The sequence below is a fragment of the Neobacillus terrae genome (assembly GCF_011393025.1).
Taxonomy (GTDB): domain Bacteria; phylum Bacillota; class Bacilli; order Bacillales; family Cytobacillaceae; genus Neobacillus_A; species Neobacillus_A terrae.
This window is the reverse complement of sequence record NZ_JAAOEO010000003.1, coordinates 115,343-173,013: the sequence shown is the minus strand read 5'-3', so window position 1 is coordinate 173,013 and position 57,671 is coordinate 115,343. Positions and strand designations below refer to the sequence as shown.

Sequence of the window (57,671 nt, the reverse complement as noted above, 5' to 3'; positions counted from 1 at the left end):
GCAGGAGGCTATGCCCAATTTTGTTCAGGGAGACGTTCAGCAGACCGGCAGTAAGACAGATGTGGCATTAATTGATGTACTTATGCCGACAGACGCTCAAAAAAAAGGCTCAGTCTTTTTTACCGTTCAAAATCCAAACGGTGATATCCGCTATACACGGAACGGAAACTTTACTCTTGACTCACAGGGTTATTTAACAAATGGCAATGGATATTACGTACTTGATGAAAAGGGCCGTACCATCCAGCTTTCCAGCGATCAATTTACTATTGATGAAAATGGAAAAATTACTGGAGCAAACGGGGAAAGAGCTCTCCTTGGAGCTGGTTATTCAGATAATCCCCTTCGTATGATTAAAGAAGGTGAGGGCCTTTACAGGACCCAAGACGGAACGCCGCTTGCCAATGCCTATGGCCAGCAGGGTGTACGTTTTAAGACCCAGCAGGGATTCCTGGAGAGATCGAATGTCGATGCAAGCAGGACAATGACAGATATGCTGACAGCTTACCGCTCGTTTGAAGCTAATCAAAAGATTCTTCAGGCTTATGATAAAAGTATGGAAAAAGCAGCGAATGAAATCGGCAGAGTTAACTAATAAAATTTTACAGAGAGGGGGATTTTTATGAATCAGACAATGATTACGTCTACAAATACGCTGAATCAATTACAAAAACAGATGGACATAATAAGTAACAACCTTTCTAATCTTGACACAACCGGTTTTAAAAGCAGGCAGGCGAATTTTACAGACCTGCTATACAGTGAGTTTAACAACCAGCCGGATACCAAGGCTGAAGCAAACCGCCTGACTCCAAATGGGATCAGACAGGGGACCGGTGCAAGACTTGGCCAGGTTCAAATCAATATGTCTATAGGTTCGTTAAAATCAACAGGACGCTCTCTTGACGTTGCTCTTCAAAAGGAAGGGCAGTATTTCAAGGTTCTTGTCCAGAATGGAACAGATAGCTCGGTACAATATACCCGTGATGGAGCGCTTTCTGTTTCACCAGTGGCCGAGAATGAAGTTATGCTTGTGAATGCAGCAGGAAATCCGGTGCTAGATGAAAACAACAAACCAATTATCATCCATGGCGATGCTTCAGAGTATAAATTTGATGAAAATGGTAGGCTTTCCGCAAAAATGACTGACGGTACTACTCAATCATTTAATTTGGGTATGATTCAAATTAATAAACCGCAATTTTTTGAACAAAAGGGGTCTAATTTAATTGGTTTAAACCCAAATGCCGGGCAGGTTCTAGGTGTCTTTACTGAATTAAATGGAGCACTTCGCCAGCGGGCTTCTGTTGGACAGGGGATGCTGGAGCAATCGAATGTCGATATGTCTAAGGAAATGACTGACCTGTTAAATGTCCAGCGTTCCTACCAGTTTCAGGCCAGGTCGATAACTATGGCTGATCAAATGATGGGGCTCGTGAATGGAATCCGCTAAAGGGAGAATAAAGGAAATGCCGATGGACCAAAATCAGCCTATGACTAGAGAACAAGTTAAGAAGGAAAAAGCTGAACAAAGGGAAAAGGATGCAATTATTAAAGTTAAGCGCAGGAAGCGTAAATTCCCCATTTGGCTTAGAGTTCTTATTGTGCTTTTCTTGATAGTAGTTTGTTTTTTGGGCGGATTGGTTGTTGGCTATGGTGTAGTCGGACATGGGAAGCCAATGGATGCACTAAAGGAATCAACCTATACACATATTCGCGATATAGTTATCAAAGAAAAATAAAAAGGAAGGGAGAATTCCCTTCCTTTTTATATACGAATAATAGTAAAATGAGTTAAACACCTATTCCTAGTAGGAGGTACTAAAATGTTGGATATAACACAAATTAAGGAAATCATTCCACACCGCTATCCATTTTTGCTAGTAGATAAAATATTGGAGATTGAAGAAGGAAAAAGAGCTGTTGGGATCAAAAATGTTTCGGCAAATGAAGAGTTCTTTAATGGCCATTTTCCTGATTACCCTGTTATGCCTGGCGTGTTAATTGTTGAAGCACTTGCGCAGGTTGGTGCAGTAGCTATGCTGATAAAGGAAGAAAACAAAGGACGCCTCGCATTTTTCGCTGGTATTGATAACTGCCGTTTTAAAAAGCAGGTTAGACCAGGTGACCAATTGCGACTGGAAGTCGAAATGACACGCCTGCGCGGTCCAATCGGTAAAGGTAAAGGAACAGCAACGGTTGATGGAGAAATTGTCTGTGAAACAGAAATCACATTTGCACTCGGTGATAAAAAAGAATAAGGATGAAAAGCCGGCTGAAATTAGCCGGCTTTTTTTCTCTAATTCCAATCAAGTACCAAAATCCACCATTACTCTAAAAACGCAACTTTTTTCCTTTGTTGGGCAATCTAAAATCAGACCAAAAATGAAAGGGGATTTACCGATGAAGAAAAAAATAGCAATGTTAATTGGAGGAGCCTTTTTATCTGCGTTAATGCTAGCTGGATGTACCAATAATGATAGAAATGACAACAACCCGCCGCCTCCAACCACAAATACTCCGGATGTTAGGAATAACGACGTGAAGAAGAATGATATTCGTGATAATAATTTAAGGGATAATACACCTAATCAAAATTTAAACAATAAGGACAATTACTATCCAGAGAAAGAAGACAAAAACACCCCAAATGATGGCGACATCACAAAAGACAACAATACCAAGCCGGAAGAACCAATCGAAGACAGCAGGGACAGGAAAGACAAAGACAATAAAGATGAGTAAACAAAAAGGACAGGATGCCCTGTCCTTTTCCTACTTTATTCGCGGCTTGCTTTTCATTTTATCCTTAAATTCAGTTAAAAGGGTATTTCCGGTAAATCCTTTTTGGAGGAGACTGTCAAGAAGAAGCTCGGAATAATCTCTTCTCGTTCTCCTTAATTGGCCTTCAAATAAGACACTCAATTTTTCAGAGAACTTTTTTAGTGTGGTAATTCTTGTTTGAAAGTAAGCCGGTTCATTTTCTGGCTTTGTGATTACAGCCTGCATAATGATTTCTGAATCACTGTCTTCCAATTTTTTAAGGTAGTCATAAACTGACAGATCAGAATAAGCCTCAAGCAGCCATGTGGAATGCTCGTCCTCTTTATTAATTATCAAGCCATGCTCCAAAGGAATATTGATTAAATCATCATTATCTACTATTTCTAATGAGATTAATTTAAAGGTTTTCATATTTCCCCTCCATTCGCTTTTGCTGGCCACACATTCTCCCCTAAATTATACCATAACAACATTCGAATGCGAATTTAGGTTTTGTCGAAAAATCTTTTCCCAACCTGCCATTTTTAAGAAGAAAGATGATTCTTTGATTTAAAATTCGATTTTCGCCTATGCAAAATCGAATTTTAAGGAAAAAAAGCAATTTAAAATCAAATTTTGCCGTTTTTACAAAGCAGCAGTCAGAGAGCTATGATGGAAACATCAAAGAGAGAGGAGATGAGGAAAAGTGATCAACCAGGTTACCTTGGTAGGAAGATTGACAAAGGATCCCGAGCTCCGAATGACAACTGAAGGGACCCCTGTCGCCCATGTAGTTCTGGCAGTCAATCGGCATTACAGGAACCATCATGGTGAAATTGAAGCTGACTTTGTCCAATGTACCCTTTGGAAAAAAACGGCCGAAAATACGGCACAATATTGCCGGAAGGGGTCTGTAATCGGAATTACGGGCCGTATTCAGACCCGTAACTATGAAAATCAGGAAGGTAAAAAAGTCTATGTCACAGAAGTGGTCGCCGAGACTGTTCGCTTCCTGAGCGGCAAGCCGCAGGAAGCTCGGAGTGATCCTGCAACGAAGGAGGAAATCCCAATTGGATAGTAATAAAGATATCATCCAAAGCCTGGAGGCCCTACTTGAAAGTCTTATCCGAATGGTGGCCAAAAGCAATCAACATGTGGATAGCCTAAATAATCGTGTGGAACAAATGGAATTAGTAATAATGGAGCTAAAGAAAAAAGAATGCTGTTTGGCAAATTCCCAGGACACTCCCCCCAGTGTAAAATCGGGAAAACTTGTTTCAGGCAGCCGCTTTATGGTCAGTGTATAATTACTCAAAACAAATTTCTCCCAAAATCCACCTATAGAGAATCAATGAAACCCTCTTATATCCTCATTGTTGATTCCGGCTTCCCCCGCCGGACTTTTCTTTATGATGTTTATAAGAGGGAAAAATGGTAATACTAATATAAAACCCCCCTGTAATATAAGAAGCCGCTGATAATCGATCAGCGGCTTCGCTTGTTTTTGCAGTAAAGTAATTTTTTTAAATGAAACCATTTTTAATGTTATATGTGCAAAGATATTAACATATTTTATTTTTTCTAAAAAGGTTTTTCTGATATAATGTCGAATATTAAAAAAATATGTAAAAGATTGTCTATAGGGGATGGTTAGAGGAATGTCAAAAATGAAGAATTTCACTCCAGATTCCGTCATCTTTATCGGCGAAAGGCCGAACGAGAGGGAAATTAAATTAACCGGAAAACCTGTATTTTATGATGCTCTTTGTGTTTCCAAACAGCCAGAAGCTCCGCAAAATTGCTCTCCATATCAATATATCCCACTTATCCAGGAAAAATCATTTTGTTTACACGAAAATCAACTCGAATTTATACTTCACCATAGTTCTCTCCAGCTAAACGATGAAAAGAAAAATCTCACTGCCAATGATGCCATGAAACTCTTCTCAAGCTTTATGATCAAAAAGCAGAACCGACTCTTATTTATATCAGAAAATCCAAATATCAAAATTAGAAATACGAAAAAGGACCACTTTCTTCAGCAAGCAAGTTCAAAGGAATTGGAGGAATAATAGAAGGTAATAAAGGAATCCCGAGAAGGATTCCTTTAATATTTTCCATTTTATTGTTGCGATCCGTCTTTCAAATTCAAATCCAAAGTATTTACTTCCTGCCCGTCTACAATAAGTTTTCCTTCTGAAATGATAAACTTTTTACCAAAGTAAAAGGAACCATTTTGGTAATCATATACGGTCGAGAGTTCATATTCACCATCGGGAAGCCGAACTCTATAGGTCCCACCTTGAATCCAACCATTATAGCTATTATGATTTTCATCTAATGAACTTATTCCTACGTTTCCATCCATTACAACTTGCTCGCCATTATAAACAGTGCCCGATAGAGTGATAGGTGGAACAGTTATATTGAGAAGATCAGTCAGTTCGCCATTTACATAAATATGGCCAGAAATAATACTGAAGACTATTTTTGGGCTGTATGTTGTTCCATCATTTAGATAAACATCAGATACCTTATAATCCCCATCTGGCAACCGTGATTGGAAATTGCCTTCTTCATTGGCCGAAGAATAAAAATATAAAGGGTTATCGATATTGGTGCTTTCAATATTGATTTGGCCCATTATCGGGTTCCCTGAATCAGTAAGTGTACCTTTTAAAGAAATAGGAGGAGCTGAAATTTCCAGAATATCTTTTGGTTGTCCATTAATAAATAAGTGGCCCGAATTTATACTAAACTCTATTCCGGGACTGAATGAGGCTCCATCATTAAGGTACACATCAGATACCTTATAATCGCCATCCTTTAGACGACATTGGAATTTTCCGTCCTCGTTTACCCAAACTGAGGTATATAAGTTAGGATCATTGACCTGACTAATAGTTAAGTTCCCTCCGATTGGCTGGCCGGAATCAGTCAGTTTTCCAGCCAATGTAATAGGTGGAGGGGAAACTTCCAAAGTATCTTTCGATTCACCATTAACATACAATTGACCTGATTTTATACTAAATTCTATTCCTGGATTAAAAGACGTGCCATCATTTAGATTGACCTCATATATCTTATAATCCCCGTCCTTAAGGCGGGCTGTAAAACTACCTTCTTCAGTTGTTCCAAACCACAAAAACTGGGGATTATCTGGATTGTTAATCTCCATTATAGAGACGCCACCACTAATCGGGTTTCCTGAATCCGTAATTTTTCCTTTTAGGGTAACAGGAGGAACTGAAATATTTAGCATATCTTCAGGCTGTCCATTAATATACAGCTGTCCCGAACTTATAGTAAAATCTATTATTTGGCTTAAATAACTGCCGTCCTGCAAATAAACATTTGATACCTCATAATCTCCATCTGGAAGCCGCGACTGGAATTTTCCTTCCTCATTTGCCCAGGCCATTACTTGCAGAGGATTGTCTGCATTATTGGTTTCCATGATGTTAACCTGACCCATAAGAGGGGTTCCTGCCTCGCTAAGTGTACCTTTTAATGTGATAGGTGGAACGGCTATTTCCAGCATATCTTTTGGCTGCCCGTTTAAGTATAGTTCTCCTGAAACGATACTAAATTCTGTTCTTGGACTGAATTCAGTGTTGTCATTAGGAGTAACAGTAGACACCATATAATCCCCATCTGGGAGGCGGAATTTGAAGCTGCCGTTTTCATCCGTTGAGGCCCAAGCTGTTAAAGGATTATCCGCATTATTGACCTCCGTGATGTAGATTCCGCCCATCACCGGTTTTCCTGATTCCATCAATGTACCCTTTAATGTAATCGGTGGAACTGAAACGACAAGCAGCTCTTCTTGCTTTCCATTTACATATGCTTTTCCATCTTTAATAGAGAAAACTTGATTAATATTGGCAGTCGTCCCATCCTCCAGTTGAACATTATCTAATCGGTATTCCCCGTCTGCCAGACGCATAGAGAAAGTTCCATCAGAATTAAAGTTTCTTGAACTGCAAAAACTTTGTTCATCTGAACAAACAGTAAAGTAGCCGCTTGTTAAAACCTTGTCGCCTTCCTTTACGGTACCATGCAGACTTACAGGTGGTACCTGAAGCTCCAGCATAGATTTTTCCTGGCCATCAACTAAAAGCTGGCCGTTGAGAATCTGAAATTTGGCAGAAAGCCAAATATCTGTTCCTTCATCAGATAAGTAACCGTTTCGAGCTTCATAGGAGCCATCCTTCAAACGTAATGAATAGATTCCACTCTCATCGGTTGCAGCATAATACGACTGGCCGTCATCACTTATAATGTCTAATCCACCTTGAACTGCTTTCCCTGAGTCCAGCAGCTTTCCTGTTAAAGTGACTGGTGGCAAATCAATTTTTAAATTGGATGATATTTCTCCATTCTGAAGCAGCTGCCCTTTACGGATTTCAAATGGGATATCTACCGGTGTACCCCGATTTTGTTCCCCAATATAAGTCACTCTGTAAATTCCATCTTCTAAACGATATTGATAGTGGCCTTTTGAGTCAACCTGCATACCAAATCCATATGTTTCGCCATCTATGGATATGTACGCATTGGTTATAGGATTCTTTCCTTCCATAAGCGTACCAGTTAAGTTAATATCGGGGACTGTCATATTAAGTGAAGATGTCTTTTTTCCATCAACATAAATGATTCCCTTTACTACTTCAAAAGTTAGCTTTTTCCAGGATGAATAGGTTTCGGAATAAATACTAATGGAATATTTTCCATCACTTAATGCTCTTAAGGAAAATGCTCCTTGGTTATTAGTTATGACATCCTGAATAAATTCCATATCGTATTCATTTTCAGAAAGATACTTCTCTAAAACGATATCAGCGTCCGACAGTGGTTTTATTGAATCGCTTACTTTGCCTGTATACGCTTTAATTGGAATGGTAATAGATAAACGTGTTTGAGGTTTACCTTCTATTAACAATTTACCATTCTCAATTGAAAAGCTCTGCTCATACCTGTAAGTGCCTCCGTCAACTTGTATTCCATATAGATAGTATTCACCATCAGGAAGTGCTGCAGAGAAGCTTCCATCACCTTTGGAGGAAACAGTATAAATTTCTTCCTCACCAGATTTTATAATTGATAAATCTGCTTTTAAGCCTTTGCTGCCTTCTCTTAAAATTCCATTAAAACTGCTGGTTTGATCGGAAATCTTCTTGTTCCTTTTCTTTTCTGTAATAACAATCTCGCTTTCTTTTGAACCTTTTACTTTTCCTTCTTTTACACTAAATTCTTCGCTGGTACTATACCATTCTTTATTTTGCCCTCTAAAGCCTTTAACAGTATAAATACCATCTGATAGATTGGATTGAAAGGAACCAGAAGCATCTGTCTGAATCAAATTAAATTTTCCCTTTTCCTGTACCAGAAGTTGAGTGTTCTTTAAGACAGTCGCTTTATCTTTAATTGTTCCCTTTACAAATGATGTTCTTGTTTCCTGTTTATCTTTTACTTGCTTCTCAGCTTGTCTTTTTATTGGGAGATCAATCTCTCCGTCTTTTGATCCTATAATTTTGCCTTCTTTAACTACAAAGCTTTTATCTGTGCTATACCAGGGATTGCTTTTACCTTTAATCCCTTTAATTGTATAGGTGCCGTCAGTTAAGTCTGAGTTAAAAGATCCAGCGGCATCTGTCATAAGCTGAACCCAATTTTGTTTCCCCTTTTCATGAACCAATACCAAAGTGTTTTTTAAGAGCTTTTCTCCCTCTTTAATCTTCCCCTGAACTTTTGCGGTACCTTTGTCATTAACCGGAGAGGCGTATACACTACTAATTGTGCCGCTCATGATAATAATTAATAACAGAAACATATAAAACCCCTTTTTAACCATTCATGTTCCCCCAACCTAATAAAGTTAAAAAACAATAATTTTTGTTAAAACTATTATTTTTCCAATCTAAGAATTCGTTTATTACGAAGCTTTAACCTTGTATATCTTTACAAAATTTATTTTTTGTTTCGACAATTTTTACCTTGATTTTGTAGCTATTACGTCAACATGAAAAAATATTAAAGTAGCACTAAAAAAAGGGAAGGCAGCCAAATATGGCTTCTTCCCATAATTCACAATCTTATCTTGTTAGAAAATAATTAAATAAACCAGTATAAATTCCATTTACCGCGTTTGTTTGGAACGTTGATGAAGAAATTACTTTTTCCTCAGTAGGATTTGAAAGAAACCCTAATTCTATTAAGGCAGCTGGTCTTTTATTTTCCCGAAGAACGTGATAATCGCCGAACTTAACACCTTTATCAGGAAGGGCCGTGGTTTTAGACCTAATGCCCTTTTGAAGGGATGTGGCCAAAGCCTGGTCCTTTGAAGAACTATAATAAAATGTCATGAGTCCTGTACTAGTAGAGTTAAGTGAATTATAGTGAACACTGATAAAGGCATTTGCCAGGTTAGTATTACTAATACTAGCGCGATATGCAAGGGTTTGGTATACATCAGAACTTCTTGTTAAGACAACCTTCGCTCCTGCTTTTTGCAAAATGGGAGTAAGCTGAAGGACCGTTTTTAGAGTAAGGTTTTTTTCATAATAAAGACGGCCAACTGCACCGACATCGTACCCTCCGTGTCCGGCATCAAGAACAATAATTTTCCCTTTAAGAACTGTTGCAGGATCCCTAAGCAGCGTTCCAAGAATCCACCCTGTAACACCATTCGACTTCTTCACCTGAAACCAGCCATTACTTTCACCGATTTTGCTGTAAGTAGTTCCAACTGTTTCATTGGAAAGGATAGCATAACCAGTTCCGGGTCCTTTTCTCATGCTCGTTGATTGTTTTAAAACGACCTGAGGATAAACAACAGAACTTGTTGTGGCAACTGGACTTTTTGAAACATAAGAAGATGATACCCAGCCATAAAGCTTTTTAGAAGGCACGTACACTTTCAGCCAGGTGGAATCAGATCCTTGGACTGTCAAAGCTGTGTTTCGTGGAAGTACGGCCAAACTAGCACTTGTTAAACTAGCGGATTGCCTCAAAGTTAAGCTTGTGGCATTTACATAACCTGTCCAAGTAGACAGGGTTAAATACTGCGAGGATACCCAGCCTTTTAAAGTTCCATAGGCAATTTGGGACCATCCGGTTTTTTGGGCGACAACTGTAACAATCTTTCCTTGTGAAACTGAGCCTACAGTGGAATATCCAGTACCAGCTCCAGAACGAACATTAAGATTTGAGGCAGTCACTTTTGCCTGATACGAATAGGCAGCTTCTGCCGGCTTTCCCTCATATGCCATAAAAAGAGAAAATAGGACAAGAAAACACAAGAAACTCTTAAACAATGATGCTAACTTCACTCATTTCCCACCTTTTGTCTATTTTTGTCTGTTTTTAAGTACAATACCACTATAAACCATAAATGGTATGAAAAAGAGGGGAAAAAGTCCTGAAAAATTGCTGATATAAATACCAAAATAAGGTAAACGACTAGCTGGATATATTAGTACTGTGATTTTATAGGTTAAAATTCCCATGTAATTTTAAAGGCTTATTTGGTAAAATTTTGATATTAAACTAAAAGGTGGGCTACTCTTGAAGGTGCTTTTAAAATCTCTCTTAATCCTTTTTTTAGTGTTATCTTCTTCCGTCCCTTTCTTTCAAAACAATCAAGTCCATGCTTCAACAACACCTATCAGTCTAGGCTTTACTCCAAATGACACAGCTATTGATCCTGTCAGGCCGGTTGTTTATATGACAAGTTTAGGCAGCAAAACAATTTATGCTGTTAATTTTTCTACAGGAGAAATAAGTTCTCTAAATTTGCCTTATCCAGCAGAAAGACTGGATATCAAGAATAATAGACTTTATGTTACTCAGCAAAAAATACAACATGACCATTACAACTTTGGTTCACATATTGGAGGGATTGCAGAGGTAGACACTGATAGTTTCACCTTGAATAAAATCATGGATATTGATGAAGATCCCTATGATATAGCTGTTGGTGATAATGGCTACATATATATTTCTCCTGGATCAGGACAATGGGGACAATTGAGAGTATATTCCATTGATGAAAATAAAGAGATAATACAATTGGTAAAAAATATCCATATGATTCAAATGTTCGAATCCACAAATATCCTTTTTGATGGAGCAACCTCAAAAATTTATGGGAATGTTAATTACGGTGGTTCTTTAGGTTATGAAGCATATGAAATCAATAACGGTACAATTAAGAATCACTATCAATATCCCACAGTCTGGAATAAAACCATAAAAGGAACAGGTAAATTGTCTCCTGAAGGTTTGACTTATTACAATAATAGCGGGCTTGTATTTGGCCTTGCCAATTATCAGTCAGGGGATATGGAACTCAGTTTTTCTTTAGGAAAGACCTATAATGATTTTGAATTTAACTCAGATGGTTCTTTAACCTTTGGTGCAAGTACCACGGGTGGAATAGATGTATATCAATACGGGACACCTAATTTCTTATATTCCTTAAGAAAGGATTTAAATGTTCAAAGGCTTCACTTTCAAAATGGCAGCTTAATAACCATTGATAAGGATAGCAGCGGGAAATATTTTATTGAACCAATCAAAACAGATTTCCAGCCATCAGCTAACTTACCTTTACCGGGGAAGACAATCCCATTAGGAACTCTTGAAAATTTGGGATTTAGACCGAATGATACAGTATTGGATCCGGTAAAACCTGTTATCTATATTACCAAGTTTGGAAGTAAGAACCTCTATTCGGTAAATTTTTCGACCGGAGAGGTTAAGACAATAACTTTGCCAAGTCCAGCAGAGCGAATCGATTTCTATAATAATAAACTTTATGTTACTCAGCATAATAGCTCCCATCTCAGATATTCCTATGCATCATCTTTTACCGGAGCAATTGCAGAGATAGACACCGAAACTTTTAAAGTAACCAGATTAATAGATATTAATACGGATCCATTTGATATCGCTATTGATAAGAAGGGATATATTTATATTGTCTCTGGATCAAAATATGGGCCCCTTAAAGTGTACTCGGTTGCAACAGGGGAAGAAATACCAAATCCTAATACAATGGAAATTAATATCCATGATAATTCCTACATCTATAATAATGGTGAAACCTCCAGTATTTATGCCCTTACTACTAATCTAAGTCCTAGGGACGTAGAGGAATATCAGTTTGAAGACGGTATTTTAAGGCAGCACAGCGATTCTCCTTACCACGGTGATTTTTCTCTTGAACCATATGCTAAATTTACGCCAGATGGTTCCAGCTTGTTCAATAACAGCGGTGTTGTTTTTGATTTATCTATGCATTATAAATTTAGCTTAAAGGAAGAGGCTGGCTATAAAGATTATGCTTTTAGTCTCCCAGATCAGCTGACATTTGCTGCACGGAAAGACAAAGGGATTGATGTATACCAATACAATTCAGATAAATATTTATATACGATAGATAAGGATTTAACCTGGCTAAAGATTTATTATCAGGCTGGCAAATTAATTGGGTTGGCTACTGATAATAACGGAAGATATTCTTGTAGCGTATTAAGCACTGCGCCAAACGGCTGGCAAATTATAGACGGGTTAAAATACTTTTTTAATAATGATGGAAAAAGCCTGACAGGCTGGCAAATTATAGAGGGAAAGAAGTATTACTTCAATTCTGCAGGGGCAATGCAAACGGGTTGGCAAACTATATCTGGATTTAAGTATTACTTTAATAGTAGTGGAGAAATGCAGACAGGCTGGCAGCTTATAGCGGGCAGGAAGCACTATTTCAATTCAAACGGTGCGATGTTAACTGGCTGGCAAACTATCTCAGGGGTCAAATATTATTTTAATAATATGGGTCAAATGCTGGTGAGCTGGCAATCAATAAGTGGGAAGAAGTATTACTTCAATTCAACTGGTGCAATGCTGGTGAGCTGGCAAATTATAAGTAGTGGTAAAAAATATTACTTTAATTCAAACGGAGAAATGATGACAGGCTGGCAAAGCATAGGTGGTAAAAAATATTATTTTAATGCAAATGGAGAAATGCAGACGGGCTGGCAGAGTATCAGCGGCAGGAAGTATTACTTTAATGCGTCCGGTATGATGGTGACGGGCTGGCAGAGTATCAGCGGTAAGAAGTATTACTTTAATGCGTCCGGTATGATGGTGACGAGCTGGCAGAATATCAGCGGCAAGAAGTATTACTTTAATGCGTCCGGTATGATGGTGACGGGCTGGCAGAGTATCAGCGGCAAGAAGTATTACTTTAATGCGTCCGGATGGATGCTAACAGGCTGGCAAACGATTAGCGGCAAAAGGTACTTCTTTAACATTCAAGGAATCATGCTGACTGGAAGACAAAAAATAAGTGGTAGATGGTACTATTTTGATTCAAGGGGAATTTTAAAGAAATAAATAATACTTAGTCTTTAATAATAAATCCACACCTTCCCAAGAGGGACAGTGTGGATTTTATTATGCTTTAGATAAATTGGAGGTAAATGAATGTCACCTAATGCATTAGAATTATCAGGAACATTAACTTTTAATGATTTTAAAAGATACAATTTTCATGCAAAGAAAAAACCGGAGACCTACTATTTTTTTAGTGTAATCATTGTTTTATTCTTTATTTTTAAAATGTTTAATCCCGAGCTTGGGATTGGCTATTCATTATTCGTTTCTATAATAATCGGGATTGTAGTCGAGATAATTAGATGGTTTCTATTGTACCTTCGTGTACGTAAGGAGTTTACCAGTGATCAAGTGATTAAAAATGAAGTGAAATATTGGATTAATGGCAACGGAATAAATCAAGAAAGAAAAGCTTCTAATATTCAAATTGAATGGAATGATATCATTTCTATATATGAATATAAAGATTTATTTCGGTTGCAAATATCAAGTAATAAGGCGATAGTTCTGCCTAAAAGTTTTTTTCACTCTAAGGGAGATATTAATAGGTTTAAAAAAATTATTCGCCAAAATATAAATTCAAAAAAACTACAAATGAAATAATAACCTAAATAACTGAGGTTCATCATTGGGGAATTTAGGTGGAAACTAATATTCATATTTGTTCTTTCCTCTGTTATTTTTATCATTGGAAAGATGGTATGGGATTCCACTGATGATTTGTGTGGAAGTGAGCTCTTTCAGAAGGCTAATTCGCCTGGAGGAAATAAAACAGCATAGTCTACTATAAGGATAAAAATGTTAATGATAAAGTAAAGAGATATTTTAACCAAAATTGTAGGCTGCCCAATATCGGACAGCCTATATTTATTTTAAATAAACCAAATCACGCAATTCATCTGTAGAAAGTTCAGTTATCCAGTTTTCACTCTGGATGATCTGATCATTAAGCGATTGTTTTTTCTCAAGCATAGCATCAATTTTTTCCTCAAGCGTTCCGGTACAGATCAGCTTGTGTACATGCACGAATCGCTGCTGGCCAATCCGGTAGGCACGGTCGGTAGCCTGGTTTTCAACTGCAGGGTTCCACCACCGGTCGTAGTGGATAACATGGTTGGCCGCTGTCAGGTTTAGACCAGTGCCGCCGGCCTTAAGCGAAAGTAGCAGGACAGGGAACTTGCGGGCCTGAAAAGCTTCAATCAATTCGTCACGCTTATGCTTTGGCATACTTCCATTCAGGAAAGGCACCTCAATCTTAAACTTCTTCTTTAACTGTGTTTTAATCATTTCACCCATACCGATATACTGAGTAAAAATTAGGCAGCTTTCATCCTGCTCAAGAACGGCATCAACCAAATCATCCAGCTTTTCCATCTTTGCCGAGCGTTCAAGCAGGTTTTGAGCTGGCTTTTCTTTTAGGTAGAGGGCCGGGTGATCGCAAAGCTGTTTCAGCCTACTTAACATTTGCAAAATAAGCCCCTTGCGCTCAAAGCCGGATAATTTTTCTATCTCAGCAAAGGTATCGCGGACAAGCTGTTCATAAAGGGAAGCCTGCTCAGCAGTAAGCGGGCAGTACTCTTTCTGTTCCTGCTTATCCGGCAGATTGAGGGCAACCTCTTCATCCTTCTTCGTCCGGCGAAGTAGGAAGGGCCGGATTAAAGACTGAAGCTCCTGAACCTTTTCCTTCTTTTCATCCTTCTCAATCGGAATAACAAAACGCTTCTGGAATTGGCCTAAGCTGCCTAGATATCCATGATTCGCAAAATCAAAGATGGACCAGAGTTCAGTAAGCCGGTTTTCCATCGGGGTTCCGGTCAGAGCAATATGATGTCGTCCTTTCAAATCACGTACAGCACGGGATTGCTTTGTACCTGCATTTTTAATATTCTGCGCCTCATCTATGGCAATAGAACTCCATTTAACCGACTGGAATTCATCTGAATCCAAATGGCTAAGCCCATACGAGGTGAGAACAACGTCTGCTGTCCTAACCCTTTCAATGAAATCTTCTTCCTTCAGACGGTTTGAGCCATAATGCAAATATACATCTAGATCAGGGGCAAATCGTTCTAATTCTTTTTGCCAGTTGCCGAGAACGGAGGTAGGGCAGATGATAAGCGCTCCCTTTACTTCCTCTTTCGAAGGGCTGGGCGCTGATTTCCTGCTGACGAAATCCTGTGTGTCTGCAGCTTCCACTTCGTGACCTGCTGCCATTTCCTCTACAATGGCTGTGCCACCCTTATCGGGTTGTTTTTCATTTTCCTTAACCGACAATAAATAAGAAATTAGCTGTACGGTTTTTCCAAGTCCCATATCATCAGCAAGCAGCGCACCAAATCCATACTGACGCAAAAACAACAGCCAGCTCATCCCAAAGTGCTGGTACGGGCGGAGTTCGCCATGAAAACTAGAGGGCACAGGCTGAAGCGGAATTTCACTTGTTTCCGACAGCTGCCTGATCATTTGCTTCCACTGGCGGTTCATCTCGATTTGAATCTTGGCAAAGGCTTTTGGATTTTCAAGCTCATCCTCTGATCCAGTGCCTTCTGAAAGCTCCTGCTCCAGAAGATCGCGTACCTGGAGGCCTTCTTTTTCAGCTTTTTTCATCACTTCCTGAATTTGGCGGATAAACTGCGGATCAAGCTTCACCCAGCGGCCGCGAATATACACAAGACGCCGCTTTTCCTCAACAAGGGAATGAAACTCATCTTCTGACAAATCCACACCATTCATCGAAAAGCGCCAGTTAAAATCAAGCATGGCCTGAAGTCCTACAAACGAAGGTCGGTGGCTTGCAGTGCCTCTAAGGGAGGCCTTCACCTTCAGGTTGGCAGTCTTCATTACTTGCCACCAGCCGGGAAGGAGTATTTCAACATCAAGAGCCACAAGTGTTTCACTTGCTTCGGTTAAAAAGATCCACGCTTCTTCCTCTGTGAGCGATTCCTTAAGCCGGCCATAGGTACCAAGCCAAGGGATCAGACGAACCCATCGTTCTTTCTCCCGCTCCACGTCATCGGCAAATTCCTTCCAGGCAGCTGGCCGCTTTTTATCATCAGAGACGTATACCTGGTCCGGCTTTTTCTTGCTGCGCAAAAATACCTCAAGCAGCCAGAATCCCTCGCCATCTTCTGGTTCATTCAGCCGAAGACCAATAGTAAAGGGGAGAGGACTCTCTTTAATTCCAACCCATTCAAGCCAGCTATTCTCATCAAAAAATTGTGAAAGCTCTGCTGCAGGAATTTTTTGTTCCTTCAAAAGACGCAGCTTTGGCCCAAATGCATTCTTCATTTCAGGATTGCGCGTTAAATAGGAATCCAGCGCATCATTATACAGCGATGAAATAAAGCTGGCCACCGTACGGTCCGCCTCATCTTCAGAATCACCGTCCGATAGAGTCTGTTTCCAAAAGGATCCATCAAATTCATCCTTAACCCGCTCGGGGAGCTGCCAGCGAAATTCTCCATCCTCCATCGCGGCAAAATCGGGGAGCCAGTCTTTTTCAACGATTCCTTCATAAAGAGCGTGACTAGCAGCAAGGCATACTTCAGCGTCTTCACTCCAGTCCCAGGTAACAAACCGGTTGAACGATTCACGGGAAAACAGCGAAACAAGCTGCCAGCCATTAACAATAACGCCTTCAACCCCATTGACCTTCCCGAACTCAAGCATCGTTCCATAATAACTTTCCTCGTGCCGGCTGAACAAAAGATTCTTCCATTGGCTGGGCTCAATCATATGCCCGTCCTCATCCTTGGCCCATAATAAATAAAGATTATCCTCAAGCGACATAATATCCAGTTTGAAAAATTTTGTACTAAGCATCAATCAGCTTGCTCCTTTGGCATTCTTCCTGAAAAGCGCGCAGCCGTTTCGTCCGCTCCAAAAGACTGTCAAAAAAGAATTGCCAGTCATCCAGGCGCTTTTGTTTTTTATACATCGTCCTGAGCTTCTTCAACCGACGAACCGCACGCCGGTAGCTTTGGCGGTTTTTTAAATCAATCTGCTGCTGGGCATTTTGATGAAGGAGGCTCATCAGCACCTCCGGCATTTCTTTTTCTATCACCTTCAGCCTCTCGGAAGGAAGCTGATCCAAATCATATCCAAGGAAGGCCTGAAGCTCGCCCCATTTTTCATATTGCCCCTGTTCAAACAGTTGGCGCTCGTACTCCCGATAACTAAAAGGCATCATTTGCAGCATCGCACGCTCATATAAATCCTGTCGGTCAGTAGCCTCGCAGAATGGCGAAATGGCCTTTAAGGACATTTTAGTAAAACTCATTGTTCCATAATAATTAAGTTCGTCCATATATCTCTTTATCTTTTGAATAAACAACTCCACAACCGGCTCAGCCCGGTCCCAGGCTTTTTGGCTTGTAAACCAATTAATCCAGTATAAAAGATATGGAACAGCTTCTGTCCCCTTAATAGCTTCAATCAAGCCAAGTGCCTTTTCATCCCGCTGGAGCACAAAATTAATATGGACTCCTGCAATCATTAATGGCAGAGGATTTTGCCAATCAAGCACATTTTCAAAGCTCACCCGGATTTTTTCAAGCTCATCCTCACGCCAAGACTTCTTTTTAAAAAGATGCGTCCAAAGAAGGCGGTATAAGTAAATCCTCTCATAAACAAGGTCATCATTTGGTGCCAGCAGAGAAAATGCTTCATCCTTCAGCTTCTCAATAAACTCATCAAAAGCAAATGGCATCGCCTGCACTCCAAGTCTGTGAACAAGAGACTCCGCTTCATCCAAGAGCTGGGAAAACATATTTTCATAAGTCTCACGGAGTGAAGTACCTGCAGGTCCCATTTCCCCGCACAGTTCGGCCAGACGTCGGAACGAATACACAGAAGCCACCAGCTCATACAAAAGCTTCCATTCCTGCTCAATCGGAGCACCTGCACGAATACGCCGCATATAAATCTTGAAAAGCTCTGCTACTATATAAAGATTAGAAGAATTTTTCGACAGCACAATCTCCTTGAAACTCTCCTCAAAGGACTCTATCCATCTGGTATAATCAGGCTTCAAAATTCCGTTCGCCTTAATAAGGTCCTTCGCCTTCTGGATCCCCAGCGTTGTCAGCACATTCTTCTCCTTAACCGGCCTCCGCCATGTATCCATCCACGCAGCCACACTCGCCTCACGTGAATACACACTGAAAAACACCGAGAGCTGATGGCGGCACAAATCGTCACCAGGACAGGAACAGCTGCTCATATCCAAGAAAGTAAGATCAAGCACCACTTTAGCCGGCATTACATCCTGAACCGTCGCCTTAACTTCATCCTCATCAATCCAATCAATCTTCACCAGGCCCTGGCGGTACAGCATCAATCCTTTCTGAACCAGCCGTGCATCCTCCTCAGCCTCAGGCCGCAGCTTCTCCATCACCCATTCCGACATCGCCCGGACATAACCACTAGCAGGCATCGACATCTCCGTCAAAACCTCCTTTTATAAAAATGAACTCAAAAACAGGCTGAAACCAGCCAATCTATCAGAAACCAATATCACTCACAATAAATGTTTATCCTCATTACGCAGCATTCCACGCTCATATTCAGCTTCTTAAAACAAAGCCCAGCGCCGCCACGCTTAAAAAACCATATTCTAATATTATACCCAATTTCCAGCCATAATAGGAGTCCTACTGCATTTTTAACACAAACAAAGCCGGCTTGGTTTTGCAAACGGGGATTTTCCTTTTGTTGTTAATTATCAATATATACCTAAAAATCAAGTAAACTGTCGGTATTTTATTATTAGCAAAGTAGAAATAGCGACAACTACTTAATGAACTTTGAGATATGATATGTTAGGACTAGTTTATCGTTTACCTGCATGGGAATACTATAATTATTGAAACCTTAAAGGGGTGTTAACATGGCATGGATTGTTAGAAACGCTGCACTGATGTGTCTTGTTGTAATATCTGCTACTATTTGGGATCTTATTGTATTCCCCGGAAATTCCAAAGCTTTGTTCATGACATGGGGCTTTGCATATATAATTTGGTCATTAGAATGTGTTTTATATTTCTGCACGGGCGTAATAAGAGAGAATTACAGGTTAGATATATAAAGAATAATTTTGAGGCGCATCTCTTCGAGGAGGCGCTTTTTTGATGGGGAAAATACGCCTCAAGTCTTAGTGTCTGTTACTATCTAGGTCTGTAGAAAATCCAAACCAACTGCAGTAAAATGGAAGTTAGAGGAATATCTTTAAATTGGGATGAAACGAAATTTTTAAATTCCTCGTATGTAATAAGGAAATTTTTTCAGGAGTCGATGTTCAATGAACCCGTTTTTATCGTTCCTAGTAAGAACGTTTATTACACTGCCAACAGCCTTTATTGTGTGGCTTATTAGCTTTTTTGCTTTTGATAAAACCTTCCTGCTGTCTTCAGGAATAGCGTTGGCAAGTGGTGCTATGATTTGGCTTCTCGTTTCAGCCGTAATGAAACGCCGATTCCTAAAAAAGCACGGTCTGACAAGAAGAGAATATAGGTATATAAAAAAGAACCTTGATGAAGCTAAACAAAAAATCAGCCGGCTGAACAAGACACTGTTTTCAATCAAGCAAATTACGTCATTAAAAGACAGGATCGACATTTTAAGGATGGTCCGAAAAATATATAGCATGACCAAGAGGGAACCGAAGCGTTTTTATGAAGCCCAAACCTTTTATTTTTCACATCTTGACACGGTGCTTGAACTAACAGAGAAATTTAACTTCCTATCTGGGCAGCCGACAAAAAACAGAGAGCTTGGCCAATCACTTAATGACACCCGACATCTTCTGGAGGAAATGAAGACAGTCATCGAGAATGACTTATATCAGGTGATCTCGGCTGATATTGAACATTTAAATTATGAAATGGATGTTGCCAAGCTTTCGATAAAACCTGATGAAACCAGGAGGTTAAAATAATGAACGAACCAAAAAACTTGATGGACGATATGTTAGCCGATCCTTTTGGTAATATAGATATTTTTAAAGAAGCAACGAAGCCCCAAGCTTCAAAGCCAACAAGATTAATTGACGTTATTCCTGAAGAAAACAAAGCCAAGGCCTACCAGCTTGCGGAGCAAATTGACCCAAAAAATCACCAGGCGATTATTACCTACGGAACCCAGGCCCAAGGTAAGCTCCTTTCCTTTTCCCACACCATGCTGGAACACGTTCAAAAACAGGATGTGGGGGAAATAGGGGAAATCATCAGCGACCTGATGAAAAGGCTGAATGAAATGAACCCTGATGAGCTTAGATCAGAAAAGCCGTCTTTTCTGGCAAGAATGTTTGGGAAAATATCGGACTCTATTCAGGAGGTTCTATCAAAGTACCAGAAAACAGGTGCTCAGATCGAACGGATCAGTGTAAAGCTAGATCGCAGCAAAAATGCCCTATTGTCCGATATCTCAATGCTGGAAAACCTTTATGAACACAACAAGGAATATTTCCATGCATTAAATATTTATATAGCGGCAGGGGAACTGAAGCTTGAGGAACTCTATGAAAAAACCATTCCTCAATTAAAAAAGGAAGCAGAAACCTCACAGGACCAGATGAAATTCCAGGAAGTTAATGATATGGTGCAGTTTGCTGATCGTCTCGACAAGCGATTGTATGACCTGAAGCTTAGCAGGGAAATTACAATTCAGAGCGCACCGCAAATACGCCTGATTCAAAACACAAATCAGGTACTCGTGGAAAAAATCCAGTCTTCGATTATGACAGCGATACCTCTATGGAAAAACCAGGTCGCCATTGCATTGACACTTATTCGCCAGCGCCATGCCATGAAAGCACAAAAGCAGGTATCGAAAACAACAAATGATCTCCTGCTGAAAAATGCTGAAATGCTGAAAACAAATACCATTGAAACGGCTCGTGAAAATGAGCGAGGACTTGTCGATATTGAAACATTGAAGAAAACACAGGAAAGCCTGATTTCCACTCTGGAGGAAACTTTAAGAATCCAGGAGGAAGGCCGCTCTAAAAGACGCCAGGCAGAAAACGATCTTGCTGTGATGGAGGAAGAGCTCCGTCAAAAGCTGCTTCATATTAAAGGGAACTAAAAGCTTGCACTTTTCTATAGGTTTATAAAAAAGTAAAACTCGCCCCAAAATGGCGAGTTTTCTTCATTATGACTTTTTATCAATTAGAATTAGACATAGCCTAAAGTTTTTTAAGAAATTCACTTCAAAAAAAACCTGTTCCATTTTTGTTAGACGTTTGTTTACATATTATTTTTGGTCACTTCCTATATTTTTAGGTTGAAGGGGTTGGTTTTCTAAAATGTTTTCTACCTCTTGATAACCCTCTGGAAATGCAAAGTTGTATCTAGCTGGAAGCGCGAAAACATATTCATTATTTTGTCCCAGCATTGTTGGACCGACAGGAGCTGCGCCAATATGAAATTCCCCCTTACTAAGTGAGGACCATTGATTGAGAGTAAAAATCATAATCGGGATATCTTGTCTCGGTTTTTCCTCCGTCCAATCAGGGTGTCTAATTGAAAGAATTTTACCATGTTCAATTAATTTGTTTTGTTGGTCCGAAGAAATACCATCCCAAGAATCCGTTAAAACTTTGTAACCCTCCCAACTTTTTGGTAACGTAAAGGAAAATCCATATTCTGTATTTTCATAAAGAATATTTTTTGTTAATTTATTATCAGTTTTGGTTTGATTATTCGCATCTTTATCATTTTTTCCTTTGTTTTTGTCTATTGTAGTAACTTTGTTATTTTGGTGCCCCTGTTTATTTGACCCGGTACTTGAAGGCTTATCCCCAATGAAAGGAATAGTAAGAACTGCGAATAACACGAAGGCAGCAAGACTTGCTAGACCAATAGAAATCCTTTTCATTAATCTGCCACTCCTCTTTTTCTTCTTATCAAATGAACTTGCAAGTTGTAATAGGTTTTCATGGATGGTATTCTGTGTTTCTTTAGAAAACTTTTTATCATAATCAGGTTCCGGTAATGATCGAATTTTTCTCTCTAAATCATGAAATTTATTTTTCATAGAGAAAATCCTCCTATACTTTTTTGTAGTGCCTTTAACGCACGATGATAGGTAATACGAACTTTATTTTCATTCCAATTTAGTATTGATGCTGTTTCAGATACAGAGAGTTCTTTAATCCCTCTAAGGATGACCACATCTCGATAATTTGCTTTTAAGGATTGGATTGAGTCATAAAGCAACCTGTTATTTTCATTTAGTTGGAGAATTTTCTCCGGCGTTTCCTTATCCGTTTCTTCATTCCAGAACTTAATCATTTGTTTCATCCTTAAACGCTTACTTTTTCTTATTTCATCTATCCCCACATTACGTGCAATCGAAAAAAGCCAGGTTTTAGGACTTGATTTTTCCTGAAAAGTATCAAAGCCCTTAATTGCTCGGATAAAAACTTCCTGTACCAGATCTTCCACATCACTTGAACCGATATAATAAACTAAAAAATGGTATATATCTTTGTTATACAAGTAGAACCACTCCGAAATTTTATTGCTAATCATCAGCTGGCCAACTCCATTTCCCCTCCGGTTTTTTATGCTCATACAATTAGTCGTATGAGTGCCACATACATTTCACATAGTACAAGGATTATTTAATATTTATTCTGTATATTAGGTTAATAAGATTACTTACGCCCTGTTAGTGCAATAAAATACGGAGCTTGATGTTACAAGCTCCGGAATGAGAAACATAGAATAATCATTTGAAGTAATTAATTATAGAGAAGTTGTATGGATGCTATTATCTTTTCAAAATAATTTTGATCATGTGGCACGAAGCAGTCTTTGCTGACAACTCTATCAACTGCAAACCTATTACCGCTGACAGTTTTAAATCCTTCAATTCGGATCCATTCCGCTTCCCCCATCCAAAAATCACAGAAATCCTCAAATTTAACTCTTACGATCCCGGCTACTTCCTCTTCCTGTAAAACAAAATCGTCCCAATCTATTTCCGCTTCATAGAGAAACACATTAGCAAACTCTTTATCAATCAAGTCACCCTGAATCATACTGTAACCAATAATACCGAGCGGGATGAGCTTTTCAAAGGGAACGTCTATACCAAGTTCCTCTTTAATCTCTCTGACTCCATCCTCGGCTGTTTCATCCGCCAAGAGGTGCCCTGCAGCGGTAATGTCCAGGAGGTTTGGATAATCCTTTTTTGTCTTACTCCTAAGCTGTAAATAGATATATTCTGCTCCTGGGCTGACAATCCAGCAATGGAAGGTTTCATGCCAGTAACCCAGCCTATGAACCTCATCCCTGCTGGCTACTCCAATTTCTTTGCGAACATCATTAAAAATTTTTAGCATTTCCATAATATGTACCTCGACATATAAATTTATTGTAAGGCAGATTCCATTTTATCCATTATAATAGAGAAAATGATCAAAGGGGAAAAAGCATGACAAGAATAGGAAAATGGGTTGTAGCCTGCCTGCTGTTTTTGCTCACCATTAACGGAATTGGAATCGCTGCAGTATATCTGTTGAACAGGTAGGAGACGGGAGACCGAAATTAGGGGGACTAACACTTTTGATTATAAAAGATTTAACACAGCCGTTATCAAAAAAGCTTTTGATTGCCATGTTGGCTATAACTGTCGGATCTGAAATAGTTCTTTTTTTAAGCCGATACAGCTTTTTGTTTAGTGCACTTTACGAGGCCATTATGGTAAGTTCGTTTTTTATTGGCTGGAAGCTTGCACCTAGACTGCATGGCGGAAAACTTCAACGTCTAACAAAAAAACAGCATATTCTTCAATTTTCAAAGGTATATGTAGTTTTTTATATCGGCAGTATGTTAATTAATATTTTTACTTCTACCGTATTTCAGGATTTTAACAATAACTATAGCCACTATGTGGACACCAGCAAGGAAATAGCAACCTTTACTTATGGTGGGGATGCAAACTTATCCAGCGAAGGAGACGTGTCGCCTGTATTTCAGTGGTTTGATACGGCCGGGTATGATTTTTATTCAAATGTTCTAGCAGGGCTTGAAGAGGTTTACCGTCTCTCGTATATGATTATCTTTCTATTAATACTTAAAAAGGTATTTCGACGAAAGTGGAAAACTGGACCAAGAGATATATTTCTAATGTTAGCTCTATTCATTAGTTCCTTCTTTTTTGGAGCAGGACATTCTCTTGATACGGAACAGAGCTGGCCAGTCACAATCGGCTCTGTGATCACGTTTACGGATATGGGACTTCTGCTTGGTTTGCTGCTTCTCTGGACGAAAAATCTTTGGCTGCTTGTAGTTGTTCATGCTTTGTATGACATAATTACAACTGTTTCATGGTATTATTTCGATTCGGCGGATTTTGTATTTGCGGCAGTTCTGTTTGGAGTTTATATTGTATTAAAAATACTGGAAAGAATTAAAACAAATAAAAAGATGGAAAACGAAACACAGGAAGTTTCCAACTTTTAAATCGGCAATAAAGGAGTAAAAAAATGTTGAAGATAGGTATTGTTGGTCTTGGAAATATTGCGCAAAAGGCTTATTTGCCTGTATACAGCCAAACTAAGAATGTGGAATTTCATCTCTATACACCCAATCAGGAAAAACTCTTAGAAGTCGGAGGTCAATACCGTTTTTTACACCTTCATACAAGTCTTGACTCCCTCATAAATGCAGGGATTAACGGAGTATTCGTACATTCATCGACAGTAACGCATGAAGAAATTATTGATAAGCTCTTGAAAAATAATATCCATGTATTTGTCGACAAGCCGATCACAAATGATTACATGAGTACTAAAAGACTGGTGGAATTAGCCGAGGAGCGCAATTTGATTTTAATGGCAGGCTTTAATAGAAGGTATACCCCCGCCTACAATCAATTAAAGGAAATCTCAGATTCCAATATGATCATCGTCCAGAAGAACCGCATCTCCAATCCAAAAGAAATAAGGAACGTTGTTTTTGATGATTTTATCCATGTGGTCGATACGATGAGATATTTGTTTCCTTATCCTATAGAAGATTTAAAGGTAAGCATCACAAAGAATAATAATCTGCTATCCCATATAGTGGTTCAGTTTACTTCTGATAAAGGCACAGCAATCGGTATTATGAACAGGGAGAGTGGTACAAACTTAGAAATGGCAGAGGTTATGAGCCCACTGGAAAAGAGAAGCGCTTATAATCTTTCTAAAGTTGTAATCTCAAAGGGGTTTGAGGAAACAGAAATCCGTTTTGGAGATTGGGAGACAACCTTGTCTAAACGTGGATTTGAACAAATGGTAGCTGACTTTATAGCATCAATAAGAAATCATACATCGCCAAAGATATCGGCAACAGAGGCACTGGAATCCCACAGAATATGTGAGTTGATTCTGAATAAAGTAGAAGATGATTAGGTTTTTTACCTGCAGATTAATAACCTGCAGGTTTTTTTATTAAACAGCGGCAATTCCGTATTTAGAAACCCACACCTTCAATGCCTAAAAACATAAAATAATATATGGTTTTGAATTAAATGGACACGGGTAACTTAAAGACTACTATCTTCAAATAAAATCAAGTTAGTTAGTCACAAAATATTTACAAACTATTGTTAGGAATATATTTACAATTGGTCTATAACTAACTAGAATAGACTAGATAGGATATCAAGAAAGGAGACGTGGAAGTGAACACGAAATCATCAGGAGATAAGGCAGGACAGCCTGACTACTCAGAAATTATTAAAAAAGCCTATGAAAAAGGCGTTAACGAGCAGGACATCACTCTTCAAGAAATGATTGAAAATATAAAATATGAATTAAAAAGTATAATGATAATCTAATAGATAAAAGGATAGAAGGCAATTTCCTTCTATCCTTTTAATTTGTATTAAATCCCCGAAAGTTTCCCTATTATGATAATTTTATATTAGCTTATAAAATTATAAATTTATCCAATAAAATGTAAAAATAAATCAAAAGCTGCCGATAAGAACAATATACTCTATTTCTATAAATTTTCTTGGAATAGAAATTAAAGTCAACGGAGGGAAAGTGTGAAAAAGTTTATTGTTTCATCTATGTTGGTTACAGCCACTCTGTTTCCTGTCCTAACTGATGCCGATTTGGCACCGAAAAATATTACCGTTCAGGCGGCAGCTCAAACTGCTACGGTCAATGCCTACGGTGTAAACATCCGAAAAGGGGCTGGCACAAACTATCCCATAGTAAACAAACTATCAAAAGGGCAAAGGATAGAAATTTCAGGAAGTACAAAAAACAGCAGGGGAGAAACATGGTATAGCATCCGCTTTTCCGGTAAAAGCGGCTGGATTATATCAAACTATGTCTCCAGATCTTTTGTTAGTACTGCAGTTACCACTCCTCCAAAACCGGCAGCGCAGGCTCTAACCCAAAGCGGTGTAATCAACGCTTCATCATTAAATATCCGTAAGGGCCCTAGCACAACCTACTCAGTCACTACAACAGTATCGAAAGGGCAAAAAGTTGAAATTGCATCAAGCAGCAAAAATAGTAAGGGTGAAATCTGGTTTAATGTTAAATTCTCTGGCAAATCAGGCTGGGCATTATCAAAATATGTAACAAAAACTGTAGCGCCAGCAAAACCGACAGTTCCAGCAAAACCGGCAGTTCCAGCAAAACCGGCAGTTCCAGCAAAACCGGCAGTTCCAGCAAAACCGGCAGTTCCAGCAAAACCAGCAGTTCCAGCAAAACCAGCAGTTCCAGCGGTACCGGCAAAACCAGCTACCCCTACTCCAGTGCAAAATGGAGTTATTAATGCTACATCCTTATATGTCAGAAAGGGTCCTGGCACAACGTATTCAGTTCTCACAACGGTTTCAAAGGCTCAAAAGGTTGAAGTCGTATCAACTAACAAAAACAGCAAGGGCGAGACCTGGTTTAATATAAAATTTTCCGGTAAAAGCGGCTGGGTACTATCTAAATATGTAACAATAACACCCGCGCCAACTGCAGTCAAACCAACACCAGCTCCTGTTGCAGCAAAAAGCATAACATCGCCACAGATAGTTAGCTCTGGAAAAGATACATATTTGAATTGGACAAAGCTTACCAATTTTAGTTTTAAATATACTACTTCTGCTAATCAGCTGACTCTAAAGCAGGGATTTACCGCTGTTCAGCTCCCAGCTGTAAAGGTAAAGGGAATAAAAGAAATCAAAACGGTTCAAGCAAGCTCCACTGAAAAATCTGTGGTCATAACATTTGAACCTGGTTATACCTTTACACTGCGTAACTACAGCAACAAGGTTTCATTGAAGGTCATTCCAACAGGGCTTTTAGGAAAAAAGATTATTATTGACGCCGGACATGGCGGCAAGGATACTGGGGCAATCGGTCCAACTGGATACCGGGAAAAGGATGCCACTCTGGCCATATCGCTTGCACTTCAAAAAGAGCTGCAAAAAGCAGGAGCTATTGTGACATTAACAAGAAGCACAGATATTTTCCTTGAGTTATCCGAGAGGACAGCCATCTCTAATAAATCTGATTATGATGCCTTTGTGTGTATCCATGCTGACTCTTTTACAACGGAATCAAAGGGGACAACAACCTACTATAATTCAACACTGAATTTTAATGGACCAAAGAGTATTACCCTTGCAAGTAATGTTCAAAAGAACCTTATTGGAACTGTTAAAACCTACGACAGGGGAATTAAAGAACAAGATTATTACGTAAATAGAATGAATGAACTTCCTAGTATTCTGGTAGAGACTGCCTTTATTTCAAATCCAACTGAAGAAGCTTTACTAAAAAGTCCTTCATTCCGGCAGAATACAGCTGTTGGTATACGTAAAGGTCTGGAAAGCTACTTTATAAAGCTTTAATACCATTTAGTCACTTAGCATCATCCCACAGGGATGGTGCTTTTATCTTGTAGAAAAATGAAAGAAATAGTAGATAACTTTACGTTACTTTTACCTATCATTAACTTTATTCGACAGTATTAGTAATACGCTTATCGTAAAATTAGGATGACTTTCAAGAAGGGGGAGAATAATACTAGTTTTTAGTGTTAAAGGAGTGGTTCTAAAGATTCAAAAATTGAAATCTCGGAAAATTACCTTTATTACTAATAATTTAGAAATATATAATGATAGAGGTGATTTCACCGAAATGCTCTATTAATCATTGAGTATGGGAGAATACATATCTCTGAAAAAAGATTTGGGGCAAAAAGCAAGAATCCAATTTGAAAGGATGAGTGTTAAACCGAATGAAAAAAAAGAATTTCGGTAAGTTTAGCAAAATCACTGCAACAGCACTGCTGTTTAGTACGATTGCCTCACCTCTTGTCCCATACAACGCTAAGAAAGCATCCGCTGCAGGTGAAAACACTGCAACGCTTCGAATCCTGGAGACGACAGATCTTCACGATAACGTAATGGCTTATGATTATTATCAGGATACTGATAAAGGCATAAACTATGGTTTATCGAAAACAGCCACACTTATTCAGCAAGCAAGATCTGAAAAAGCAAATTCCATGCTCTTTGATGCCGGGGATTTACTTCAAGGCAATCCAATGGCTGATTATGTAGCAAAAGTAAAACCAATTACGGAAAACGATACTCATCCAATGTTTAAAGCTATGAAACTATTAAACTATGATGCTGGTATAGTTGGAAACCATGAATTCAACTATGGGTTAGGTTTTCTTAATACCGCATTAAAAAATGCCCCTTATCCTATAGTGAACGCAAATATTTATGTTGATGATCACGATAGCGACCCAACAAACGATAAAAACTATTTTACTCCTTATCAAATTTTAGATAAACAAATTACAGATGATAGTGGAAATACTTCAACCGTTAAGGTAGGAGTTATCGGTTTTGCACCACCACAAATCCTTCAATGGGATAAAGATAATCTTCAAGGCAAAGTTATAGTAAAAGATATAGTCCAAACGGCAAATAAATATGTACAAAAGATGAAAGAGGACGGGGCTCAGGTTATTGTAGCTATCGCCCACTCCGGTTGTGACGTTACAAATGACGGGCAGCAGGATGCAGAAAATGCAGTCTTCTCATTAAGTAAGGTAGATGGCATTGATGCCCTTCTTTTTGGACACGCGCATTATAATTTCCCAGGTGGAAAAGAGTTTCACCAAGGCAGTAATTTAAACAATCCTGACCTTCCAGGATTGAATAACACCCAAGGAACAATCAACGGCACACCGGCAGTAGAAGCTGGTTATTGGGGAAACAACCTTGGCGTTATGGATCTTGCTCTTGTTAAAAACGCTGATGGCAAATGGACAGTTGATAAAACAAACTCTAAGTCCGTAGACCGTCCTGTTACTACAACAACACCTACAGACTCTGCAATCGTTGATGCTGTAAAAACAGAGCATGAAGGAACACTTGCTTATGTTCGTGGGAAAATTGGAGAAACAACAGCTCCAATGAACTCTTATTTTTCCCGTGTAATGGATGACCCAACAATCCAAATCGTCAATAATGCACAAACGGACTACGTAAAGAATTGGATTTCAACTAATCGTCCTGATCTAAAAGATATACCTGTCATATCTGCAGGTGCGCCTTTCAAAGCTGGCCGCCAGGGAGCAGGTGATTATACAAATATCGCAAAAGGTGATCTTTCAATAAAGAGTGCCAATGACCTTTATTTGTACAATAATACACTTAAAGCAGTTGAACTAACAGGTGCACAGGTAAAAGAATGGCTTGAAATGTCTGCTTCACAGTTCAATCAAATTGATCCTAATAATTCTAATGCACAAGAATTAATAGATTATGGATTCCAGCCATATAACTTTGACGTTATTGATGGAGTAAAATATCAAATTGATGTTACCCAGCCAGCAAGATATAACTATTTAACTGGTGATGTGAAAAATGCTGATGCTCACCGCATCATTAAATTTACAGACGTGAATGGAAATCCTATTGACCCTAATCAAAAATTCATTGTTGCAACGAATAACTACCGTGCTTCTGGTGGTGGGAACTTCCCAGGAACAAAAGGTGGAAATGCCGAGGTTGTTGTTGATTCCCCATATGAAAACCGTCAGATTTTGATGGATTATATTAAATCTCAAAAAGTAGTTAATCCATCTGCGGATAACAACTGGAAAATCGCACCGATTAACGGAGCAGCAAAAACCTTAACATTCAAATCAACGCCTGCAGCAAAAGATGTTCTGTCTTCAACTCCAAATGTAAAAGATGCTGGAATATTATCAGATGGTATTTTTGAGCAATACACTTTAGACCAAAATGTATATGTTCAATTATTAGGTATTAACGACTTTCATGGACAGTTGGACTATTCAACAAAGGTTGGCGGAAGACTAATTGGCGGTATTGAATATTTAGCTTCTTATTTAAAACAAAGAGAAGCAACAAATCCAACTAATACCTTAATGGTAGAAGCAGGAGACCTGATTGGTGCAAGTCGTCCGGTATCTGCATTGCTTCAAGATGAGCCTACTGTCCGCTTTATCAATGAACTGGGCTTCGATGTAGGTACACTTGGAAATCATGAGTTTGATGAAGGCGTTACAGAGCTTAAACGGATGATTTATGGGGGAAGCAATCCGAAAACGGATGAATATAATAAAAAGTATGGAGATTACAAGGGGACAGATTTCCCTGTCGTTGCTGCTAACGTTGTAGAAGACAGCACCGGAAAACTGTTACTACCTCCATATGCTATTAAAGAGGTAAACGGAGTTAAAATTGGCTTTATTGGTGTTGTAACAACAGAAACACCAAGTATTGTAACTCCGAGTGGTGTGGCAGGAGTAAGTTTCACAGATGAAAAAGAAGCAATTAACAAATATGCAGATGAACTGGATAGCAAGGGAGTTAAAGCTATTGTAGTTCTTGCACATGACCCTGGAACTTCTGCAACCGATGGCAGTAACCCAACAGGTAAAGTAGTGGATATGGCACGGAATATTAATGACAAAGTTGACGTTATCTACGGTGCTCATGACCATAAATACCTTAACTCAACAGTTAATGGAAAACTGCTAGTTCAATCTTATTCTTATGGAACAGCATTTTCTGATGTTGATTTAACAATTGACCCAATCACACAGGATATTGTGTCCAAAAAGGCAGAAGTAGCTAGTACTTTCCAGGACAGCATTACGGCTGATGCAAAAATTAAAGCAGAGCTTGATGGCTATAAGGCAGATATTGCTCCAATTACAGAACAGGTAGTTGGCCAGGTAGCAGCTCCAATCACTCGTACAACAAATGCTGCTGGTGAATCTCCAATGGGTAACCTGATTGCCGATGGAATGCGCGATGCAACTGGAACTGACTTTGCATTCATGAATGTTGGCGGAGTCCGTGATGAAATTAAAGCTGCAGGCGACATCAAATGGGGAGACCTGTTTGCCATCCAGCCATTTGGAAACGATATCGTAACGATGAAAATTACAGGTGATCAAGTAAGAACACTACTTAACCAACAATGGTCGCCAACGTCTTATGCTAAGATTATGCAAATTTCCGGCTTGAAGTATACCTGGTCTGATAATTTGCCAATCGGTCAAAAGGTATTGGATATTTATCTTCCAAACGGGCAGAAAATTGATCCGAATGCAGTTTACTCTGTAACAGTCAATAACTTTATGGCTGACGGTGGTGATGGATTCACCATCCTGAAAAGTGGTACAAACCGGGTAACTCAGATGACCGATCTGGATGCATTAATAAGCTATATCAAAAAACAAATTGCTCCAATTTCTGCACAAATTGAAGGAAGAATCACACTTGATAATGTAGCACCTGATGCTCCAAAGGTTGATGAAGTGACTGATCAGTCTACATCTGTAAAAGGCACTACTGAAGCAGGTGCAACAGTAAAAATTAAAGTTGATAGTACAGTTATTGCAACTGGAACAGCATCAGAGAATGGTACCTTTGAAATTAGCATTGATAAACCAAAAGCAGGAACTGTCCTAGCAGTTACAGCTACAGACAAAGGTAACAATGAAAGTGCGGCAACAACTGTAACTGTAAAAGACGTTACTCCTCCGCAAGTACCAGATGTTGATCCAATCACTCATAAGGATATGGTGATCACAGGTAAAGCAGAAGCTGGTTCTCATGTTGTTATTACAGACGGTAAGAAATTAAACATGAATGTAGTAACAGATGAAAAGGGTATTTTTACCGCTAAACTTAGTGAATTCATTAAGCAAAACACATATGTAACTCTCTATTCTTATGATGATGCTGGTAATAAAAGTGAGAAAGTAACAGTGATTGTTGGGAAGATATACGGACCGACGAACAAATGATGAATATTAAAAAAAGCCTCATTCTCCAATGCGGAGAGTGAGTCTTTTTATGTTCTATTTACGAGCAACTGTTTTTTTTATATATGGCGAAGCAATTACTGCGAAAGAACTTCTGGAAGTAGTAATAACAACCTTAGTACCTTTTTGAACTCTGCTAAAAAGCTCCCGGACATCTTTATTATGCATCCGGATACAGCCACCGGAGACATATTTGCCAATTGAACGCTCATTATTCGTTCCATGTATACCATACGGATATGAACCATGCTCATTGGCGCTTAAACCCATCCATCTGTCCCCAAGAGGATTCCTCGGATCTCCGCCTTTGATTTTTAGTTTGTAGTAAGGGCGGTTTACAATCTTTTCCCTAATAAAAAAGGAACCCTCAGGTGTTAATTTAGAAGTTTTGCCTGTTCCAACGGGATAAGTTTTGATCAACTTCCCATTTTCAAAGAACGCAACCTGGTTAACCTTTTTATTAATTAATAATAATTGGCTTTTCTGGACAGCAGCCTCACTATTGTGTGGCTGAACCAATAAACCGAAAAGCATGGGCAGCGTTATTAAAAGTATTCTAATCTTCATTTTTAATCCCCCTTTGTCCTAATTATCTATAAGACGCACAAAAATGGAAAATGTTTCATGTTAACTATTCTCAATTTTTTGACTTGTTTCTACACATTCCTGGCTTTTTCATCTAAGTAGGAGAAAAATACAAGATTTGAGAAGATTAATTTGTCTCTTAAAATCGAGTTTTGTTGTTCTTTATCAAGAGCATTTTCTTTATTTTTGTTCTATTTAATAATAGAATTGTTCTATAAAATGAACAGATGGATTACAAAAATGCCATTAATTTATATGAAGGAAATCCGTACTCCATTATCACTTTTCTGAATTAAGCTATTCCGATGCTCGGAAGGACACTTATACATAAAGATGGGAGAACAGCCTCGAAGAAGACTTTTTAGTAATAATTAATAATTTTTAAAATTTTATTATTTTTTAGGCAAGCCTATTAAACTTTTAAAAAAATAGACGAAATAAATAGTACAAGAACAAATTACATAATTTAACTCAAGAAAATTACCTAATGTTTGGTGGTTGGTATATGGTTTTTGACGGGATTATTTTCTCAATAATCATAGGCTTTTTTAGAAAAGGAAGTTTACGCTCTTTTGCTACGTTAAAGTTTAAGTGGGGATGGATGTTCCCGTTGCTTCTGGCAATCGAACTTCTGGTATTCCTATTTCAAAATGATAGTAAATTACTGGGACAGACTAGCGGAGCGATTTATATGCTTGTTTATGTTGTTGGACTAATATTTCTAATGGCCAATCGGAAAAAAGAGGGTTTTACGGTCATTTTCATAGGAGTTTTTCTAAATTTCCTAGTAATGATAGTAAATGGGGGAAGGATGCCAGTTTCTGGTGAAGCCGCAACAGTCCTTAGCCCGGAATACATTCAGTACCTCAAAAACGGGCATTACGCTAAACACCAGCTTATGACAGAATCAGCACATCTAAAATTTTTAGGAGACATTATACCATTATCAAAACCTTATCCGCGAACTCAGATAATCAGCATTGGTGATGTTGTGATGAACATAGGAGTTTTTTTATTCATCCAAAATATAATGGTTGGCAGGCGGAATGAAAATAATAACACGAGAAAATCCCTTTCCCTTAAAGGAGGTGAAGCAAAATGAAAAACGAGCAAAAAAATGGTATCAAATTAACTTCTATCCTTTACAATGCTATCATTATCGGTTCTATAATTATTGCTTTAACTTCTGGTTACAAATTAATATAATCAATCTTAAGGAGAAGTTAAAGAACTTCTCCTTAAATTCTTATAGTGAGTGATAAAAATGGAATTTATAAAGACCTCCTCCAAAAGGTATTTGCTTGGAGTATCAATTTTAGGGATAACTGCTTTCATATTTTTTAATAAGCTTGCTCATCATACGCTATTTGAGTGGGTTATTATTTTCTCTCTTACTGGTTCAATCCTCTTACTGAATTATTATCTGATTCCAATACCTCCAAAAGGAAATTCCCTTTCAATGGATTCCTCTATTATTCTGGCAAGCCTATTTTTATACAAGCTGGGATTAACGTTGGATGTGTTATTTATTTATGCTGCAATCTACTTATTTACTCAGCGGAATATCGTATGGTGGAAGCATGTTTTTAATTTTGCCCTCTATACCTTATTAACTGTGGGTGCCTATTACTTGTTTATATTACTGGGTGGGGAACTGGGTACCATAAATGTAAAAAGTCTTTTTCCTTATACCATTTCATTTATCTTTTATTTTTTTACGAACGTTCTTTTAATAGGTACATACTTCCTTTTATCTGGGGTTGATAGCCCAAAATATGTGTTGTGGGGCATGATTAAGGAGAGTGCTACCTCCTATAGCAGTACCCTTTTATTATCTTTAGTTCTAGGTATCTTAATTGGAAGTCATGCATTATTTGGGCTTTTTCTATTTAATGTTATATCTTTTCTTTTATCTCTGGCATTTAATCAGCATTTCAAGTTATTTAAAGAAATATCGGAAAAAGCCAACAAAGATTTTTTAACTGACCTGAATAATCATGGATACTTTAAGGAACTTCTTACAGAAGAGATGAACCTTGCCAAAGAGAACGATCTTCCACTGACTGTAGCAATGCTCGATATTGATGATTTTAAAAAATTCAATGACCTTTTCGGCCATATTGATGGAGATCAGCTGCTAAAGGAATTCGGCGCTCTCCTCAAAGCGGAAACACAAGCAAAAGGCTATATCGTAGCACGATATGGCGGTGAAGAGTTTTCTATTGTCTTACCAAATACAGACCGACAAGACGCCTTTGCTTTTATGAATGAACTGCGCAAAAAAGCAAATGACACCTACTTTAAAGGAGTAGAAGGTCTTCCGTACGGCTGCCTGTCCTTTTCAGCGGGGGTTGCTGAATGCAAAAAAGAAACCTATAGCATTTCAGAGCTTTTGAATCATGCTGATCAGGCTATGTATGCAGCTAAGGACCAGGGAAAAAACCTTGTTCATATTTATAATGAATACTCTGAATACACTGTGCAAAAGTCTCTATCTATAGAAAAAGATCTTGAAGAGCTGGAGTTGCAACTTAAAATTTTCCTTTCAAAAGATGTGTATACATATCGTCATAGTAAAAGAGTCTACCAATATGCAGTTGACTTTTCTAAGAAACTGACATTAAGCGAGCACGAACGAAAAACATTAATTCTTGGAGCAATCATCCATGACATTGGGAAACTGGAAATTCCGAGGGATATTATCAATAAAAAGGGCAAGCTGGACCCTCATGAATGGGAAATGATGAAAAAGCACGTAACTTGGGGAAAAGAAATTATTTCAACCAATAAGAAGCTTGAAGATTTAATCCCATTAGTAGAGCTCCATCATGAGCGTTATGACGGAAATGGGTATCCTTATGGTCTGAAAGGTAAAACAATTCCTAAGCTGTCAAGGATTCTATGCGTTATTGATTCGTTCGACGCGATGACAACAGAGCGGCCTTATCAAAAAACGAAGACCTTCAGCGAAGCAATTGCAGAGCTGCGGAATTGCTCCGGAAAACAATTTGATCCACAGTTTGTCGAACCATTTATTGAAATGATAAAACAGAGTAATCATGTTGAAGAGGTTGATAAGGAATTGGTATTGATATAGTAGTTGAGGCACCTTCCATCCCGGGGGGTGCATTTTTTATTAACAATAGAAAAAGATGCTCTAATTATTAGAACATCTTTCTTTGTATTAATAAAATCTTTTAAAACTATCCAAATGGCTTTTGTAATAGGAGTTATTTAAGTTAGTGATCGCTACCCCATTATCGCTGGCATGAATAAATTGATTTCCGCCAAGGTAGATCCCCATGTGGGAGATGCCTTTTTTATATGTATTTTCAAAAAACACAAGATCGCCCGGTTTAGGATTATTTACGTAGTACGAACGGTTGAAATAGCCGTCAGCTGACGTACGAGTGATCGATTTACCTGCTTTATTGAATACATAGTAGATAAAACCGCTGCAATCAAATCCGCCAATTGAACTGCCGCCCCAAACATAAGGTATCCCTAATACTTGTTTGGCAGTCATTACAACGGATGCTGATAAATCAGTTGTTGAAGCAGGCGTCGGTGTCGGTGCCTGTCCTGCTGGTACGGTGCCTGCTGTTCCGCCTTCTGGAGTTGCAAGGCCTGCCGGTGTCTTTGCTACATTTAATTTTTGACCTATGTATATACGATCCGTGCTTAGGTTGTTTGCTTTTTTAATTTCGTCAACAGTCATCCCAACGAGAGTACTTATCTTGCTGAGAGTATCCCCAGCTTTAACTATGTATTGAGCGGCAGTATTACCGGTTGAAGGCGGAGCCGGTGTTTTTGAAGCATTAGCAGGGACCGATGGAACTTTTGTTGTTGGGGCCGGAGCCTTCGCTGTTGATGCCGCAGGAGCCTTAGCCGGAGCCTTCGTTGCTGGTACCGGTCCCTTTATAGTAATAGCAGTTTTAGTAATAATTTTAAAAGACTGCCCAATAGCAATCTTATCTGATTTTAAGTTATTCCAAAGTTTTAACTCCCCTAATGTAACACCATATTTATTGGCGATTTTTGTTAGACAATCGCCTTTTACTGCATAATAGGTAACAGAAGCTGGCTGTGATGCTACAGTTAAAGTTTTAAAGTTTGCAGCAGTATTATTGGATGTGGTTGTAGAGGGTATATTGAGTATTTGGGTGACATAAATCAGGTCTGATGAAAGGTGATTTAACTTTTTTAATTCCAGGACAGTAGTGTTATATTTTTTTGCAATCATTCCAAGGTAATCGCCTTTTTGAACAGAATACGTATTTGCCGAGGCACTTCCGGCATAAACGGCAGAAAGGATTGCTGCGGTCGCGAAAGTCGTCATGACTTTTTTCTTCATTTTTCCCCATCACTCCGTTTTCTCTTTCATTATCTGAAAATATTCTATCATACTGAAAGGGAAATTTATACACAAAATAGAAAAATTGGTCATATAATGGGTTTTTGGTAAATTTATTGCCATTTTCAGACGATAAAAAGTATGTAAAAAAGCGAAAATAGACCTATAAATTATGAGAGAATAATAGTTGGAAATATGTTAATCTATGGGATATAAAACAGCATTTTGAACAGGATGGAAGGGAGTACAGCATTGAAGTTTTCGGGAATTCACCATATCGCAATTATTTGTTCAAACTATGAACGTTCAAAGGACTTTTATACCAGAATATTGGGTCTAACGCCCATCAGAGAGGTATTCAGGGAGGAACGCAAATCCTATAAGCTTGATCTCGCTTTAAATGGCAAATACATAATTGAATTGTTTTCTTTTGATTCTCCTCCGGAAAGAGTCAGTTATCCTGAAGCGGCAGGTCTCCGTCATTTGGCTTTTGAAACAGAAGAAATCGAAGAGAATATTAAATTTTTAATCTCAAATGGAATTGAGCCAGAGCCTATTAGAATTGATCCATACACCCAAAACAAATGCACTTTTTTCGCTGACCCAGATGGTTTGCCAATCGAGCTCTATGAAAAATAAACAATTTTAGTTGAATAAGGGGTAAACAGCAGCATGATGAAGAAACTTTTAGTTGTTTTAATGTCCATTAGTATAATTCTATCGCTATATCAGTATCCACCAAAAGCTAAAGCGGCTACAACTCCAACTGCTTATCAGCAATTTTCACAAAATCTCTCAAGAGATCTTAACAGTTATATTAAAAAATCAGGTGGTGATATTCGTCTCCAATACAGTGATTTATCAAATGGGGATGAATACAAACTTACAACACAGCTGGAATGGTAAGAGCGGCAAGCACCATTAAGCTTCCTCTGGTACTGCAGGTAATGGAGCTAGCAAGTCAGGGCAAACTCAATCTTAATGAAAAATTAACCTACAAGCGCTACCATTATAATGGCGGCAGCGGTATCATTCAAAAAGCAAAGGTTGGAACTCAATATACCATCCGTGATTTGGTTCGAATAACGGTTACTTATAGCGATAATATCGGTTTTGTCATGCTGCGCGAAAGAGTTGGCAAGCAAAACTTCATTAACTACATGAGAAAGCTTGGCGGGAAGTATACCTATACAAACGGAGTCAACACCACGTCCGCGAGCGATATGGTTGCCTACTGGGACTACCTATATAATTTTTCACAAAGAAGCCCGCTGGGTAAAGAGCTTATCAACTATTTAAAACATACAATCTATAACACTACTATTCTAACGGGCACACGAGGAGTAGAAGTTGCTCATAAGGTAGGCATGATTCCTGAGTCCGGGATTTCTCATGATGTTGGAATTGTATATGACAAAAACCATACATACTTGCAGTCATGACGAACAAGTTAAGCTATGCAAAATCCCAAAAGGTGATTGCCGACCTGGCAGCTATCGTATACAAATACCATAAGCAAAAAAGTACCGCCCAGTACATAGCAGCTAAATCAGACCAGGATCTGATCCAGCTTGTGGGCGGTAAAACAGTAAAGGTCGGAAGAATCGTCAAAGGTGAGAACTTTAAAATCAGTACGGATAAAGGCGTCTGGTATGAAATGGATTTTGGCGGTAATAAAGCACTTGTTTCAAAAAGAGGAATCGACTCGTACAATCGGCCAGTTGGCGGTTCATTTTTTAAGGGGAGGGTATCTGAACGGGGACAAATTATTGTTCATCCAATTACCCCGGTCTATTCTGACGCCTCTTCAAAAAGACCAATCGCAAGCATAACCGTCAGTAAAACTCTAGTTTTTGATTCAATAGCAGGCAACTATTATAAAGTATCTTTCGGTGACCGTTTTGCTTATATAGAGAAATCAAAAGCGGACCTGCAGTTCACTCCGTCAATCAAGTATTTCCAAATAAATAAGGAAAATACACCTGTGATTAGCAAGTCAACCGGCCTGCAAATAGCAGTAATTGCTAAAGGAGCAACTTTTATAAGATTAAAAGAATCTGCAAGCTATCAGGAGATTCAGCACGGTAATTCAACTGCATACGTTCCTAAAGCGAATGTTTTACCAGTATATGATGCAAATGTCACCAATCCAGCTGGATACACAATTGCCGCTAACCTTATAAATCTTTCAGAGGACACAAAGGTTTACTTGCAAATGGATGCTGCGGCCGGTGCTATTGCTACTCTCTTAAAAGGGCAAAAAATTAACTATATTCAAAGAAACGGAAATTGGTACTCGATCAATCTAGCAGGACGAACCGTTTATCTCCTGCAAGCAGAGAAAGTTCAATAAATTAAGCAGTTCCGAGAGGAAGAGAAGCAGTGAAACAGTTATTTTCATTTATAATTGCCGTATTTTGCACCTTGTCTATTGTTTCTAATGTTTCCGCAAAAGGACTAAAAGTGGTTCCACTTGTCCCCAAAAATAGCACCTCTGAGCTGTTTGATAAAGACAAGAACATTAAAAGCAACCAATTGATAATTAAATTTAAAAAGGATATTTCTGTAGAGAAAAAAAATGAAATTTTAAATCAGATAAAAGGAGACGAGGTCTCTACTCAGAAAACGGGAGATTTTTCACTCGTAAAGGTTTCCAAAGGTAAGGATTTGAAAAGATTAGCAGACCGACTGCTTGGTTATAAGGAAGTCCAGTATGTTGAGCCTAATGTGAATATGGAAAATACTTTTACACCTACCGATTCAGGCTTTAAAAATCAATGGTATTTAAATAAAATCGGTATGCCTGCTGCCTGGGACCAGACGAGAGGAAGCGCAGGTATAATAGTGGCGGTTGTTGACCGTGGGGTTCAGGTCAATCACCCCGATCTCGCAGGCAAAATTGTAAGCCCAATCGATATCCTAACAGGAAAGACCACTTTTTCACCATCAGAGCATGGAACACACGTTGCAGGGATAATTGCAGCTTCTATCAATAATACTGGTGTGGCCGGAATTGCCCCAAATGTGAAAATCATGCCTGTAAATGTTTTTCAGGGAGAATATGCCAATGTTTATGATATAGTAAATGGCATTTACTATGCTGTTAACCACCATGCAAATATAATTAATTTAAGTCTTGGCAGCCCAGACTACAGCTATGCTCTCGACAATGCAGTGCAATATGCTGCCAGCAAAGGCGTGCTCGTCATTGCTGCAGCCGGCAATGAAAGCACCAGCAGGGATACTTATCCGGCTTCGTTCAAAACCGTAACAGGAGTAAGTGCTACTGATTCAAATGATAAAATTACTTCTTTCTCCAATTTTGGAAATTATATTGACCTTTCTGCTCCTGGGGAATCAATCTATTCAACCATTTCTGGAAGCTCTTATCAGTGGATGAGTGGGACATCGATGGCAGCACCTGTTGTTTCGGGAGCAGCGGCACTTATTTTATCAAAAAACCCATCGCTTTCACCTGCACAAGTTATCGATACGTTAAAGCGATCGGCATTAGACTTGGGTACGAAGGGGTGGGATCAGTATTATGGAGCAGGCCGAATAGATGTGTTAAAAGCCCTGCAAATGACCATGGGACCAGTTTCAAATGTTTCGCTGTCTTCGGCCAAATTGATGATGAACGGTACAAATAAAACTGTCTTATCCTTTACCTCTGGATCCGGTACAAATGTTTCCCTCTATATTCAGGATTCTAAAGGGAAAATAGTAAAATCGCTGCTGAATAAAAAATCAAACGGTGTAAATATGACCGCTTCATGGGAAGGAAAAAAAGACAACGGAGCTTATGCCCCAGCCGGAACATATAAATTTGTGGTAAGAGCTACCAATGGAATACAGACAATTTATCAATCGGTTCCTGTTCTGGTCACAGACCAAATAACTCCTTCCATTACAGCAGCTGCTTTCATTAGTTTCTCGCCGGCAGCAAGCTCAAAAGCTGAAATTGTTATAAATGCAAATAAGGATCAATACGTAACAGCTAATATTTATGACAAAAATAATAAGCTTGTACGCAAAATCCTTTCCACCCATTACTTATACGGGGGAAAAGGAGCCCTTTTTTGGGACGGAAAAAATAGCAATGGTGTGCGTATGGGAGATGGTAATTATCGGCTGGCTATATCGTCAGTGGATTCATATAAACGAAAGTCACCCGGAAAAAACCTTCCTATAAAACTTGATACGGCTAAGCCTAAAGCAAACCTTAAATTATTATCATCGATATTCAAGTCTTCAGGAGCGAGCTGGAACAGCTTGGTAGCAGCAGCAAATGAAGATACTTATGTAAGTGCCTATGTAATTGATGGAAAAGGGAACAAATTGAAAAGCCTGGGTGCTAATTTGTATCATAAACCAGTCGCCTTCTCGTTTAACTGGGACGGAACCAATAATGATAAACAGCCTGTTCCTGAAGGAAACTACCAATATTTATTGGAAATAAAGGATCTGGCAGGTAATAAAACCTTGATAAAAAGTCCTTGGGTGAAACTTATGGATTGGAGGAAGCCGATAATTGGAGCACCGGCAACCATTGAATACAGAAACGTTGGTTCTGCTTCTTATACCTACAGCCTTTCAAAGCCTGCAAAGGTTACAATTGAAGTTTATCAAAATGGGCAAATGGTAAAAACGATTCAACAGGCGCTGGAAAAAGGGAAGGGCATAAATACGTTCAACCTTGACTTATCCTCGAACCTCTTGTCGGATGGTGTATATCAATATCAAATCATGGCAGCTGACAAATACAGTCAAATTGGATTTTTTAAAGGAAATCTTACAGTAGCTTTAGGAAGAACAGTTATAGGGATTGCCAAAACTGTTCAGCTGCATAAATTCGAGAATGGAATCTGTGAAGTTCATTACAGCCTTTCAGAACCTGCCAATATTACAATAGAAGTCTTTGACAGCAGCAACCGAAAAATCAGAACACTTTTAACTAATGCTCCAAGAGCGGCTGGCAAGAACAGTTTTTCATGGGACGGTTATGATGATAAAGGAAATTCGTTATTTACAGATGGATCCTCCTATTACTATAAAATAAAAGCAATAAACACTGTTGGTAATGAAACATCAGTCGAAGGGAAAATTTCTATGGATCAGCCTGAATGGCTTTTAGACCAAAGCGTCAATTTTACAACAGACGGCTCTGGGTTTAATCAGGAAATGGTTCTGACAACAGAAGCCACCCAACCGTTAAAAGTAGGCCTAGAAATCCTAAACGGTCCAAACGGAGAGTTGCTCGACAGCCAAACCTACAATCTCGCTACGGGAGCAGGGGAAATCCGCTATCAAAAACCCGTAAAATATAATCTGTTTTACAACGTAATCTTTGAAGACCAGCTTGGGAATCAATACTTCTATGAGTTTGATGAGAATAATCCTTAAAACAAAAAATCTGGGCAAAAAGCCCAGATTTTTTTGTTTTTTTAGGAAGAAGCATATATCAGAAAGTTTCTTCTTAAAGAATTGCACTTTCATCTTTTAAAGTAACAAATAGCATTTTGCACAATTTTATATTAATACTAGTTCTCCCTAAACCCCTACGAGCCGGCTAGGCCTTTAAAAAATGCCTGGAATTCTCACACCAGGCTTTTATCGTGTTCATTTTACAGAAGTAACTGTAGATTTGCTAATATTACTTGCAGGATCCTTTGCATAGATATACAGCTTGGTGCCTTTACTCTGCTTGCTTACTTTTATAGAGTAGCTGCCATATTGATTAGCTTTTGTCCAGCCAATAGTCTTATTGCCCAAATTAATATAGACAATAGAATAAGCTTCGGATTTGCCTGTTACGTATATTGACTTATAGGTAACTTTGTTGACAGAAGGTGCACTTGGAGGTGTTTTGTCTTTTATAACCACTCGGACTGCAGCCCCGCTATTACCAGCCCCATCAATCGCGTTCACATATATAGCACTTCCTGCTTTTTGGGCGGCTTTTAAATTAACGACAAAGTTACGATATTTATCTGCGTTACCTGTGCCCAATATAGTATTTCCTGATTTAACCTCAACTTTTGATCCTGGTTCTGCCTTTCCGGAAACCCTTTTTTCATAATCCTTTACTTCATTCACAAACGGTGCTGCAGGCGGAGTTTTATCTTTAACAACAGTCAAAGCCGAAGGACTTACGTTTCCTTCTTTATCACTGGCTGAAACATAAAGATTTGTTCCGGCTGTTAAAGGAGACTTTAAGCCTACTGCAAAATTACCTAAAGAATCCGTTACGGCATTACCGACAACTGTACTGCCAGCCTTGAGTGCAACATAAGAGGCAGGTTCGGCTTTGCCGGTCACTTTCCTGTCATAGTCTTTTACTTCATTAACGGTTGGAATCGCCGGCGGCGTCTTATCAAGAATGGTTACAAGTATTTCTGAACTTTTTATACCTGCTGAATTAACGGAATATACCTTTAATATGTTTCCCGCTTTTTGTTTTGGGATTGGGATTGAAAAATTACCATCCGCATTGGATTCGGCATTTCCCAGTTCAATACTGCCGGCTTTTACAAAAACCTTAATTCGAGATTCTGTTTTTCCAGTTATAGCAGTATCTTTATCACTTACCAAATTAACAGTCGGTGTATTTCCCTTTGAAAGGAAGGTATAAGTGACGTCAGGACCTTTATCAGAAGGAATGGCCAACTCAGAAGAAGACTGCATGGCCACTGCACCACCGCCAGTCAAGTACCCGGGGTTAGTCCCGGAAATGCGTGGCTGGATGCTGTCAAACTGGCTATCACCTTTAAAGCCATAGAGTCCCTGTGCCTCTTTTAAAAGTAAAGCAGCACGAAAATCAGTCATAAATTTTCCGAATGTCAAATCCTGACGTACATGTTTTTTTACTACATCTTCGATGGCCAGGTAATTATTGTTTCGATCTTTTAGTATCTCTTTAAAAATGTTATTACCCTGATTGGACTGGAGCTTCACATACTGTCCGAACAAGTATGAAAGTGAATAGTTACCGAGTAAGTCAGGACTATTTTGCCAGTTTAATAGGGAGAGTCCGGCAGGTATGCTTGCTGCATTATTATAATAATCAATCCTATTTGTTAAAGTACTTCCAGTATAAATTTGCTCGGCAGCCATGGATAAGCCCTCATTAAGCCAGGTATCCATTGGATTCTGAGTGCCTTCCACAAAAACATTTTGATTGAAGTTGACCATATGCTGGAATTCGTGAGCAAGGGTACTATAAGTAGATGATACGTCTTTGGAAGTGCCCATTCCCATTGCAGGATATGTATCCAGGTAAAAAATTTCGGACAAATTCGAATGGTTGATATTATATAAATCTCCCCCGTAAAAATATCCGGCAACATAACCTCCCGAACCATTAAAACCATCATGAATGTCGTAACAAAGTATATTTATTTTTCCATCATGGTTCACATCAGATTCGGTGGCAAAGTTATTAGTTACAGATGGATAGATTTTCTGGTCAAATTCAATACCTAGTCTTTGAGCATCCGTAGAGGTTATTGAGTTATTATAGACCCACACATTTGCCTTTGTACCGCTATAGGTAAGTGTCCCATTAATCTGGTAATCCAAATTGGTCGTAAGATCTTTTACCCAAAAGCTTTTTTGATTGCCAATCAGATCGGATTTTGTTGTATATAGAGAAGCAATTTTTTTATCAGCATTTACCTTTACATTAAACGGAATGTTTACATCCAGCCTATAGGAGCTTTGATTAAGATTCTTATTATAGGCAAATTGATCGTTATTTAGCTTAAATAAAGTACCAGTAGATTCAGAGACACTCCCTTGCAGTGATTCATTGCTGATAAGGGTAAAGCTACCTGAAGTTGTGGCAGCAGGAACAGTAGAAGGAACAGAGTCTAAATAAAAGGGATTCTCGATTTTAAAAAGGGTAACATCAGAATAATAATCACTATAATCGTCGGAAATGCCAGCCCTTATATAAATATATTTGCTATTTTGATAGTCTTCTTTAGGAAGAATGGCTATTAATCCAACACTTTTGTAACTGGATGTATTAAAGTTAAAAGGAGCTATATATTCGAGTGCACCATTATTCTCTCTAAAAAATTCCATTGTAAGGTTGTTATCTTTGGCATAATAGTATTGGGATGAATAGTTTAGCTTAATATTCATACTTTTTGAATCATTACTGTCATTAACTGTGCTATTATAACCAATTTTTTGCCATCCTCCATATTGATCATAAAGCGTTGGCAGCATTTGCCCTGTTTGAACCATCGGATAATCCTGAGGGTTTTGATAAGACATTTCTTTGTTGGACAAGATTTTTGGTTCTTGGTTTAAATTCATCTGGGAAAACAGGGTTTTGGCAGACGTGCTGGTTTCTCCGTATGTAGCTGCTGGTAAAGCCAGAGAAAATAATAATATAAATGCTATTAAGCTCTTAAAGACTTTCATTTCATTACCCACCCTTGGTTGTCTATTCTATATTTTTCCACAAAATTATACCATGAAAATTTAACAAAATTGTCGAAAATTAGAAGGGAATTTTCAAACAAAATTCGACAAAAAGGAAGGGGTAATGTTTTAACATACAACAAAAGACCAAGAAATTTGAGTAAACAAAAAACTCGCCTTATGACGAGTTTTCCGATTTTTATCCCTAACTCTACAGGTTTACGGAATACTGGTATTTCGCTCCGCCAGGGTCAGATACTGTCACAACAGCTTTGCTCTGGTTCTGCCAAATTCCGAGAGCAAAGTTAATAGTCATCCCCCAGGAAGAGGGGTAGACCCCCAGGGTAGTGCTAATACCTGCGCTCTGGAGCTCCTGGGCCGTATAAGAAGAGTAAAGCGAATTATTTTGATAGATATCTACTTTCATTATGGATACTGTTTCCTCAGGTTCAAGACTACTCAGAGTAAGAGAAAAGCTTTTATAAAGATTATTAAAGATAATCGCACCGGATCGATACAAGTAAAGGTTCGGTCGGTTGGAAACCATAATCGTTTTAGTGGCGGACACCCCGTCCACGGTGGCTGTAATCGTCACCGTCCCTTCGGTGAAGGTAGTCAGAACGCCGTTAGCGTTAATGATAGCAACACTTTCATCGGAACTCTGCCAGGTCGTATTCTGGTCGGTCGCATCAACCGGGTTAATGACCGTTTTTAACGGAACATTTTGCCCGGTTTTAATTGTGCTTGGAGCGGAAATCGTCACACTAGATACATGAATCCTTTGCACCGTAATCACGCGTTCCACGCTGGTAAAGTTTCCAGCTGTATCCGTGACCGAATAAGTCACCCGGTAAGTTCCTTCTGAGTTCGGATCGGCACTTCCGTCCACAGTTATTTTGGAAGTGAGATCTCCATCGTTATTATCAGTGGCACTTATCCCGCTTAAAGGATCAAAGGAATTATAAAGGCCGATGGTTTTGCTGTCGGCACCGGAAATGACAGGGGGAGTCTGGTCGACAACTGTCACGGTCCGAAAGGCGGAACTCGTGTTTCCGGCCTGGTCGGAAACATAGTAGGTCAAAGAATAGCTGCCAGCCAAGTTTACATTGACGGAGCTAGTTACTTCTATCTTGGAGGTGACATCCCCGTCATTGTTGTCCCAAGCACTGATTCCATCTACCGGGTAAAAGGGATTCCCCTCTGTAACCTGAATGTCCTGAACGCCAGAAAGAACTGGAGCCACGTTATCAAGGACCGTTACGTTTCGGTTAGCACTGGCTGTATTCCCGAAACGGTCGGTAACGGAGTAGGTAAGGTGATAGACGTCTGCCTTGTTCATATTGACAGACCCTTTCACAACAATTTTGGACGTAAGGTTCCCGTCATTGTTATCGGTCGCAGTAATTCCGTTCAATGGATTAAAAACATCCCCCATATGTATGGCGGTATCCTTGATTCCTGCTAGGACTGGCTTCACATTATCTAACACCGTAATCACCCGGGTTGATACTGCCGCGTTTCCGGAAGAATCACTCACGGAATAGGTGAGGGTATATTTCCCTGCAGCCTTTGGGTTCACACTTCCGGTTACTTTTAGATTTTTGGTAATGAATCCGTCAATATTGTCATGGGCGGAAACACCAGTTAACGCATTAAATGAAGTGCCAAGCAATATGGTTTTATTCGATGTTCCCAAAATGACCGGCTTCACCGTATCCTTCTTGACGGTAATAACACGAATGACGGTAGTTTTGTTCCGGGACTTGTCACTTACCGTATAAATCAGTTTGTAGGTCCCCGCTTTTTTGTTATTCACACTGCCGGTCACAACGATTTTTTTGGTCAGGTTTCCATCCTTGTTGTCATCCCCAGTGACACCAGACAGGGCATTAAAAACCATCCCCAGATAAATGGTTTTGTTCACCGCTCCATTGATTTTCGGTTTCACCCGGTCGGATGCAGCTTCTGCATTGTGCGGCAGTGAGCCATATAAGAGTAATAGACCAATAGATAAGAAGAAATATCTCATCCTTTTTTTCACTTTTTCTCCCCCTTTGATGGATATAACTAAATTATACCATTTTTTCTAATAAATAGTTTCTCCTGCATTAAAAAATTATAGATCAAACAGTGTGTGGAAGAGAGGGAGAATTTGGTTCAAAGAGCTTTTGGTGAATCTCAAGAAGCGAGTGCTTGCGAGTATTGTCAGTTAATAGATTTCTAATGTCCTGCTGAAGAAAGAGTGATTACCCTTTAGATAATGAAAGATTACACTAACCCCATCGGAAATTTGAGACTAGTAAAGTGTAAAAGTATTGCAAGGCAGCCTTCAAGCTTGGTATTGTGCTCTCCCTCTTATTAGAACTTGTAGAGGAAGGGGCATCTAAATACAAATAAAGCCATCAAATTAAATTGAAATTCTTTTTAAAAAATAGAGACGGAATAAAAACGGCTGGCTTATAGAAGAATCCCTATGTAGATTTTGAACAAATTAATAACACTGCCAATGAGAAGGGATAGTTCTAATAATGAGAAGCAAAACTGCTACAGCAGCTACCCCTTGTTTTCATTGAACTAGGGTCTAAGTTGAATAAAAATTCGTTTAAATAACATATTTTAAAGAGTGTTTTCCTTTTTATCACAATCACAAAAGAGTCTTGAAGGATTATATTGACGAAAACTGCCTTTAAAAAAGGATCGTTGTTGTCACACTGGCAAATGCATCTGGGAATTATTTAGAAAAGTAAAAGGCTATGAAAAAGGACCCCCATTAATTAATGGGGGTGCACTTGTTTCTATTGATCCTCACCCAAATTTTCTAAAGCTGCCAGGCGCTCCATTAATGTGTTTTTATAATCGGAAAGATACTTTTCTATTAACGGATAGACTGGGTATTGTCCGGGATATTGAAGATTTCCTTTTACTTTAATGGCTGCCGAGTCTTTTTCCAGTTGGTCCAGCTGAAGTAGCTGCTGTTTGGCAAGGTCAATATTCTTCTGTTGGATACTTGTATCAATTAGCAATGAAAGCTGGTATCGTTCAATTTCCAGTCTGTTGTTTTCGATTGTGATAGTAACTGGAATTATATATTTTTTCAAAGCGATGTTCTGAACGGAAGTGCCATACATCTTTTTAATGGCCGCTTCGACTTTGGTTTTTGATAAAACTAACTGGTTATACTGATTGACTGCAGTGCTATTTATTGTTCCTGCGTTGAGGATGTTATGCAGACTGCTATTTAAAGCAAGTATTTGATCTCCTTGTTTCACAATATCGATAAAGTTATGCGCATTCGTTAGTTGAGCCTGAACAACCTTAAGTTGATTAAGCATACCTGCCTGGTAACGTGTTGGCATTTTACCAACAAGAGGACTAAGTGATTGGTAATTTCGATTAACCTGATTATATAAATCCATAAATTTTTGATTAGCAGCAAGGGAAGAAGAATCTTTAATATTATCATTATAGTAAACCTTCAGCTGATTAGCAGATTGAACAAGCGTATTAAGTTTCTTGGAAAGGTCCTGAACAGATTTGGCCATTCGTGCCTCCAAAAGTTTGATACTTTCCTGGGCAGCATAAAGTCCGACTGCCTGGTTTTCCCGCCAAACTCCATTAAACTCTGTTAGAGGCAAACTGGTTTCAATTACATATCGCCCTATTTCCGGTGTGAAAGCTGGCTTCTTTTTAGTATAGATAAACCAGTCGGTAAACCCTCCACCCGATGGATTTTTTCCTGGATTCACTAAACTATAACCCGTCATTTTATTTATAGTCTTGGCATATACAAGATCGCGTTTATAGCGGGCACTATCCTGAAGGAAGTTCCAATATAGAATATGTCCGCTGCTATGATAGGAAATCGCCATTTCTGGATTAATTTCATTTACAAATTTCACAATTGCCTTTGTTTCTGCCGCAGTTTCCGGTGCGTAGCCCTTAAAGTTTTTTAAGCTAGGACCTTTAGGTGAATTCTTAATGTTTTTCCATAAAGCGTTGTATTGACGGTTTAAGTCTATCCCCTTGCCGTTGGCTTTCCAGCTATTAAAATTCTTGCTGCCTCCGTTCATTTTAATGAGGGATGCCTGAACATTTTTTGGAAAAGCATTTAATCCCTGTTGCTGCAAAATGACACCGTCGGGATTTACCATTGGAACGAACCAAATAGTAGACAAATCGAGAATAGATCTTGCGCTATATCCGCTTATTTTTGTATTTGACCGGTAGGCTGAGGCATAATTTTCAATCATGTACATATTAAGCGTGGTTGTCATCCATTCACGAGCATGGTGGGAACCGTTAATAAATAAATTCGTATTTCCATTTCCTAGCCCAACCGCGTAAATGGAGCGTCCATATTCAGATTTTCCGATAACTTTTACTCTAATAAAATCAGGATAAGCTTTCTGTAGATTTTGGATATCTGAAACCATCTGAACGTATGAGTAAACTTTATTTGGGTTAACAATCGGTCCCGCTGCTTTCGTTTTAAAAGGAAGCAGGGAAGTCAAAAGAATGCAGACGATAAAAATAATAAAACTTTTTAATTTCAACGATGTTCTCCTCCTAGTAAATTCACAATCTTTTTAAATTATAACTATATTTATCCAATTAAACTATAATTTTGAAAAAATAATACCAATCTATTCGGTATCTTTACGAAGAAGTAGATTGATATTGCTTGAAGGTAAGGCTTCGGGAGAACGATAATTTTAAAAAGATAAGCAATAGGGGGGTTCTAAAACTCTTCATGTATTTATAGAATCAAAAAAAGACTGGCTCGAAATTATTGTCATATAATAATTTCGAGCCAGTCCCATTATTTTAGTGTACTATTCGATTAACATACATTCCATAAACCCAGCCGGTATTAGTAGAATTCGGCAAATAAACATTGTACCAACCATTATTCATAACTGGAATACCGTTGCTTAAAACCGGTTTGAGATATGTTCCGTTAGGAACGCTAGTTATTAATCCAGCTGAATCAAATGGATTGTTTTTAATTGGCAACGTCATACCACTATTCAAGTTCGCTTGAAGTAAATTAGCAATATCTAAAAATTGGCCATAAAGCCACCCGGTACGACCGTCAACGCTTACTCGGTACCAATGATATGCATAGTTGCCGCTGCTGCTAGGGTCATACTTTACATCTGTATTAAAGCCTAATACGGTTACAGTTTTGTATTGGCCCAGAGTGCTTATTACAGTAGATGGAGAAACATATGGCAATGATCTGAAAGTTAAGGAAGAAGCATTAACAGTAGCTGAAATGCCACTTGGGAAATTGATAACAGTGTCTGTTGGATAAGCTTGTCCAGCAGGAATGTCCCTTCCATAACTTGGCGGTACGCTTCCGGTAATAGGTAATTCTTTTACATGGGAATAATAGGAATAGTCATACGGCTTGATACTTGCCATTAAATTAGCAATTCCGTTTTTCCAATTTTGGTCAGTTGCATATCTAACATTCATTCCTGTTAAGGTTGGACCGTAAGTAGAACTATAATAACTGCCATTTTCGTTTAGATAATCCACTCTAACCTGATAAGCTACATTATTAATACTGTCAGGTCCTGTTGGGAAGTAATAACCGCATGTAAAAGGGCACATATCATATGCTCCATAACCATATAGGTTATGCTTGTAGGTCCTTAAATCGGATCCTCCCCAGCCGGTTTCCCAAATAGCATGTGCTACAAGATACTGAGCATTAACGCCGTATTTGTTTTGAGCATCAATAAAACTTTGGGCATAGTTCTTAAGAGGGCTATTAGGGCTTTTAAGATTAAAGAAATTAACGATATCAGTTGCTGTGATATTGGAAGGTTTCATTAAATCTTCTAACAAATAAAGGTTGCCATTCCCGATTGTTATTTGTTGATTAATAGAATAAGTTGAGCCATTATTTCCAGTTTCTTTAATCGTTAAACTATGTTGGCCATCAGCAAACTGAAGTGTATTAAGAGTAAATTGATACTCAGAGTTTGCATTTTGATATTGTGGAAAAGCACTTAGAACGTCTGGCCGTGAGCTTCCGTATGCCGCTTCACCCATTAGTTTTCCATCAACATATACTTCTACCTTGGATACGCCACTTCCATCCAAAAGCCACCCACGTATAAGAGCATCATCTTTAATGACGGTGTCACTTTTGGGATCATCAATAGATCCTTTTGCAGGCGAATTTTGAACATTAATTAATTTGCTATCGAAAGTTTTGGTAGTCGCGTTAGTGCTTGTCTCTCGAACAGTGATGGAATGTTGTCCATTGTTTAGGTTTCTAGTATTGAGGGTATATTGATACCCAGAGTTAGCATTTTGATATTCAGGATAACCGGATTGGACATCAAGCCGAGAAATACCGTACTCTGCCTGCCCAACAATCGTACCATCCACCAAAACCTCTATCTTGGATACACCATTTGGATCTAAGACCCAGCCCCGGACCAGGCTATCTCCATTTACGGTAGATCCGTTCGCAGGTTCATCAAAAGATCCTCTAACCAATAAACTTGGATTTTGTACATTTACCGTTTTGCTGTCGAGAGTTTTGGAAGTTCCATTATTGCTTGTTTCCCTAACAGAAACGGAATGTTGTCCATTATTTAGGTTACTGGTATTAAGGGTATATTGATACCCGGAGTTGGCGTTTTGATATGGAGGAAAGATCTTTTGAACGTCAGGCCGAGAAATACCATACTGAGCCTGTCCAATGATTTTTCCATCTACTAAGACATCTATCTTGGAAACGCCATTTGGATCTAAAAACCAGCCTCGAACTAGGCTGTCCCCTTTTACGGTAGAACCATTAAGAGGTGATTCAAGAGTTCCTCTTACAGGTAAACTTTGATTTTGAACATTTACCGTTTTACTTGAGAGATTTAAAACTGTCCCGTTTTTACTAGTTTCTCGAACGGATAGAGAATGCAGTCCATTGGTTAGATTACTAGTAGCGAGGGTATATTGATAGCCAGCGTTCGAATTATTATATGCAGGAAAAATCTTTTGAACGTCCGGCCTTGAAATACCATACTGAGCCTGTCCGATGATCTTACCATCTACCAAAACCTCAATCTTTGATACACCGTTTGGATCCAAAAGCCAGCCTCGAACCAGGCTATCTCCATTTACAGTTGAACCATTGAGAGGTGAATCAAGAGTTCCTCTTATAGGTAAACTTAGATTTTGTACATTTACCGTTCTGCTTGGTAGATTAACAATGGCTCCATTTTTACTAGTCTCGCGAACAGTTAGAGTATGTTGTCCGTTGGATAGGTTTGTAGTATTAAGAGTATATTGATAGCCAGAATTCGCATTTTGATATTGAGGATACACTCTTTGGACATCAAGTCGTGAAATACCATATTGTGCTGGCCCCATAATTTTTCCATCTACCAAAACCTCTATCTTTGATACGCCATTCGAATCTAAAAACCACCCGCGTACCAGGGTGTTCCCTTTTACGATAGAACCGTTGATTGGTGAATCAAAAGTTCCTCTTGTGGTTAAACTTTGACTTGTAGATAAACTTTGATTTTGAACACTCACATTTTTCCCCGTAAGATTGGAAACAGTACCCTTTTTGCTTGTCTCACGTACAGAAATAATGTGCTGTCCATTGGATATATTTGTAGTCTTAAGGGTAAATTGATAACCAGAATTTGCGTTTTGATATTCAGGAAAGGCCTTCTGAGCATCGAGACGCGTGCTGCCATATTGTGCTTGTCCTATTATTTTCCCATCTACTAAAACCTCTATCTTTGAAACGTCGCTTCCATCTAAATACCAACCACTTACCTTAATGTCTCCTTTAATCGTAGACCCTGCGGCTGGGGCATCCATGTATCCTTTAGAAGGAAGACTTCCAACGTCTGCAAAAACACTACTATTATTAAAGATAGTTAGAAAGATAAGAAAGGATGCAAACACTAGAAGTTTAGTAAAAATACTTTTAATCTTGTTCAACTCCTCTATTAATTTATTTTAATAACAAAGATAATTTTAACAAACGAACAATTTGATAACAATTGGAAATCGACATAAATTTCAAAATCGACTATTTTTCCCATAAAAATAGAAAATTCTCCCTTTATCTGGATTTTTAGAAAAATAAAGAGTTTTTGTGTTTGTTTTTTTCAACGAGATTCTAATAAATAAAAAAAGCCGTTTCCAAGTTTAAAGTCGGAAAGGCTCTAAATTAAATGAATATACAATTATTTTTTTATAAAGTAGTTAAGCAAAAAATCACCCCATACTTTATTTCCTTTTTCATTGGGGCCACTTTGATCAGCTAGCAGGTAGCTTTTAATTTCTTCAGAATTTGGGTCCGGCCATACAGGCCAATGGTCCAAATAGGTAATATTGTCTTGCTTAGCATATTCTTTTAGCGCGTCCACCTGTTTGGGATAAAACTTTGCCTGATAGAGAGGATGTGGCGGCTGTATTATAAAAGCTACACTTGGATTTTTCTGTTTAAATGCTTCCATGAAGGTTGAAAGATTCTCAAGAGAATTTTCCATTACTACCTCACCGTTATCATTAAGTGTAAATGGCTCAAATAAAACAAGGTCGGCACTCTCATTTACTAATTCCAGGTATTTCTTTTGATTAATAAATTGCATTGAATTTAAGTCGTATGTTCGGACAGTAACCTTCATATTTTTTTTGCCATATGTCTCTTCCAGTTGCTTTGCAACCATAGAAGACCAGCTTCCCTTACTGGTATTAATGGCATTAGAACCAACAATGAGCACTTTATAAAGCTTTTTATCTATTAAGCTTTTTTTAAAGCTTTCCTGGGCCTGATGTGGCCAGTTGGCAGCCATGCTTAGATAGGTATTAATCGAGGAATCTTGTTTTTTATTAATCTCTTTAGATTTTAGTTTTGGAGCAGAAGTATCATTATCAAATGCTTGTTCTTCTGGTGAATTTGGTTTATTTGCAGAAACCAACGTACTTTCCTTCCAATGAATCTGCCCCAAAATAAGAATGACCATACAACAAATGCCTAAAACAATAGTAAAGAAAACTTTCATATTGTATTTTTCCTCCAAATCAGTTTTGATACCCTATATCAGAAAATATAAACCTTGTAATTTTTGGAAACATTAAAAAACTCTTCTATTTTTTGACAGAATGTTGTTAAATAGTTAAAGAAGTCGAACAATATTACAGATTAATTAAAATTATGACAAGAAAAACAAAAAATGACAATATATTATGTTATAATAATTCTTGTTTTTCTTATTTTTTACATAACGGGAGGAAGTCATGGAAGAAACAATCAGCCTTAAGGAACTCTTTCAAACCCTGAAAAAGAGGCTAAATTTAATAATAGTGGTAACCTTGATAGCGGTACTTGTAAGTGGAATCGTTAGCTACTTTTTCTTAACCCCGATTTATCAGGCCTCAACACAGATACTGGTGAACCAATCAAAGGATGAACAAAGTCTTTATAACACGAATCAGGTACAAACCAACCTACAACTTATTAACACTTATAATGTGATTATTAAAAGTCCCGCCATTCTGGATAAGGTTATAAAAGAGCTTGGACTCAATATGACTTCAGGTGAACTTAACAGTAAAATGACAATTCAAAGTGAAAATAACTCACAGGTAATTAATTTATCTGTAGAAGATCCTAATGCTAAAAGAGCAGCTAAATTGGCTAACAAGACAGCAGAGGTTTTTGAAAAAGAAATTAAGAAAATTATGAAAGTAGAGAATGTTAGTGTACTAGCAAAAGCTACGGTAACAGACGGACAATCTCCTATCAAGCCAAAACCACTATTAAATATTGTTATTGCCTTAGTTGTCGGTTTAATGGCAGGTGTAGGTTTAGCGTTCTTAATGGAATACCTTGATAACACAATTAAAACAGAGCAGGATATCGAAAAGGCCCTTGGATTAGCAGTAATCGGAACAATTGCCACTATCGATGATTCCAAAATGGAAGATTTAAAAAACAAAAAAACTGAACGGAGATCAAGAGTAAGAGGTGAAAGCATTGGCTCATAATAAAAATGCAAAAAAGAAGCTTGGTAACCAAAGACGTAAACTTATTACCATAATGGATCCCAAGTCACCTATTTCAGAACAATACAGAACAATTCGTACTAATATCCAGTTTTCTTCCGTGGATACTGAAATTAAGACCTTAATGGTCACATCTTCAGGTCCTGGGGAAGGAAAGTCAACCACCGTCTCTAATTTAGCCGTGGTTTTTGCCCAAATGGGAAAAAGAGTCTTGCTGGTGGATGCGGATTTAAGAAAGCCTACAGCGCAATATACTTTTAATCTGACAAATAATTTTGGTTTTACAAGTGTCCTTACTAAACAAATTTCATTAGTGCAGGCTGTTTCTGAAACTGACCAGGAAAACCTTTATGTGCTTCCAAGTGGACCTATCCCTCCAAATCCAGCGGAGCTTCTTGGCTCAAAAGCCATGGATCTCTTTTTAGAATATGCTTTTGAGGGCTTTGATTTAGTATTATTTGATACGCCTCCTGTATTGGCTGTTACCGATGCTCAGATTCTTGCTAATCGTTGTGATGGAACGATTCTGGTTGTGTCAAGCGGAAAAACAGAGATAGACCAGGCACAAAAGTCCAAGGAATTATTGTTAGCTGCAAATGGAAAGCTAATGGGCGTTGTTCTTAACAACAAGCCAATGAAGGAATCAAATTATTACTATTATTATGGGGCTAAATAATAATTTAGTAGAATAGCATATTTCGACAAAAACCGCTATTTACCCTTTTGTTTTAAGATGGTAATATGTTTGAAAAACGGCATAAAAATGGAAGGAGGGTTTGCGATGATTGATATACATAGTCATATTTTGCCTGGTATTGATGATGGATCGAAGAATATGGGAGAAAGCCTAATGATGGCCAGAGAAGCCGTAAAAGAAGGAATTTCTACAATTATTGCAACTCCTCATCATAAAAATGGTAAATACGAAAATTATAAATCCGACATTATTAATAAAGTTAACGAATTAAATAAAGTGTTAGAAAATGAAAATGTAGATTTAGAAGTTTTGCCAGGCCAGGAAACCCGCATATATGGAGAGATTGTAGAGGGAATTAAAAACGATGAGATTCTTTCCCTTAGTGGTTCTCAATATCTATTTGTAGAGTTTCCATCCAGCCATGTTCCAAAATATACCGAACAGCTCTTCTTTGATATTCAAATGAAAGGCTATATACCAGTTATTGTCCATCCAGAACGAAATCAGGAAATAATCGAAAGGCCTGATCGCCTCTTTCACTTAGTTGAAAAGGGAGCTTTGACACAGGTAACAGCTTCTAGTCTTAGTGGGCACTTTGGCAAAAATATTAAAAACTTCTCATTTCAATTAATAGATTCAAATTTAACTCACTTTATCGCTTCGGATGCTCATAATGTTCATAACCGAACCTTTAAAATGGAGGAAGCATTCAATCTAGTAGCTAAGAAATATGGTATCGATATGGTCTACTTTTTCAGAGAGAATGCAGAATTATTAGTTGATAATAAATCGATCTTTAAAGAGATACCTGAAAAAATAAAAAAGAAAAAATTATTCGGTATTTTTTAGTTACCCTACCATCACCGCTTTTAAACCTTTATTTAGCTAATTTAGAAAAATATTTGGTAATGTCTCCAATCCCGTTATCGACGGAGGCACTCGACCTTGCAGTGGGAAATAAGCAATATTCCTTAGACGTTAGTCGTCAATAGCAAGGTGTGAGGGCGGGTTTGATGCCCACTCAACTTGTAAAAAACAAATATAAATATCTAATGAAAGCGCATTACCTGTT

The 57,671-nt window shown here is 38.4% G+C and carries 43 protein-coding genes (1 of these 43 cut by a window edge); 28 read left to right on the top strand and 15 right to left on the bottom strand.

What is annotated here, in order from left to right; translation table 11 throughout:
* The 5 genes from G8761_RS05450 to G8761_RS05430 form a co-directional block, all read left to right on the top strand.
* A protein-coding gene (locus tag G8761_RS05450) for a flagellar hook-basal body protein (RefSeq protein ID WP_166024449.1) crosses the window boundary here: on the top strand, positions 1 to 595 show its 3' portion. Its footprint begins 239 nt before the window's first position; the window shows 595 of its 834 coding nt (coding positions 240-834); the start codon falls outside the window, past its left edge; it ends in the stop codon at positions 593 to 595.
* Positions 596 to 622: 27 nt separating this feature from the next.
* Positions 623 to 1,453: a flagellar hook-basal body protein gene (locus G8761_RS05445; RefSeq protein ID WP_166024447.1), complete on the top strand. Its 831-nt coding sequence runs from the start codon at positions 623 to 625 to the stop codon at positions 1,451 to 1,453.
* On the top strand, positions 1,440 to 1,742 hold the full coding sequence (locus G8761_RS05440; RefSeq protein ID WP_243449900.1) for a DNA-directed RNA polymerase subunit beta: 303 nt from the start codon (positions 1,440 to 1,442) through the stop codon (positions 1,740 to 1,742). Before G8761_RS05445 ends, G8761_RS05440 begins: the two co-directional genes overlap by 14 nt.
* A gap of 84 nt (positions 1,743 to 1,826) precedes the next feature.
* On the top strand, positions 1,827 to 2,261 hold the full coding sequence (gene fabZ / locus G8761_RS05435; RefSeq protein ID WP_166024445.1) for a 3-hydroxyacyl-ACP dehydratase FabZ: 435 nt from the start codon (positions 1,827 to 1,829) through the stop codon (positions 2,259 to 2,261).
* A gap of 142 nt (positions 2,262 to 2,403) precedes the next feature.
* Positions 2,404 to 2,745, top strand: a complete 342-nt coding sequence (locus G8761_RS05430; protein ID WP_166024443.1) for a hypothetical protein — start codon at positions 2,404 to 2,406, stop codon at positions 2,743 to 2,745.
* A gap of 30 nt (positions 2,746 to 2,775) precedes the next feature.
* On the opposite strand, the gene G8761_RS05425 is transcribed toward G8761_RS05430, so the two are convergent.
* A complete protein-coding gene (locus tag G8761_RS05425; protein WP_166024441.1) occupies positions 2,776 to 3,195 on the bottom strand; it encodes a YwpF family protein in 420 nt (139 codons plus the stop codon).
* 274 nt (positions 3,196 to 3,469) lie between these two features.
* On the opposite strand from G8761_RS05425, the gene ssb reads away from it, so the two are divergent.
* From ssb to G8761_RS05410, 3 genes are all read left to right on the top strand, one after another.
* The gene (gene ssb, locus G8761_RS05420; protein WP_166024438.1) at positions 3,470 to 3,841 is read left to right on the top strand and encodes a single-stranded DNA-binding protein; all 372 of its coding nucleotides are present in this window, start codon (positions 3,470 to 3,472) and stop codon (positions 3,839 to 3,841) included.
* A complete protein-coding gene (locus G8761_RS05415) occupies positions 3,834 to 4,070 on the top strand; it encodes a hypothetical protein (RefSeq protein WP_166024437.1) in 237 nt (78 codons plus the stop codon). The genes ssb and G8761_RS05415 overlap by 8 nt, the downstream gene beginning before the upstream one ends.
* 351 nt (positions 4,071 to 4,421) lie before the next feature.
* Positions 4,422 to 4,835, top strand: coding sequence for a hypothetical protein (locus G8761_RS05410; protein ID WP_166024435.1), 414 nt, complete (start codon positions 4,422 to 4,424; stop codon positions 4,833 to 4,835).
* Between the two features lie 50 nt (positions 4,836 to 4,885).
* Here the strand turns inward: G8761_RS05410 and G8761_RS05405 are convergent, their stop codons facing one another.
* Complete coding sequence (locus tag G8761_RS05405) at positions 4,886 to 8,617, bottom strand: carboxypeptidase-like regulatory domain-containing protein (protein WP_166024433.1); 3,732 nt, start codon at positions 8,615 to 8,617, stop codon at positions 4,886 to 4,888.
* Positions 8,618 to 8,858: 241 nt separating this feature from the next.
* The gene (locus tag G8761_RS05400) at positions 8,859 to 10,094 is read right to left on the bottom strand and encodes an N-acetylmuramoyl-L-alanine amidase (protein ID WP_166024431.1); all 1,236 of its coding nucleotides are present in this window, start codon (positions 10,092 to 10,094) and stop codon (positions 8,859 to 8,861) included.
* Positions 10,095 to 10,335: 241 nt separating this feature from the next.
* On the opposite strand from G8761_RS05400, the gene G8761_RS05395 reads away from it, so the two are divergent.
* Complete coding sequence (locus G8761_RS05395; RefSeq protein WP_338000919.1) at positions 10,336 to 13,161, top strand: hypothetical protein; 2,826 nt, start codon at positions 10,336 to 10,338, stop codon at positions 13,159 to 13,161.
* Positions 13,162 to 13,251: 90 nt separating this feature from the next.
* Positions 13,252 to 13,764 carry a YcxB family protein gene (locus tag G8761_RS05390; RefSeq protein ID WP_166024429.1) on the top strand — a complete coding sequence of 171 codons (513 nt, stop codon included), beginning with the start codon at positions 13,252 to 13,254 and terminating at the stop codon, positions 13,762 to 13,764.
* A 264-nt stretch (positions 13,765 to 14,028) separates the two neighbouring features.
* Here the strand turns inward: G8761_RS05390 and G8761_RS05385 are convergent, their stop codons facing one another.
* Together G8761_RS05385 and G8761_RS05380 are read right to left on the bottom strand one after the other, a co-directional pair.
* Entirely contained in the window at positions 14,029 to 16,983 is a 2,955-nt protein-coding gene (locus G8761_RS05385) for a DEAD/DEAH box helicase (RefSeq protein ID WP_166024861.1), read from the bottom strand.
* Positions 16,976 to 18,601, bottom strand: a complete 1,626-nt coding sequence (locus tag G8761_RS05380) for an SWIM zinc finger family protein (RefSeq protein ID WP_243449898.1) — start codon at positions 18,599 to 18,601, stop codon at positions 16,976 to 16,978. The genes G8761_RS05385 and G8761_RS05380 overlap by 8 nt, the downstream gene beginning before the upstream one ends.
* A gap of 447 nt (positions 18,602 to 19,048) precedes the next feature.
* Here G8761_RS05380 and G8761_RS05375 point away from each other — a divergent pair, with 447 nt between their 5' ends.
* The 3 genes from G8761_RS05375 (at position 19,049) to G8761_RS05365 (ending at position 21,243) form a co-directional block, all read left to right on the top strand.
* The gene (locus G8761_RS05375; RefSeq protein WP_166024427.1) at positions 19,049 to 19,246 is read left to right on the top strand and encodes a hypothetical protein; all 198 of its coding nucleotides are present in this window, start codon (positions 19,049 to 19,051) and stop codon (positions 19,244 to 19,246) included.
* Between the two features lie 213 nt (positions 19,247 to 19,459).
* Complete coding sequence (locus G8761_RS05370; RefSeq protein WP_166024425.1) at positions 19,460 to 20,095, top strand: 5-bromo-4-chloroindolyl phosphate hydrolysis family protein; 636 nt, start codon at positions 19,460 to 19,462, stop codon at positions 20,093 to 20,095.
* Complete coding sequence (locus G8761_RS05365) at positions 20,095 to 21,243, top strand: toxic anion resistance protein (protein WP_166024423.1); 1,149 nt, start codon at positions 20,095 to 20,097, stop codon at positions 21,241 to 21,243. Before G8761_RS05370 ends, G8761_RS05365 begins: the two co-directional genes overlap by 1 nt.
* 168 nt (positions 21,244 to 21,411) lie before the next feature.
* On the opposite strand, the gene G8761_RS05360 is transcribed toward G8761_RS05365, so the two are convergent.
* The 3 genes from G8761_RS05360 to G8761_RS05350 form a co-directional block, all read right to left on the bottom strand.
* Positions 21,412 to 22,194: a hypothetical protein gene (locus tag G8761_RS05360; protein ID WP_166024421.1), complete on the bottom strand. Its 783-nt coding sequence runs from the start codon at positions 22,192 to 22,194 to the stop codon at positions 21,412 to 21,414.
* Entirely contained in the window at positions 22,191 to 22,658 is a 468-nt protein-coding gene (locus G8761_RS05355) for an RNA polymerase sigma factor (RefSeq protein WP_420800229.1), read from the bottom strand. Before G8761_RS05355 ends, G8761_RS05360 begins: the two co-directional genes overlap by 4 nt.
* A gap of 245 nt (positions 22,659 to 22,903) precedes the next feature.
* Positions 22,904 to 23,512 (bottom strand): NUDIX hydrolase, encoded by a 609-nt coding sequence (locus tag G8761_RS05350; protein ID WP_166024417.1) that lies wholly within the window; start codon positions 23,510 to 23,512, stop codon positions 22,904 to 22,906.
* A 217-nt stretch (positions 23,513 to 23,729) separates the two neighbouring features.
* Here G8761_RS05350 and G8761_RS05345 point away from each other — a divergent pair, with 217 nt between their 5' ends.
* The 5 genes from G8761_RS05345 to G8761_RS05315 all read left to right on the top strand — a co-directional run bounded on the left by G8761_RS05345 (position 23,730) and on the right by G8761_RS05315 (position 32,471).
* Positions 23,730 to 24,629, top strand: a complete 900-nt coding sequence (locus G8761_RS05345) for a CPBP family glutamic-type intramembrane protease (RefSeq protein ID WP_166024415.1) — start codon at positions 23,730 to 23,732, stop codon at positions 24,627 to 24,629.
* Between the two features lie 23 nt (positions 24,630 to 24,652).
* Positions 24,653 to 25,561, top strand: a complete 909-nt coding sequence (locus tag G8761_RS05340) for a Gfo/Idh/MocA family protein (protein WP_166024413.1) — start codon at positions 24,653 to 24,655, stop codon at positions 25,559 to 25,561.
* A gap of 272 nt (positions 25,562 to 25,833) precedes the next feature.
* Positions 25,834 to 25,989 carry a YwzD family small protein gene (locus G8761_RS05335; RefSeq protein ID WP_166024411.1) on the top strand — a complete coding sequence of 52 codons (156 nt, stop codon included), beginning with the start codon at positions 25,834 to 25,836 and terminating at the stop codon, positions 25,987 to 25,989.
* Between the two features lie 213 nt (positions 25,990 to 26,202).
* Positions 26,203 to 28,017 (top strand): N-acetylmuramoyl-L-alanine amidase, encoded by a 1,815-nt coding sequence (locus G8761_RS26800; RefSeq protein ID WP_207789104.1) that lies wholly within the window; start codon positions 26,203 to 26,205, stop codon positions 28,015 to 28,017.
* A 389-nt stretch (positions 28,018 to 28,406) separates the two neighbouring features.
* Positions 28,407 to 32,471 carry a bifunctional 2',3'-cyclic-nucleotide 2'-phosphodiesterase/3'-nucleotidase gene (locus G8761_RS05315; RefSeq protein ID WP_166024409.1) on the top strand — a complete coding sequence of 1,355 codons (4,065 nt, stop codon included), beginning with the start codon at positions 28,407 to 28,409 and terminating at the stop codon, positions 32,469 to 32,471.
* 54 nt (positions 32,472 to 32,525) lie between these two features.
* Here G8761_RS05315 and G8761_RS05310 read toward each other — a convergent pair whose 3' ends face one another.
* Positions 32,526 to 33,056: a L,D-transpeptidase gene (locus tag G8761_RS05310; RefSeq protein WP_166024407.1), complete on the bottom strand. Its 531-nt coding sequence runs from the start codon at positions 33,054 to 33,056 to the stop codon at positions 32,526 to 32,528.
* Positions 33,057 to 33,579: 523 nt separating this feature from the next.
* Here G8761_RS05310 and G8761_RS05305 point away from each other — a divergent pair.
* Together G8761_RS05305 and G8761_RS05300 are read left to right on the top strand one after the other, a co-directional pair.
* Positions 33,580 to 34,176: a DUF5317 domain-containing protein gene (locus G8761_RS05305; protein ID WP_166024405.1), complete on the top strand. Its 597-nt coding sequence runs from the start codon at positions 33,580 to 33,582 to the stop codon at positions 34,174 to 34,176.
* A gap of 162 nt (positions 34,177 to 34,338) precedes the next feature.
* Positions 34,339 to 36,171: a bifunctional diguanylate cyclase/phosphohydrolase gene (locus G8761_RS05300; protein ID WP_166024403.1), complete on the top strand. Its 1,833-nt coding sequence runs from the start codon at positions 34,339 to 34,341 to the stop codon at positions 36,169 to 36,171.
* An 87-nt stretch (positions 36,172 to 36,258) separates the two neighbouring features.
* Here the strand turns inward: G8761_RS05300 and G8761_RS05295 are convergent, their stop codons facing one another.
* The gene (locus G8761_RS05295; RefSeq protein WP_166024401.1) at positions 36,259 to 37,428 is read right to left on the bottom strand and encodes a C40 family peptidase; all 1,170 of its coding nucleotides are present in this window, start codon (positions 37,426 to 37,428) and stop codon (positions 36,259 to 36,261) included.
* Between the two features lie 252 nt (positions 37,429 to 37,680).
* On the opposite strand from G8761_RS05295, the gene gloA2 reads away from it, so the two are divergent.
* The 5 genes from gloA2 to G8761_RS05270 are packed head-to-tail and all read left to right on the top strand — an operon-like array spanning position 37,681 to position 42,831.
* Positions 37,681 to 38,067 (top strand): SMU1112c/YaeR family gloxylase I-like metalloprotein, encoded by a 387-nt coding sequence (gene gloA2, locus G8761_RS05290; RefSeq protein WP_243449897.1) that lies wholly within the window; start codon positions 37,681 to 37,683, stop codon positions 38,065 to 38,067.
* A 33-nt stretch (positions 38,068 to 38,100) separates the two neighbouring features.
* Positions 38,101 to 38,334 carry a hypothetical protein gene (locus G8761_RS05285; protein WP_166024398.1) on the top strand — a complete coding sequence of 78 codons (234 nt, stop codon included), beginning with the start codon at positions 38,101 to 38,103 and terminating at the stop codon, positions 38,332 to 38,334.
* The gene (locus G8761_RS05280; protein ID WP_166024396.1) at positions 38,328 to 38,870 is read left to right on the top strand and encodes a serine hydrolase; all 543 of its coding nucleotides are present in this window, start codon (positions 38,328 to 38,330) and stop codon (positions 38,868 to 38,870) included. The genes G8761_RS05285 and G8761_RS05280 overlap by 7 nt, the downstream gene beginning before the upstream one ends.
* On the top strand, positions 38,867 to 39,781 hold the full coding sequence (locus tag G8761_RS05275; RefSeq protein ID WP_166024394.1) for a hypothetical protein: 915 nt from the start codon (positions 38,867 to 38,869) through the stop codon (positions 39,779 to 39,781). Before G8761_RS05280 ends, G8761_RS05275 begins: the two co-directional genes overlap by 4 nt.
* 29 nt (positions 39,782 to 39,810) lie before the next feature.
* Positions 39,811 to 42,831 carry a S8 family serine peptidase gene (locus tag G8761_RS05270; RefSeq protein ID WP_166024392.1) on the top strand — a complete coding sequence of 1,007 codons (3,021 nt, stop codon included), beginning with the start codon at positions 39,811 to 39,813 and terminating at the stop codon, positions 42,829 to 42,831.
* A gap of 216 nt (positions 42,832 to 43,047) precedes the next feature.
* Here the strand turns inward: G8761_RS05270 and G8761_RS05265 are convergent, their stop codons facing one another.
* The 5 genes from G8761_RS05265 to G8761_RS05245 all read right to left on the bottom strand — a co-directional run bounded on the left by G8761_RS05265 (position 43,048) and on the right by G8761_RS05245 (position 54,899).
* Positions 43,048 to 45,858, bottom strand: coding sequence for an Ig-like domain-containing protein (locus tag G8761_RS05265; protein WP_166024389.1), 2,811 nt, complete (start codon positions 45,856 to 45,858; stop codon positions 43,048 to 43,050).
* A 211-nt stretch (positions 45,859 to 46,069) separates the two neighbouring features.
* A complete protein-coding gene (locus G8761_RS05260) occupies positions 46,070 to 47,899 on the bottom strand; it encodes an immunoglobulin-like domain-containing protein (RefSeq protein WP_166024388.1) in 1,830 nt (609 codons plus the stop codon).
* Between the two features lie 754 nt (positions 47,900 to 48,653).
* A complete protein-coding gene (locus tag G8761_RS05255) occupies positions 48,654 to 50,411 on the bottom strand; it encodes a M14 family zinc carboxypeptidase (RefSeq protein ID WP_166024386.1) in 1,758 nt (585 codons plus the stop codon).
* Between the two features lie 271 nt (positions 50,412 to 50,682).
* On the bottom strand, positions 50,683 to 53,829 hold the full coding sequence (locus tag G8761_RS05250) for an Ig-like domain-containing protein (protein ID WP_166024384.1): 3,147 nt from the start codon (positions 53,827 to 53,829) through the stop codon (positions 50,683 to 50,685).
* A gap of 248 nt (positions 53,830 to 54,077) precedes the next feature.
* On the bottom strand, positions 54,078 to 54,899 hold the full coding sequence (locus G8761_RS05245; RefSeq protein ID WP_166024382.1) for an SGNH/GDSL hydrolase family protein: 822 nt from the start codon (positions 54,897 to 54,899) through the stop codon (positions 54,078 to 54,080).
* A gap of 235 nt (positions 54,900 to 55,134) precedes the next feature.
* On the opposite strand from G8761_RS05245, the gene G8761_RS05240 reads away from it, so the two are divergent.
* The 3 genes from G8761_RS05240 (at position 55,135) to G8761_RS05230 (ending at position 57,448) form a co-directional block, all read left to right on the top strand.
* Positions 55,135 to 55,884 (top strand): YveK family protein, encoded by a 750-nt coding sequence (locus tag G8761_RS05240; RefSeq protein ID WP_166024379.1) that lies wholly within the window; start codon positions 55,135 to 55,137, stop codon positions 55,882 to 55,884.
* Positions 55,874 to 56,578: a CpsD/CapB family tyrosine-protein kinase gene (locus G8761_RS05235; protein WP_420800228.1), complete on the top strand. Its 705-nt coding sequence runs from the start codon at positions 55,874 to 55,876 to the stop codon at positions 56,576 to 56,578. The genes G8761_RS05240 and G8761_RS05235 overlap by 11 nt, the downstream gene beginning before the upstream one ends.
* Positions 56,579 to 56,683: 105 nt before the next feature.
* A complete protein-coding gene (locus G8761_RS05230) occupies positions 56,684 to 57,448 on the top strand; it encodes a tyrosine-protein phosphatase (RefSeq protein ID WP_166024376.1) in 765 nt (254 codons plus the stop codon).
* Positions 57,449 to 57,671: the final 223 nt, after the last annotated feature.

Bases quoted from the DNA above. Each gene is read 5' to 3' on its own strand.
- G8761_RS05445 (WP_166024447.1), top strand. From the start codon at position 623: ATGAATCAGACAATGATTACGTCTACAAATACGCTGAATCAATTACAA.
- G8761_RS05440 (WP_243449900.1), top strand. From the start codon at position 1,440: ATGGAATCCGCTAAAGGGAGAATAAAGGAAATGCCGATGGACCAAAAT.
- fabZ (WP_166024445.1), top strand. From the start codon at position 1,827: ATGTTGGATATAACACAAATTAAGGAAATCATTCCACACCGCTATCCA.
- G8761_RS05430 (WP_166024443.1), top strand. From the start codon at position 2,404: ATGAAGAAAAAAATAGCAATGTTAATTGGAGGAGCCTTTTTATCTGCG.
- G8761_RS05425 (WP_166024441.1), bottom strand. From the start codon at position 3,195: ATGAAAACCTTTAAATTAATCTCATTAGAAATAGTAGATAATGATGAT.
- G8761_RS05410 (WP_166024435.1), top strand. From the start codon at position 4,422: ATGTCAAAAATGAAGAATTTCACTCCAGATTCCGTCATCTTTATCGGC.
- G8761_RS05405 (WP_166024433.1), bottom strand. From the start codon at position 8,617: ATGGTTAAAAAGGGGTTTTATATGTTTCTGTTATTAATTATTATCATG.
- G8761_RS05390 (WP_166024429.1), top strand. From the start codon at position 13,252: ATGTCACCTAATGCATTAGAATTATCAGGAACATTAACTTTTAATGAT.
- G8761_RS05385 (WP_166024861.1), bottom strand. From the start codon at position 16,983: ATGCTTAGTACAAAATTTTTCAAACTGGATATTATGTCGCTTGAGGAT.
- G8761_RS05380 (WP_243449898.1), bottom strand. From the start codon at position 18,601: ATGTCGATGCCTGCTAGTGGTTATGTCCGGGCGATGTCGGAATGGGTG.
- G8761_RS05375 (WP_166024427.1), top strand. From the start codon at position 19,049: ATGGCATGGATTGTTAGAAACGCTGCACTGATGTGTCTTGTTGTAATA.
- G8761_RS05370 (WP_166024425.1), top strand. From the start codon at position 19,460: ATGAACCCGTTTTTATCGTTCCTAGTAAGAACGTTTATTACACTGCCA.
- G8761_RS05365 (WP_166024423.1), top strand. From the start codon at position 20,095: ATGAACGAACCAAAAAACTTGATGGACGATATGTTAGCCGATCCTTTT.
- G8761_RS05360 (WP_166024421.1), bottom strand. From the start codon at position 22,194: ATGAAAAATAAATTTCATGATTTAGAGAGAAAAATTCGATCATTACCG.
- G8761_RS05350 (WP_166024417.1), bottom strand. From the start codon at position 23,512: ATGGAAATGCTAAAAATTTTTAATGATGTTCGCAAAGAAATTGGAGTA.
- G8761_RS05340 (WP_166024413.1), top strand. From the start codon at position 24,653: ATGTTGAAGATAGGTATTGTTGGTCTTGGAAATATTGCGCAAAAGGCT.
- G8761_RS05315 (WP_166024409.1), top strand. From the start codon at position 28,407: ATGAAAAAAAAGAATTTCGGTAAGTTTAGCAAAATCACTGCAACAGCA.
- G8761_RS05310 (WP_166024407.1), bottom strand. From the start codon at position 33,056: ATGAAGATTAGAATACTTTTAATAACGCTGCCCATGCTTTTCGGTTTA.
- G8761_RS05305 (WP_166024405.1), top strand. From the start codon at position 33,580: ATGGTTTTTGACGGGATTATTTTCTCAATAATCATAGGCTTTTTTAGA.
- G8761_RS05300 (WP_166024403.1), top strand. From the start codon at position 34,339: ATGGAATTTATAAAGACCTCCTCCAAAAGGTATTTGCTTGGAGTATCA.
- G8761_RS05295 (WP_166024401.1), bottom strand. From the start codon at position 37,428: ATGAAGAAAAAAGTCATGACGACTTTCGCGACCGCAGCAATCCTTTCT.
- G8761_RS05285 (WP_166024398.1), top strand. From the start codon at position 38,101: ATGATGAAGAAACTTTTAGTTGTTTTAATGTCCATTAGTATAATTCTA.
- G8761_RS05280 (WP_166024396.1), top strand. From the start codon at position 38,328: ATGGTAAGAGCGGCAAGCACCATTAAGCTTCCTCTGGTACTGCAGGTA.
- G8761_RS05275 (WP_166024394.1), top strand. From the start codon at position 38,867: ATGACGAACAAGTTAAGCTATGCAAAATCCCAAAAGGTGATTGCCGAC.
- G8761_RS05265 (WP_166024389.1), bottom strand. From the start codon at position 45,858: ATGAAAGTCTTTAAGAGCTTAATAGCATTTATATTATTATTTTCTCTG.
- G8761_RS05245 (WP_166024382.1), bottom strand. From the start codon at position 54,899: ATGAAAGTTTTCTTTACTATTGTTTTAGGCATTTGTTGTATGGTCATT.
- G8761_RS05240 (WP_166024379.1), top strand. From the start codon at position 55,135: ATGGAAGAAACAATCAGCCTTAAGGAACTCTTTCAAACCCTGAAAAAG.
- G8761_RS05230 (WP_166024376.1), top strand. From the start codon at position 56,684: ATGATTGATATACATAGTCATATTTTGCCTGGTATTGATGATGGATCG.